The 57,066-nt window shown below is 64.5% G+C and carries 51 protein-coding genes, 1 tRNA gene, 2 pseudogenes and 2 riboswitches (1 of these 56 running past the window's edge); of the genes and pseudogenes, 23 read left to right on the forward strand and 31 right to left on the reverse strand.

The window, feature by feature from the left end:
• Positions 1–132 precede the first annotated feature (132 nt).
• The 3 genes from P9230_RS03335 to P9230_RS03345 form a co-directional block, all read right to left on the reverse strand.
• Entirely contained in the window at positions 133–930 is a 798-nt protein-coding gene (locus P9230_RS03335) for a CbtA family protein (RefSeq protein WP_095801970.1), read from the reverse strand.
• A gap of 15 nt (positions 931–945) precedes the next feature.
• Positions 946–1,125, reverse strand: coding sequence for a CbtB domain-containing protein (locus P9230_RS03340; RefSeq protein WP_278117426.1), 180 nt, complete (start codon positions 1,123–1,125; stop codon positions 946–948).
• 36 nt (positions 1,126–1,161) lie between these two features.
• A riboswitch (cobalamin riboswitch) is annotated at positions 1,162–1,360 on the reverse strand.
• A 70-nt stretch (positions 1,361–1,430) separates the two neighbouring features.
• Entirely contained in the window at positions 1,431–2,117 is a 687-nt protein-coding gene (locus tag P9230_RS03345; protein ID WP_278117428.1) for a gamma-glutamylcyclotransferase, read from the reverse strand.
• Between the two features lie 141 nt (positions 2,118–2,258).
• On the opposite strand from P9230_RS03345, the gene P9230_RS03350 reads away from it, so the two are divergent.
• On the forward strand, positions 2,259–3,458 hold the full coding sequence (locus tag P9230_RS03350; RefSeq protein WP_278117430.1) for an aromatic ring-hydroxylating dioxygenase subunit alpha: 1,200 nt from the start codon (positions 2,259–2,261) through the stop codon (positions 3,456–3,458).
• On the opposite strand, the pseudogene P9230_RS03360 reads toward P9230_RS03350, so the two are convergent.
• Positions 3,427–4,625, reverse strand: a pseudogene (locus P9230_RS03360) (MFS transporter). The gene P9230_RS03350 and the pseudogene P9230_RS03360 sit on opposite strands and share 32 nt — an antisense overlap.
• 226 nt (positions 4,626–4,851) lie before the next feature.
• Between P9230_RS03360 and P9230_RS03365 the strand changes: the two are divergent.
• Together P9230_RS03365 and P9230_RS03370 are read left to right on the forward strand one after the other, a co-directional pair.
• Positions 4,852–5,853, forward strand: a complete 1,002-nt coding sequence (locus P9230_RS03365) for a DUF1624 domain-containing protein (protein WP_278117434.1) — start codon at positions 4,852–4,854, stop codon at positions 5,851–5,853.
• Positions 5,850–6,329: an isoprenylcysteine carboxylmethyltransferase family protein gene (locus tag P9230_RS03370; RefSeq protein WP_066999543.1), complete on the forward strand. Its 480-nt coding sequence runs from the start codon at positions 5,850–5,852 to the stop codon at positions 6,327–6,329. Before P9230_RS03365 ends, P9230_RS03370 begins: the two co-directional genes overlap by 4 nt.
• 144 nt (positions 6,330–6,473) lie before the next feature.
• Here P9230_RS03370 and P9230_RS03375 read toward each other — a convergent pair whose 3' ends face one another.
• Both P9230_RS03375 and mgtE read right to left on the reverse strand, forming a co-directional pair.
• The gene (locus P9230_RS03375) at positions 6,474–6,860 is read right to left on the reverse strand and encodes a MerR family DNA-binding transcriptional regulator (RefSeq protein WP_040969921.1); all 387 of its coding nucleotides are present in this window, start codon (positions 6,858–6,860) and stop codon (positions 6,474–6,476) included.
• Between the two features lie 144 nt (positions 6,861–7,004).
• Positions 7,005–8,423: a magnesium transporter gene (mgtE, locus tag P9230_RS03380; protein WP_278117436.1), complete on the reverse strand. Its 1,419-nt coding sequence runs from the start codon at positions 8,421–8,423 to the stop codon at positions 7,005–7,007.
• Positions 8,424–8,814: 391 nt separating this feature from the next.
• On the opposite strand from mgtE, the gene P9230_RS03385 reads away from it, so the two are divergent.
• The 8 genes and pseudogenes from P9230_RS03385 to P9230_RS03420 all read left to right on the forward strand — a co-directional run bounded on the left by P9230_RS03385 (position 8,815) and on the right by P9230_RS03420 (position 17,648).
• Positions 8,815–9,438: a response regulator transcription factor gene (locus P9230_RS03385; protein WP_095829713.1), complete on the forward strand. Its 624-nt coding sequence runs from the start codon at positions 8,815–8,817 to the stop codon at positions 9,436–9,438.
• A 122-nt stretch (positions 9,439–9,560) separates the two neighbouring features.
• A complete protein-coding gene (locus P9230_RS03390; RefSeq protein ID WP_278117439.1) occupies positions 9,561–10,751 on the forward strand; it encodes an aminotransferase class V-fold PLP-dependent enzyme in 1,191 nt (396 codons plus the stop codon).
• Between the two features lie 10 nt (positions 10,752–10,761).
• A complete protein-coding gene (locus P9230_RS03395; RefSeq protein WP_095825700.1) occupies positions 10,762–11,724 on the forward strand; it encodes a CoA ester lyase in 963 nt (320 codons plus the stop codon).
• Positions 11,725–11,741: 17 nt separating this feature from the next.
• Complete coding sequence (locus P9230_RS03400) at positions 11,742–12,929, forward strand: malate--CoA ligase subunit beta (protein WP_067001218.1); 1,188 nt, start codon at positions 11,742–11,744, stop codon at positions 12,927–12,929.
• Between the two features lie 13 nt (positions 12,930–12,942).
• Positions 12,943–13,842, forward strand: coding sequence for a succinate--CoA ligase subunit alpha (gene sucD, locus P9230_RS03405; RefSeq protein WP_278117441.1), 900 nt, complete (start codon positions 12,943–12,945; stop codon positions 13,840–13,842).
• 88 nt (positions 13,843–13,930) lie between these two features.
• Positions 13,931–14,899, forward strand: a complete 969-nt coding sequence (locus P9230_RS03410) for a D-glycerate dehydrogenase (RefSeq protein ID WP_278087718.1) — start codon at positions 13,931–13,933, stop codon at positions 14,897–14,899.
• Between the two features lie 117 nt (positions 14,900–15,016).
• Positions 15,017–17,289: pseudogene (locus P9230_RS03415) on the forward strand (phosphoenolpyruvate carboxylase).
• Positions 17,290–17,327: 38 nt separating this feature from the next.
• Positions 17,328–17,648, forward strand: a complete 321-nt coding sequence (locus tag P9230_RS03420) for a phosphoenolpyruvate carboxylase (protein WP_278117443.1) — start codon at positions 17,328–17,330, stop codon at positions 17,646–17,648.
• A 145-nt stretch (positions 17,649–17,793) separates the two neighbouring features.
• Here P9230_RS03420 and P9230_RS03425 read toward each other — a convergent pair.
• Positions 17,794–17,878 (reverse strand) — tRNA-Leu (locus tag P9230_RS03425).
• A 240-nt stretch (positions 17,879–18,118) separates the two neighbouring features.
• Here P9230_RS03425 and lipB point away from each other — a divergent pair.
• On the forward strand, positions 18,119–18,862 hold the full coding sequence (gene lipB, locus P9230_RS03430) for a lipoyl(octanoyl) transferase LipB (protein WP_278053046.1): 744 nt from the start codon (positions 18,119–18,121) through the stop codon (positions 18,860–18,862).
• Positions 18,863–18,872: 10 nt separating this feature from the next.
• On the opposite strand, the gene P9230_RS03435 is transcribed toward lipB, so the two are convergent.
• The 23 genes from P9230_RS03435 to P9230_RS03545 form a co-directional block, all read right to left on the reverse strand.
• Entirely contained in the window at positions 18,873–20,123 is a 1,251-nt protein-coding gene (locus tag P9230_RS03435) for an SRPBCC family protein (RefSeq protein WP_127245734.1), read from the reverse strand.
• A gap of 511 nt (positions 20,124–20,634) precedes the next feature.
• Complete coding sequence (locus tag P9230_RS03440; RefSeq protein WP_206519875.1) at positions 20,635–21,318, reverse strand: ABC transporter ATP-binding protein; 684 nt, start codon at positions 21,316–21,318, stop codon at positions 20,635–20,637.
• On the reverse strand, positions 21,315–22,598 hold the full coding sequence (locus P9230_RS03445) for a lipoprotein-releasing ABC transporter permease subunit (protein ID WP_067001237.1): 1,284 nt from the start codon (positions 22,596–22,598) through the stop codon (positions 21,315–21,317). Before P9230_RS03445 ends, P9230_RS03440 begins: the two co-directional genes overlap by 4 nt.
• A complete protein-coding gene (proS, locus tag P9230_RS03450) occupies positions 22,598–23,923 on the reverse strand; it encodes a proline--tRNA ligase (protein WP_127245736.1) in 1,326 nt (441 codons plus the stop codon). The genes P9230_RS03445 and proS overlap by 1 nt, the downstream gene beginning before the upstream one ends.
• A gap of 573 nt (positions 23,924–24,496) precedes the next feature.
• Complete coding sequence (locus P9230_RS03455; RefSeq protein WP_067001240.1) at positions 24,497–24,781, reverse strand: DUF1467 family protein; 285 nt, start codon at positions 24,779–24,781, stop codon at positions 24,497–24,499.
• Positions 24,778–25,182, reverse strand: coding sequence for a methylmalonyl-CoA epimerase (gene mce / locus P9230_RS03460; protein ID WP_095801976.1), 405 nt, complete (start codon positions 25,180–25,182; stop codon positions 24,778–24,780). The genes P9230_RS03455 and mce overlap by 4 nt, the downstream gene beginning before the upstream one ends.
• Before the next feature lie 101 nt (positions 25,183–25,283).
• Positions 25,284–26,954: a ribonuclease J gene (locus P9230_RS03465; RefSeq protein ID WP_095801977.1), complete on the reverse strand. Its 1,671-nt coding sequence runs from the start codon at positions 26,952–26,954 to the stop codon at positions 25,284–25,286.
• A gap of 49 nt (positions 26,955–27,003) precedes the next feature.
• Entirely contained in the window at positions 27,004–27,825 is an 822-nt protein-coding gene (locus tag P9230_RS03470) for a biotin--[acetyl-CoA-carboxylase] ligase (RefSeq protein WP_067329185.1), read from the reverse strand.
• A gap of 4 nt (positions 27,826–27,829) precedes the next feature.
• Complete coding sequence (gene nuoN, locus P9230_RS03475) at positions 27,830–29,266, reverse strand: NADH-quinone oxidoreductase subunit NuoN (protein ID WP_095829778.1); 1,437 nt, start codon at positions 29,264–29,266, stop codon at positions 27,830–27,832.
• A 13-nt stretch (positions 29,267–29,279) separates the two neighbouring features.
• Positions 29,280–30,785, reverse strand: coding sequence for an NADH-quinone oxidoreductase subunit M (locus P9230_RS03480; protein ID WP_095826201.1), 1,506 nt, complete (start codon positions 30,783–30,785; stop codon positions 29,280–29,282).
• Positions 30,785–32,758, reverse strand: a complete 1,974-nt coding sequence (gene nuoL / locus P9230_RS03485) for an NADH-quinone oxidoreductase subunit L (protein ID WP_095826202.1) — start codon at positions 32,756–32,758, stop codon at positions 30,785–30,787. The genes P9230_RS03480 and nuoL overlap by 1 nt, the downstream gene beginning before the upstream one ends.
• Before the next feature lie 11 nt (positions 32,759–32,769).
• Positions 32,770–33,078: an NADH-quinone oxidoreductase subunit NuoK gene (gene nuoK, locus P9230_RS03490; protein ID WP_066998791.1), complete on the reverse strand. Its 309-nt coding sequence runs from the start codon at positions 33,076–33,078 to the stop codon at positions 32,770–32,772.
• Between the two features lies 1 nt (position 33,079).
• Positions 33,080–33,700, reverse strand: a complete 621-nt coding sequence (locus P9230_RS03495; RefSeq protein WP_066998787.1) for an NADH-quinone oxidoreductase subunit J — start codon at positions 33,698–33,700, stop codon at positions 33,080–33,082.
• A 238-nt stretch (positions 33,701–33,938) separates the two neighbouring features.
• Complete coding sequence (nuoI, locus tag P9230_RS03500) at positions 33,939–34,430, reverse strand: NADH-quinone oxidoreductase subunit NuoI (protein WP_066998784.1); 492 nt, start codon at positions 34,428–34,430, stop codon at positions 33,939–33,941.
• Positions 34,430–35,473, reverse strand: a complete 1,044-nt coding sequence (gene nuoH, locus P9230_RS03505) for an NADH-quinone oxidoreductase subunit NuoH (RefSeq protein WP_066998780.1) — start codon at positions 35,471–35,473, stop codon at positions 34,430–34,432. Before nuoH ends, nuoI begins: the two co-directional genes overlap by 1 nt.
• A 2-nt stretch (positions 35,474–35,475) precedes the next feature.
• On the reverse strand, positions 35,476–37,557 hold the full coding sequence (nuoG, locus tag P9230_RS03510; protein WP_278117449.1) for an NADH-quinone oxidoreductase subunit NuoG: 2,082 nt from the start codon (positions 37,555–37,557) through the stop codon (positions 35,476–35,478).
• A gap of 72 nt (positions 37,558–37,629) precedes the next feature.
• A complete protein-coding gene (locus tag P9230_RS03515) occupies positions 37,630–38,310 on the reverse strand; it encodes an NADH-ubiquinone dehydrogenase (RefSeq protein ID WP_095826205.1) in 681 nt (226 codons plus the stop codon).
• Between the two features lie 72 nt (positions 38,311–38,382).
• Positions 38,383–39,687 carry an NADH-quinone oxidoreductase subunit NuoF gene (gene nuoF / locus P9230_RS03520; protein ID WP_066998771.1) on the reverse strand — a complete coding sequence of 435 codons (1,305 nt, stop codon included), beginning with the start codon at positions 39,685–39,687 and terminating at the stop codon, positions 38,383–38,385.
• A 10-nt stretch (positions 39,688–39,697) separates the two neighbouring features.
• The gene (locus P9230_RS03525) at positions 39,698–41,002 is read right to left on the reverse strand and encodes an NADH-quinone oxidoreductase subunit E (RefSeq protein ID WP_278117451.1); all 1,305 of its coding nucleotides are present in this window, start codon (positions 41,000–41,002) and stop codon (positions 39,698–39,700) included.
• On the reverse strand, positions 41,003–42,193 hold the full coding sequence (locus P9230_RS03530; protein ID WP_095779761.1) for an NADH-quinone oxidoreductase subunit D: 1,191 nt from the start codon (positions 42,191–42,193) through the stop codon (positions 41,003–41,005).
• 9 nt (positions 42,194–42,202) lie between these two features.
• Complete coding sequence (locus tag P9230_RS03535; RefSeq protein WP_066998762.1) at positions 42,203–42,808, reverse strand: NADH-quinone oxidoreductase subunit C; 606 nt, start codon at positions 42,806–42,808, stop codon at positions 42,203–42,205.
• Positions 42,809–42,812: 4 nt separating this feature from the next.
• The gene (locus P9230_RS03540; protein WP_013531090.1) at positions 42,813–43,394 is read right to left on the reverse strand and encodes an NADH-quinone oxidoreductase subunit B; all 582 of its coding nucleotides are present in this window, start codon (positions 43,392–43,394) and stop codon (positions 42,813–42,815) included.
• Positions 43,385–43,750, reverse strand: coding sequence for an NADH-quinone oxidoreductase subunit A (locus P9230_RS03545; RefSeq protein WP_027169002.1), 366 nt, complete (start codon positions 43,748–43,750; stop codon positions 43,385–43,387). The genes P9230_RS03540 and P9230_RS03545 overlap by 10 nt, the downstream gene beginning before the upstream one ends.
• Positions 43,751–44,084: 334 nt before the next feature.
• On the opposite strand from P9230_RS03545, the gene P9230_RS03550 reads away from it, so the two are divergent.
• The 8 genes from P9230_RS03550 to P9230_RS03585 all read left to right on the forward strand — a co-directional run bounded on the left by P9230_RS03550 (position 44,085) and on the right by P9230_RS03585 (position 54,144).
• Positions 44,085–45,284: a winged helix-turn-helix domain-containing protein gene (locus P9230_RS03550; RefSeq protein WP_278117454.1), complete on the forward strand. Its 1,200-nt coding sequence runs from the start codon at positions 44,085–44,087 to the stop codon at positions 45,282–45,284.
• Positions 45,285–45,313: 29 nt separating this feature from the next.
• Positions 45,314–45,514: riboswitch (cobalamin riboswitch) on the forward strand.
• A 38-nt stretch (positions 45,515–45,552) separates the two neighbouring features.
• Positions 45,553–45,981, forward strand: coding sequence for a DUF1636 family protein (locus P9230_RS03555; RefSeq protein ID WP_278053068.1), 429 nt, complete (start codon positions 45,553–45,555; stop codon positions 45,979–45,981).
• Position 45,982: 1 nt separating this feature from the next.
• Complete coding sequence (gene cobW / locus P9230_RS03560) at positions 45,983–47,020, forward strand: cobalamin biosynthesis protein CobW (RefSeq protein ID WP_127324559.1); 1,038 nt, start codon at positions 45,983–45,985, stop codon at positions 47,018–47,020.
• A 17-nt stretch (positions 47,021–47,037) separates the two neighbouring features.
• Positions 47,038–50,634 (forward strand): cobaltochelatase subunit CobN, encoded by a 3,597-nt coding sequence (gene cobN / locus P9230_RS03565; RefSeq protein WP_278117458.1) that lies wholly within the window; start codon positions 47,038–47,040, stop codon positions 50,632–50,634.
• The gene (cobG, locus tag P9230_RS03570; RefSeq protein ID WP_278053629.1) at positions 50,631–51,992 is read left to right on the forward strand and encodes a precorrin-3B synthase; all 1,362 of its coding nucleotides are present in this window, start codon (positions 50,631–50,633) and stop codon (positions 51,990–51,992) included. Before cobN ends, cobG begins: the two co-directional genes overlap by 4 nt.
• A 3-nt stretch (positions 51,993–51,995) precedes the next feature.
• On the forward strand, positions 51,996–52,628 hold the full coding sequence (locus tag P9230_RS03575) for a precorrin-8X methylmutase (RefSeq protein ID WP_095779767.1): 633 nt from the start codon (positions 51,996–51,998) through the stop codon (positions 52,626–52,628).
• Positions 52,625–53,383, forward strand: a complete 759-nt coding sequence (locus tag P9230_RS03580; RefSeq protein WP_278117460.1) for a precorrin-2 C(20)-methyltransferase — start codon at positions 52,625–52,627, stop codon at positions 53,381–53,383. Before P9230_RS03575 ends, P9230_RS03580 begins: the two co-directional genes overlap by 4 nt.
• Positions 53,380–54,144: a precorrin-3B C(17)-methyltransferase gene (locus tag P9230_RS03585; protein WP_278117462.1), complete on the forward strand. Its 765-nt coding sequence runs from the start codon at positions 53,380–53,382 to the stop codon at positions 54,142–54,144. Before P9230_RS03580 ends, P9230_RS03585 begins: the two co-directional genes overlap by 4 nt.
• Here P9230_RS03585 and P9230_RS03590 read toward each other — a convergent pair.
• Positions 54,108–54,875, reverse strand: coding sequence for a cobalt-precorrin-6A reductase (locus P9230_RS03590; RefSeq protein ID WP_095780915.1), 768 nt, complete (start codon positions 54,873–54,875; stop codon positions 54,108–54,110). The two genes, P9230_RS03585 and P9230_RS03590, sit on opposite strands and share 37 nt — an antisense overlap.
• A gap of 1 nt (position 54,876) precedes the next feature.
• Here P9230_RS03590 and cbiE point away from each other — a divergent pair, with 1 nt between their 5' ends.
• The 3 genes in view from cbiE to cobM are tightly spaced (each overlapping or abutting the next) and all read left to right on the forward strand, a layout consistent with a single transcriptional unit that may run on beyond the window.
• Positions 54,877–56,118: a precorrin-6y C5,15-methyltransferase (decarboxylating) subunit CbiE gene (gene cbiE, locus P9230_RS03595; RefSeq protein WP_278117464.1), complete on the forward strand. Its 1,242-nt coding sequence runs from the start codon at positions 54,877–54,879 to the stop codon at positions 56,116–56,118.
• Positions 56,115–56,501, forward strand: coding sequence for a cobalamin biosynthesis protein (locus P9230_RS03600; protein ID WP_095801993.1), 387 nt, complete (start codon positions 56,115–56,117; stop codon positions 56,499–56,501). The genes cbiE and P9230_RS03600 overlap by 4 nt, the downstream gene beginning before the upstream one ends.
• Positions 56,498–57,066, forward strand: partial view of a precorrin-4 C(11)-methyltransferase gene (cobM, locus tag P9230_RS03605; RefSeq protein ID WP_278117466.1) — the 5' portion only. Its footprint extends 196 nt past the window's final position; 569 of the gene's 765 nt are visible here — the first part of the coding sequence; it begins with the start codon at positions 56,498–56,500; its stop codon lies beyond the right edge, outside the window. Before P9230_RS03600 ends, cobM begins: the two co-directional genes overlap by 4 nt.

Below are 57,066 nucleotides of genomic sequence, written 5' to 3' on the forward strand. Positions count from 1 at the left end.
CCCTCCCCCCCGCGCGGGGGGGCGCCCCCCCCCCCCCGGGGCCCGGCCCGCCCCCCCCCCCCCCCCCGGCCCGCCGCGCCGGCCCGCCCCCCCCCACCGCCGATGATGAAGGTCAGATGGCCCTCCGCGCGATCAGGCAAAGCTGTCGCGCAGGCTGGTCGACGTACCGGTGAAGCGGCCGCGCACCACACCGACGGCCGCACCGAGCACCAGCCAGAAGACCAGATCGGTGAGGGTCACCGCCACCACGAACTGATGGTGCAGCCCCTCGGGAATCGCCGTCTCGAAGCTGACGGGCTGCGGCGCGCCGACTACGTGCGGAGCGACGATCAGCACGACCGCCAGAATTGCCAAGGGCAGCGACTTGCGAAAGGCGATCAATCCAAGGCCGACCGCGGTTGCGGCCACCGTCGAAATCCACCAGATCTGGCGCGGCAGAAGTTCCGCCGCCGGCATGGCCGGCAGTTCCGGCGGCAGGCCGAGGCCGGGCGCGAGCGTGAAAACCGCAAAGCCGGCAAGGCCCCAGAACACGCCCTGGCGCCAGCTGCCGATGCCACCGGCGAATTCCGAGACCGCGACCAGAATCAGCGCGAAGCCGATGCCGGTGACGATGTTTGCGACAACGTTGAAGGCGAAGCGCTCGAAGCCGTCGGCCGGAGCCCAGCCCTCGTCCTCGGTCGGAGCCGCCGCTTCCGTCGACGCAGGAGCGGCGCTGCTCATCGCATTGCCCGCCGGTTCGGCCGAGCTCATGGCAGCGCTAGTTCCAGTGTTGGCGGCATGGTCGTGGTGATGACCGCCGCCCGCCTTTTCATAGACTTCCGCTTTGAGGATCAGCGGCACGGTCGCATAGGCCTGCATGCAGGCAAGCGCGATGCCCGCCACGAGCCCTGCGATCGCCGCGACGAACACGACGTTGCGAAACAGATTCATGATATCGGGCCTTCGTCAGTGGCAGGGAAAAGCCATCGAGTGACGATAGTCGTGGGCAGCGTTGTGGACCGCATCGATGTGCGAGAAGCCGACAAAACCGACGACGAAAATGCCGAGCAGCGCGGCGAGAGCCAGCTGCATGATGCGCAACTGCGAGGAGACGGAGGCGCCGAGGGCGACGGAAGCGGTATTCATGTCTTGTCCTTTCGCCCTCCACCCGAGGGCATCGAAGTCAACTTTCCTGTCGCCGGCAGGTCTCCTGGCTCGCGGATTCGCACCCTTCCCCACCTTCCCGAGGACAAACCTCAGTGGTCTATGGAGAGGACTACCGCACACAGTTGCGGGGGCAGCCACGGCTTAGGGCAAAGACTCCACCCTCACCGCATTCCCTCTTGGCTCCAAAAACGGAACCGACGACGCCAGCGACTATAGGCAGAATCGTCGCGACCGGCAAACCAAATTCCGTCACGCCGCAGCGTGATTGCGGCACCGGTTTCGGACTAAGATCCGGCGATCCGCTCGGCGACGAGCTGCTGCAATCGCCACAAATGGCGGTCGTGAATACCGCGCTGTTCGAGGTTCTTCACCGTGTTGTAGAGATAGTCGGCGCCTGAACCCCAGTGGCCACACGAGGTCGCCAGCCTTTCGACCACCTCGTCTTCGTTGAGTGGGCCGGCATAGGTCGTGCCTTTGCGATTGATGACGAAGGCAAGCGCTCTCAACGGCCCCTTGTCGGTTGCGAGTTGCAGCAGGCGCGGTCGGTAGCTGGTCGGCTTCAGCGTCATCTCGCGGCGAAAAAGCCTGTCCAGCGCCTGCCGGCGGTCACCACCGTTCAGGCGGAAAGCAACGCCCTTGCATTGGCCGCCACGATCCAGCGCCATCATCAGGCCGGGCCTTTGCTTGGTGCCGCGCCAGCGCGTCATCTTCATGCAAAAGGAGCGATGCCAGCCGCGTGCCACAGCGACGCGCTCCTCAAAATGCTCGATTTCCGGTTTCCAGATCAGCGAGCCGTAGCCGAACAGCCAGAGAGGCTCGGTTGCAGGTAGCTCGGCCTCGAATGCATCCAGCATGGCTTCATAGTCGCTGTCCACGAGATGCTCGGCATCTGGGTCGGGCCCCGGGTCATCGACCGCGCGAAAACAGCGGGCGACCAGTTCCACGGTCAGCGACATCGTTCTTGCAGGCATACTTTGCAATCCTGGGCAGCCGGCGAAACCGCAGGCGATTACGAAGTGACCTTAAGGGCAGCACCCGGAAGCGACAATGGCCGCGCAATTGACAACGGTCCTGCTCGGGTGTCGGCTGTCGCCAGCCAAGGGGAGCCGCTCATGCAGCCAAATCCTAGCGAACACAGCCGCTACAATGGCCTCACCAGCCTCGAGCCGACATTGCCTGCAGGTGCCTATCGGGAAGCCGACGCTTACCGGCTCGATCTCGAAGCGATCTGGTATCGGAGCTGGCTCATGGTTTGCCGCGAAGCCGATCTCGCGGAACCTCTTGCCTTTCGAACCGCGCGTATCGGCTCGCAGGAGGTCGTCGTGCTGCGCGACGAGACCGGGAGCTTGCGCGCCTTCCACAACACCTGCCGGCATCGCGGCTCGCAGCTCTGCCAGGAAAGCGAAGGGCGGCTGAAGGCAAGGCTGCTCACCTGCCTCTACCACGCCTGGACCTATTCGCTGCGCGGCGATCTCGTCCGTGTCCCATCGAAATCGCTGCCCGAAGGCTTCAACAAGGACAATTATCCGCTCTACCGGGTGGCGCTGTCAGTGTGGCGCGGCCTCGTCTTCATCAATCTCGCAGAGGATCCCGATGGCTCGGCGGAAGCCTCCTTCGACTCCGCCTCCCGCGATCTTTCGAACTGGCCGCTGGAGACGCTCGTCCCCGGGCACCGGCTCATCAAGGTGATGAACTGCAACTGGAAAATCTTCTGGGAGAACTTCAACGAATGCCTGCATTGCCCGGGCGTGCACAAGGACCTGTCGCGGCTGGTGCCGATCTATGGGCGCGGCCTGATGGCGAGGCATGACGATCCGGAATGGGCGCGCTATGCGGATAATGATGCGCCGGAGTTTTCCGGCGGCCTGCGCGCGGGCGCCGAGACCTGGTCGCGCGACGGACGCGTCCATGGGCCGGTCTTTGCCGGGCTGACGCCGGCCGAGCGAGCCGCCGGCCAGACCTACGCTACCTCGCTGCCCTCAATGTTCATCGTCGGCCATGTCGACTATGTCCGCACGGTGCGGTTGACCCCACTCGGGCCGGAGCAGACGGAGCTCACCGCGGAATGGCTGTTCGCGCCCGATGCGCTGGCACAAACCGATATCGACAACATCGTCGCCTTCGGCACCCAGGTGCTGGAGGAGGACGCCGCGATCTGCGAGATCAACCAGAAGGGCCTACACTCGATCCGCCACCAGGCCGGCGTGCTGATGCCCGAGGAGTACGATTTGCGCCGCTTCCACGAGTGGGTGCGTGGGCGCCATGCGGCGTTGCAGCCGATCAAAACGACTTCGGCAGATAGCGCCAAGTGAAGAAGCCGCAGAAGGCGGCCAACAGGCCGAGCGTGACGAACACCGAGCCGAGACCGAAAAAGGAGAGCACCACCGAATAGACCAGCGGCGGCGTCAGTTCGGAAAAATCGAGATAGGTTCGGTAGACAGCCGCCATCTGCGCTCGTTCATAGGAACGCACCGAGCGCATGAAGGCGGTCGAGCCCAGCGCGTCGAGCGCGATGGTGAACAAGGCGCCGCCGAGCAGGAAGGCGGCGGTGAGCAGCGCGCGGCCACGCCGACGCCGCCAGCCACGAAAAGCATCGCCGCCATGGCGAAATAGGCGAAAGCCATGGTCCGACGGCCGCCGAAGCGCTTTCCCGCCCTGCCCCAGAAGATCGCCATGAACAGAAGCGCATTGCCGGCAGAAACCAGCAGCCCGCCGGCAAGCTTGCCCTCGCCCGTGATCACCATGAACAGCGGGCCATAGACGAAGAAGGTCGTCCAGAAACACGAGCGGCCGAAGGCGATCAGCCACGCGAGGCGCAACCGCGGCTGCGCGACGAAGCGGCCGATATTGGCGAGCGGGTTGATCGGACGGCTCTTGCCGGGACGGATCGAAGGGTTGTCGCCCAGCCGATAGGTCCAGAACAACGCCAGCAGCGCCAGCGCGAAAGCCACGACTGCGCCGTGCGCGGCATAGATGCCAAACTGCGTATAGAGGAAAATGCCAAGCGTCGGCCCGCCGGTCCAGGCGAACATCGACCAAGCCATGCGCAGCGATTCCGCCTGCATGAAGTCGGTCTTGCGGATGTGGTCCATGATGTAGAGGTTGAGCGTGATGGACAGCGCGCTCGCCCCCATGACGCGGCACAGCATCCCGGCGAGTTGTCCCGGCAGCGTGTGGGTAACGAAGAACACCGAGCCGATCGCCAGCATCAGGCAGCCGGCCGTGTAGATCCAGCGCCGCGCGAAGCGGCGGATCAGCATCGGCATGAACAGCGTCACCGACAGCCCGAGCAGCGACACGATGGTGTAGAGGATCGAGACGATCTGCTCATTGTGCAGGATCTCGTAGGCCTGAATCGGGATGACGCTGGAGATGGTGGCGCGAGCAAAGGATTCGACCGCATAGAGCGAAGCGAAGGTGCGCGCATCGGCGGGCCTGAGAGCCGGAAGCCAGATCGGATGGCGCACATGGGTGGACATCGGCCCTCCGAAAAGTGAATCGCTCGCCAAATCTGGCCGGACCAGTAGCGGACCGGTAGCAGGAAACCGACTCCGAGAGGCCGAAAAGCGAAGCCGGCCAAAGGCTTTCCGCCGCTGGCCTAAAGCGGCTTGCCATGCCGCCGGAATGGCAACAGCCGATCCACCCTCTGTTGTTCGCCCGAACCGTGATAGTCGTTTGGCACGACTGAATCGGATTGCGAGATCAATGACCCTTCAGACGACCGGCGTCGCCGTTCAAGACGCGCCGAAACACGGCCGCATCGTCGCCATCGACGTCCTGCGCGGCATCGCGCTGATCGCGATGGCGAGCTATCATTTCACCTGGGATCTCGAAAACTTCGGCTACACCTCGCCGGGCCTCACCGCCTTCGGTTGGTGGAAGCTCTACGCCCGCTGCATCGCCTCGACTTTTCTGTTCCTGGTCGGTGTCAGCCTTTTCCTCGCACATGGCCGCCATATCCGTTGGCCTGGCTTCTGGAAGCGCTTTGCGATGGTTGCGGGTGCGGCGATCGCCATCTCGGTCGTCACCTATATCGCCACGCCGGACGGCTTCATCTTCTTCGGCATCCTGCACGAGATCGCGCTGGCAAGCCTGCTCGGCCTGGCTTTTCTCAGGCTGCCGACATTGCTGACGGCGATCGTCGCCGCGGCCGTGATTGCGGCGCCTTATTATCTGCGGTCGGAAGTCTTCGACCATCCGGCGCTGTGGTGGGTCGGGCTGTCGCCGACCAACCCGCGCTCGAACGACTATGTGCCGCTGTTTCCCTGGTTCGGCGCAGTGCTTGCCGGCATCGCGGTCGTCAAGCTCGCTTCGGCATCCGGGCTTCTCGCCCGGCTGGCGACCTGGATGCCCGGACGCTGGTCGAACCCGCTGACTTTCATCGGCCGGCACAGCCTCGCCTTCTATCTCATCCACCAGCCGCTTCTGTTCGGCTCGGTGTGGCTGTTCTCGCAGGTGATGCCGGCCGCGCCACAAGACAAGGACGCTGGTTTCCTGTCGGCTTGCCAGACGCAGTGCGAACAGCAGCGGGACAGCAAGTTCTGTTCCAGCTATTGTGGCTGCATGCTGGACACGCTGAAGGGCGAAGCGTCTCTCGACAAGCTCTACAGCAACGACCAGTCCAGCGCCTGGAAATCGCATCTGGCCTATCTGGCGAGCACCTGCACCGCCGGGACCGAGGACGAAATGGAGGGAGGGCAGCAATGACCGGTATCGCAAAGCCCGGACACGGGATCATTCCCTGGCCGCCTGTGATCTATGTCGTCGCGATCGCGCTGAGCGTCGTGCTCGGCATGCTCTACCCGCTGCCCTGGATCGGGGATATATTCGGCGCTATCCTCGTCGGCGCCGGCTGGGTAGCGCTCTTTGGCGTGGCAGCGCTCTGGGTTACCGCGATCCGCTCCATGGTGCGCGCCAGGACGACGCTCAATCCCAATGCCGAGCCCGACCATCTGGTGACATCGGGGCCCTTCGGCATCACCCGCAACCCGATGTATCTTGCCAATACGCTGCTGTTGATCGGCGTCTCCTTCATCACCGGCATCGTATGGTTCCTGCTGTTCGCCTTCCTCGCTGCCTTCGCGACGCAGAAAATGGCGATCGAGAAGGAGGAAAAGATACTGGCGGCAAAGTTCGGCAAGAAATACCGCGATTACGCCAAGCGGGTCCGGCGCTGGATCTGAGGCTGTATCGACAATGAAGGTTGCTGGGTGCGAGCAGGCCCCGCACCTCTTTAGCAGAAGCATCCGCCACGAAGTTCGAAAGCTCCGGCCAATCTCGAACGTCTGCGACGGTTAGCCTAGCTGAATTCTTTGGCTGTCAGCGGGCTACGTGTTCACGCCCAGCTCCGCCAACCGCTCCACGCAGGACTCCTCGGCCTGGTCGAGCTCGGCAAGCGTCTCCTCGAGGTCGCGCCGTTTCTGGCGCAGGTCCTCGCGCTTTTCCTCGATGCGCTTGATCATCAGCTTGAGCTGGCCGACCTCGCCGGGCGGTTCCTTGTACATCTGGATGATTTCGCGGATCTCGGCGATCGAGAAGCCGAGCCGCTTGCCGCGCATGATCTGGCGGATCAGATGCCGGTCGGACGGGCGAAACAGCCGCGTGCGCCCGCGCCGGATCGGCTGCACCAGCCCCTCGTCCTCATAGAACCGCAACGTCCGGGTGGACACGTCGAATTCGCGCGTCAGCTCTGTGATCGTGTAATATTCCCGCATTCTCGCTCCCACGCCCAAACGTCCAGGCATCGCCACGCAGAAGCGTCGCCCTTTCTCCGATCAACCCCGTCTGTGCCGGAATCGGCATCTGACCCCAGGCCAACGTCGCACGGCATTTACGTAAAAGTCAATTATAGCACTGTCTCAGGGAACGCCAAACCACCACGTGGCCAATCCGAGGAATGCAAAGAAGCCGACGCAGTCGGTGACCGTCGTGACGAAGACGGCGGAGGCTACCGCCGGGTCGATCTTGAAGCGGTCGAGCAGCAGCGGGATGAGAATGCCTGCCAGGGCCGCCGCGAACATGTTGATGATCATCGCCGCCGCAATAATGCCGCCCAGGTTGGGGTCGTGGAACCACAGTCCAGCAACCATGCCGATCAGCACCGCAAAGACGATGCCGTTGATGAAGCCCACTCCCACCTCACGGCGGATGATCCGGGCGGCGTTGTAGATGTCCAGATCCCTGGTCGCCAGCGCCCGCACCGTGACGGTCATCGTCTGCGAGCCGGCATTGCCGCCCATGCCGGCAACGATCGGCATCAGCACAGCAAGCGCCACGATATGCTCGATGGTCTGGTCGAACAGGCCAATCACCGAGGCCGCGAGAAACGCCGTGACCAGATTGACGAGCAGCCACGGCACACGCGATCGCGAGGTCGCAAGCACGGTGTCGGATAGCTCTTCGTCGCCGACGCCGCCCATGCGCAGAAGGTCCTCCTCTGCCTCCTGCTGGATGACGTCGACCACGTCGTCGATGGTGAGCACGCCGACCAGACGCTCGTTCTCGTCGACCACGGCGGCCGAGAGCAGGTCGTACTGCTCGAATTCCCGCGCCGCCTCTTCCTGGTCCATGGTGGCGGGGATGGCATGGCGCGTCTCATGCATCACCTCCTCGACCTTCACCGCGCGCTTGGTGCGCAGGATCTGGTCGAGATCGATGGTACCGAGCAGTTTGAAGCTCGGGTCGATGACGAAGATCTGGCTGAAGCGATCGGGAAGGTTCTTGTCCTCGCGCATGTAGTCGATCGTCTGGCCGATGGTCCAAAACGGCGGCACGGCGACGAACTCGGTCTGCATGCGCCGGCCGGCCGTCTCTTCCGGATAGTCGAGCGCGCGCCGCAGCCGGATGCGCTCGGTGAACGGCAGTTGCGACAGGATCTCGTCCTGGTCCTCCTGGTCGAGGTCTTCCAGGATGTAGACGGCGTCGTCGGAATCGAGTTCCTGCACCGCCTGCGCGATCTGTTCGTTGGGCAAATTGTCGACGATGTCGAGCCGGATCGCCTCATCGACCTCTGTCAGCGCCGAAAAGTCGAAATCCGAGCCAAGCAATTCGACCAGCGCGCGGCGCTGCTCGGGATGGAGTGCTTCCAGCAGATCGCCGAGTTCCGACTGATGCAGGTCGTCGACTTCGCGTTTTAAGATGAGCGTGTCGCGATCGGCGATGGCCGCGCCGATCTGCGCAAGGAAGGCAGAACGGACGGCGCCGTCCTCGCCATAGATGTCGGCGCCGCCTTCCTCGACGGTCCTGGCGCCGGTCGTCTCTCTGTCCTGGCCTTCCACCAGCGCCTCCCGCCAACAGCAATCCGGAAAGGGTGTGAATCAGGTCTAGAGCATGAGCCCGAAAAGTGGAAACCGCATTTCGGGAAATCCGATGCTTATGCGGCAGATAGGGTCGAGACACGATTCGTCCTGAGAAAATATAGCCGTAGCGCGCGGAATATTCAGAGAAATGTCCCCGCGACGCCTCCCGGTAAAGGCGGGTCGCGCCGCATTTGCGGGTTCAGCCGCCGCGACAGCGCATGTCGCTGCGGAAAGAGCGCCCTTTTGCTGTTGGGGCAGAATTGCCATGATGCAGGTCCAGGTGGATCGGCAAGCGCGAGATCGACAGGACAATCGGCAGGCCTTGAACCTCAAGTCCCGGAAAACGAACGAAGCAGTTGGCGAGCAGCGCGTGCGTGTTATCGTCGCCGAGCGCAATCCGCTTGTCGTATCTGCGCTTCGCGAGATGCTGGAATGCGACGGGCGTTTCGAGCTGTTGAGCTCCGTGCCGAGCGGCAAGCAATTCTTGGAATTGGCGGCGAACACCGGGTTCGACGTCGCCGTCATCGGCTGGAAGCTCGCCGACATGGATGGCGCCGATGTCCTGGCGGAAGTCCAGATCCGCAAGCTCGACCTGCGCATCACGGTCTTTTCCAATGATCATGACATCGGCATCCTGAAGCAGTGCGTGCGGCTCGGCGCCCAGGGCTATTGCTTTCAGTTCGACGATCCCTCGATCATATTCGAGACGATCCTGGCGGTCGCGCATGGGCGCATCTGCATCCCTTACATCGACATCAACAAGGTCAACGATACGCCGCTGTCGCAACTCACCGTGCGTGAGCGCGAATTGCTTGCGGTGCTTTCCGACGGCTGGACCAATCTCCAGATCGCGACCCGCACCGGGATCTCCGAGAACACGGTGAAGTACCATCTCAAAAATCTTTACGACAAGCTCGATGTGCGCAACCGCGCCATGGCTGTCGCGCTCTATGCCAACGAGAGGAGACGCGGCTCCAAATCGCCTTTCGGGTAGGCGGATCGGGTAGGCTCGACCTACCCGCGCGTGGCGACAACTTACCCGGCAAGGTGTTGTCGCTCGGCGCCATCGACATGAAACTTCCTCCAGCATCCCAAAAACGCAGGAGGAGTTTGCGCATGGCCGGGTTTACCCATCTTTTCATCCCTGGACCCACCAACATTCCTGAAGAGGTCCGGCAGGCGATGAACCTGCCGATGGAAGACATGCGCGCCGCCTCCTTCCCCAATCTCACGCTCCCGCTGTTCGAGGACATCAAGAAGGTTTTCAAGAACGAGACCGGCCGCGTCTTCATCTATCCGTCGTCCGGCACCGGCGCCTGGGAGGCGGCGATGACCAACGTGCTCAACCCGGGCGACCGGGTGCTTATGTCGCGCTTCGGCCAGTTCTCGCATCTGTGGGTCGACATGGCCGAGCGCCTCGGCTTCGACGTCGACGTCATCGATTGCGAATGGGGAACCGGCGTCCCGCTCGACCTCTATGCCGAAAGGCTGCGGGCGGACAAGGCGCACCAGATCAAGGCGGTCTTCTGCACGCAAAACGAGACCGCCACCGGCGTTACCAGCGACGTCGCCGGCTGTCGCGCGGTGCTCGATGCAGTGAACCACCCAGCGCTCCTCTTCGTCGACGGCGTCTCGTCGATCGGCTCGATCGACTTCCGTCAGGAGGAATGGCGCGTCGATTGCGCGGTAAGCGGCTCGCAGAAAGGTTTCATGCTGCCCGCCGGCCTCGGCTTCCTGTCGGTCAGCAAGAAGGCGCTGGCGGCGTCGCGAGTCGCGACCCACCGGCGCTGCTACTTCTCCTTCGATGACATGATCCGCGCCAACGACGCCGGCTATTTCCCCTACACACCCGCCACGCAGCTGCTGCGCGGCCTGCGCGCCTCGCTCGACCTGATCGCCGAGGAAGGGCTGGACAACATCTTCGCGCGCCACCATCGCCTGGCCGAAGGCGTGCGCAAGGCGGTCGACGCTTGGGGGTTGAAGCTGTGCGCCAAGGCGCCGCAATGGCACTCCGATACGGTGAGCGCGATCCTGGTGCCGGAAGGCATCGACGGCGGCGACGTGGTCAAGCGTGCCTACCGCACCTATCAGACATCGCTCGGCGGCGGCCTCAACAAGGTCTTCGGCAAGGTCTTCCGCATCGGCCATCTCGGCTGGCTGAACGAGGTGATGGTCTGCGCCTCGCTGTCGGCGGCCGAAATGGCGCTGCTTGATTGCGGCGTGCGCCTGGCGCCGGGCTCGGGCGTGGCGGCTGCGATCGAGCATTTCCGGCGCACGGCCGCAATGCCGGTCGCCGAGGCGGCGTGAGGAACGGACGATGAGCCACACCATCAACCACCTCAAGAAGCTCAGGCTCCAGCGCAGCGAGCTGGCGGTTCCCGGCTCCAGCCCGGAAATGATCGACAAGGCGGCGAACAGCGCCGCCGACTTCGTCTTCCTCGACATCGAGGACGCAGTGGCGCCGCCCGACAAGGAGCGCGCGCGCAAGAACATCATCCAGGCGCTGAACGACATCGATTGGCGCGCCAAGGGCAAGACCGTGTCGGTGCGCATCAACGGCCTCGACACCCACTACATGTACCGCGACGTGGTCGACGTCATGGAACAGGCCGGCGACCGGCTGGACACTATCCTAGTGCCGAAGGTCGGCGTGCCGGCGGACCTCTATATGGTCGAGGCCATGGTCAACCAGATCGAGATGGCCAAGGGTTTCAAGACCCGGGTCGGTCTCGAAGCGCTGATCGAAACCGCGCTCGGCATGGCCAATGTCGAGGCGATCGCCGCCACGCCCGGCCGGCTCGAAGCGATGCATTTCGGCGTCGCCGATTACGCCGCCAGCAACAAGGCGCGCACCGTCAACATCGGCGGCCTCAACCCTGACTATCCCGGCGATCAGTGGCATTTCGCCCTGTCGCGCATGACTGTCGCCTGCCGCGCCTATGGCTTGCGCGCCATCGACGGACCGTTCGGCGATTTCTCCGACCCCGAAGGTTTCACAGCAGCCGCCAGGCGCGCCGCCGCACTCGGCATCGAAGGCAAATGGGCGATCCATCCGTCGCAAATCGCTCTGGCCAACGACGTGTTCTCGCCGCCGGAAAAGGAGGTCACCCGCGCTCGCCGCATCCTTGAAGTGCTCAAGGAAGCGGAGGCGCTCGGCAAGGGCGCGGCGGCGCTCGACGGCAAGATGATCGACGCTGCCTCGGAACGCATGGCACGCAATGTTCTGGTGGTGAGCGAGGCGATCGAGCGCGCCAGCCAGGCGCATAGCGCAGCGCATTAGATTACCGGGAGGACAAGATGGACATTCACGAATACCAGGCCAAGGAACTGCTCGCCCGCCACGGCGTGCATGTCCCGCGCGGCGGCCTTGCCTACAGCCCCGAGCAGGCGACCTACCGGGCGCGCGAGATCGGCGGCTCGAAATGGGTGCTGAAGGCGCAGGTCCATTCCGGCGCGCGCGGCAAAGCCGGCGGCATCAAGCTCTGCTCCAACGACGAGGAGATCTCCAACGCCGCCGAGGGAATGCTCGGCCGCAAGCTGGTCACCCAGCAGACCGGCCCGCGCGGCAAGCTGATCTCGCGCCTCTATCTCGAGGAAGCCGTCGACATCGCGCAGGAGCTCTATCTCGGCTTCGTGCTCGACCGCAAGGAAGAGCGCGTCATGATCGTGGCATCGGCCGCCGGCGGCATGGAGATCGAGGACATCTCCGAAAAGAAGCCGGATTCCATCATCCGCGCCACCGTCGATCCGGGCGTCGGCATGCAAGGCTTCCAGGCGCGCGAGATCGCCTTCGGCCTCGGACTTGAAAGCAATCTGATCGGCAAGGCGACCGAGACCATCCTCGGCTGCTACCAGGTGTTCCGCGACTACGACGCCTCGATGCTGGAGATCAATCCGCTGGTGGTGACCCGCGACGGCAGCCTCGTCGCGCTCGACGCCAAAATGTCGTTCGACGAGAACGCGCTGTTCCGCCGCCCGGAAATCTCGGAACTGCGCGACAAGAGCCAGGAAGACCCGCGCGAGACTTTTGCGAGCGATCGCGGTCTCTCCTATGTCGGGCTGGACGGCAATATCGGCTGCATCATCAACGGCGCAGGCCTTGCCATGGCGACGATGGACATGATCAAGATCGCCGGCGGCGAACCGGCCAATTTCCTCGACATCGGCGGCGGCGCTTCGCCCGAGCGGGTGGCGAAATCCTTCCGCGCCGTGCTCGGCGACAAGAATGTCGAGACCATCCTGGTCAACATCTTCGCCGGCATCAACCGGTGTGACTGGGTCGCCGAAGGCGTCATCAAGGCGATCCGCGAGGTCGGCGTCGACGTGCCGCTGGTGGTGCGCCTCTCCGGCACCAAGGTCGAGGAAGGACGCAAGATCCTGGCCGACTCCGGCGAGGCGGTGATCGTCGCCGACACGCTGGCCGAAGCCGCCGAAAAGGCCGTCGCCGCCTGGCGCGAAGCCACCAAGAACAAGAAAGCAGCCTGAGGGAGGTCGAGAAATGGCAATCCTGCTCAACCGCAGCACGCGCGTCATCGTCCAGGGTTTCACCGGCAAGATCGGTAGCTTCCACGCCGACGACATGAAGCGCTACGGCACCAAGCTGGTCGGCGGCGTCACCCCTGGCAAAGGCGGCCAGTCGCATCTCGGCCTGCCCGTCTTCAACACCGTCAAGGGCGCTGTACGCGAGACCCGGGCCGAGGCGAGCATCGTCTTCGTGCCGCCGCCCTTCGCCGCCGATTCGATCATGGAGGCGGCGGACGCCGGCATTAAGCTTTGCGTCTGCATCACCGACGGCATCCCCTCCCAGGACATGATGCAGGTGAAGCGCTACATGCGCCGCTACCGCTTCGAGGACCGCATGCGGCTCGTCGGCCCGAACTGCGCCGGCGTCATCACGCCCGGACAGGCGCTGATGGGCATCATGCCCGGCAGCATTTATCTCCCCGGACGCGTCGGCATCGTCGGGCGCTCGGGCACGCTGGGCTACGAGGCCGCCTCGCAGATGAAGGCGTTGGGCATCGGTGTGTCGACCAGCGTCGGCATCGGCGGCGATCCGATCAATGGTTCGTCCTTCAAGGATATCCTTCAGCTCTTCGAGCGCGACGAGGACACCGACGCCGTGGTGATGATCGGCGAGATCGGCGGACCACAGGAAGCCGAAGCCGCGATCTGGGCGCGCGACAACATGCGAAAGCCGCTGATCGCCTACATCGCCGGACTTTCGGCGCCGAAGGGCCGCCGCATGGGCCATGCCGGCGCCATCATCTCCGCCTTCGGCGAGTCGGCGCAGGAAAAGGTCGAGATCCTGAAAGACGCCGGCGTCGTCATCGTGCCCACGCCTGCCTCCTTCGGCGAGGTCGTGGCCGACACGCTGGCGCGGACCAAGAAGGCGGCGTGACGGCCGGGCGACGGCCGCATATTCCACAAAATGTGAAGTCTGGGCCGCCGTAAACGCCGCGGCGGCCCGTCGATCAGCAGGAAACTCGATGAAACCGCGTTTGATTGTCACCCGCAGATGGCCGGCCGCCGTCGAAGCGATCCTGGCCGAGCGCTTCGACATGACGTTCAACGACAGCGACGAGCCGCTGAGCCCTGCCGCAATGACTTGCGCCTTCGCGCATTTCGACGCGATCCTGGCGACGGTCAGCGACCGCTTGCCGGTTGCGGTGTTCCCCGAGACCGCCGCCCGCACCCGCATCATCGCCAATTTCGGCGTCGGCTTCAGCCATATCGATGTCGCGGCAGCCCGCGACCGCGACATCGTGGTGACCAACACGCCTGGCGTGCTGACGGATTGCACCGCCGACCTTGCGCTTAGCCTGATGCTGGCCGTCGCGCGCCGCACCGGCGAAGGCGAGCGGCAGCTGCGAGCCGGAGAGTGGCGAGGCTGGTCGCCAACCCACATGGCCGGGGCAAAAGTGTCGGGCAAGACCTTGGGTATTGTCGGCATGGGGCGCATCGGCAAAGCGACGGCCAGGCGCGCGCATTTCGGCTTCGGCATGAAGATCGTATTCTTCAACCGGTCGCCGGTCGATGATGACGAGACGCGCGCTATGGGCGCGGAGCAGTTGCCGACTTTGGACGATGTGCTTACGGCATCCGATTTCGTCTCGCTGCACTGTCCGGGCGGAGTGGAAAACCGCCATCTCATCGATGCTCGAAGCCTGGGGTTGATGAAACGCGGCGCCTTCCTGATCAACACCGCGCGCGGCGACGTCGTCGACCAGGATGCCCTGATCGGTGCACTGCAACGGCGCGAGATCGCAGGTGCAGGTCTCGACGTCTTTGCCGACGAGCCCGCCGTTCCGGAAGCGCTGAAGCAGTTGGAGAACGTCGTGCTATTGCCGCATCTCGGCAGCGCGACCGAGGAAACGCGGGTGGCGATGGGCATGAAGGTGGTGGAGAACCTGACCGCCTTCTTCGAAGGCCGCCCCGTCCCCGATCGGGTCGCCTGACAGCCGGCGCCGCCCTCCATTCAAGGCGCTGCTGCAGTTGCAATCGATGCAGCCGAGGAAAGCGGTTTGGAACAGAGCAGACGCATCAAATTTCGCGAGGACGAGCGCAGCCTCCTGTTGCGCCTGCTGCTTCAGGTCGCAAGCGCTCGTGAGCCCGAGGTCGCCGCCGTACTGAGCGGGCGTCGGTCGCTTGTCTCGCTTGCCGCGGAACAATGCATCCCGGCGCTTCAGGCGAGCGGCGTGTGGTTCCAGTTGTTGACGATTGCCGACGAGTTGCTTGCCATGCGGGCGCGGCGCGAACTCGAACAAGGCGCGGGCGCCGACGAGGTGACCGGGTCCTTCGCCAGCGTGGTCGCGCAGATGGCGGCGAACGGCCGCTCGGCGGGGGAAGTCCAGGCCACGCTCGATGAGCTATGTGTCGGGCCGACCATGACCGCGCACCCCACTGAGGCCAAGCGCGTCACGGTGCTGGAGATCCATCGCCGCATCTATCGCAAGTTGACCGAGCTCGACCAGCCGCGCTGGGCGCCGCGCGAACGCGACCTGTTGGTCGCCGATCTGGAAAGCGAGATCGAGCTTCTGTGGATGACGGGCGAGCTGCGACTTGAGCGCCCGACGGTCGAGGGCGAAATCGCCTGGGGCCTGCACTTCTTTCGCGAGGTCATCTTCGAGGCAACGCCGCAGCTCTACGGCAAGCTTCAAGGCGCGTTCGAGCGCCACTATCCGGGAGAGCCGATCAGAATCCCGTCCTTCATGCGCTATGCCTCGTGGATCGGCGGCGACCGCGACGGCAATCCGAATGTGACGGCCGCAGTCACCGCTCATGCCCTGGCCGAATACCGCAATACTGCCGTGGGCTGGTATCTGACGCAGGTGCAGCGGCTGGTGACGGTGCTCAGCGCCAGCTCCAACGTCATCGACCTGCCGCCGGGCTTCAAGCCGGTGCTGCAAGCCGCGCTTGACAAAAGCGGGCAGGCGCAAGCGATTGCCGCCCGCAACCTCGATGAACCGCTTCGCCAATTCGCTTCGGCCATGCTTGACGGCTGGCGGCGACGCGCGACGGCGGCACGGCGGCATATCTCTCGGCGGAGGCGTTTCGTGCCGATCTCAACGCACTGTCTTCCGTTCTCGAAGCGATCGGTGGGCGCGCGGTCGCCAGGCGCTTCGTCCAGCCTCTCATCTGGCAAGCCGGAAGCTTCGGCTTCCGTACGGTCTCGCTCGACATCCGGCAGAACTCCACGGTCGTCAACCGGGTGCTGGCCGAGCTGTTTGCGCTGACAGATCCGGCCGACCCGGTCTCACCCGGCACGCCGCAATGGTCGGCGCACCTCCGCTCAAGCCTCAGCCAGGGCGAGCAACCGAAGATCCACGCAGGCCGGCTCTCGCCTGAGGCGGCCGAACTGCTTTCGACATTCTCTGTCATCGCCAGGCACAATTCGGGCGCGGATGCCGACGCCGTTGGCTCGTTCGTGCTCAGCATGACCCGCTCGGCCGACGACCTGCTCGCGGTGTATCTGCTGGCGCAATATTGCGGACTTTCGACCGCCCCTGGTAGTAGCGGCACGATCAGGCTGCGCATCGTGCCATTGTTCGAGACCATCGCCGATCTGCAGGCCGCTCCTGCCGTCCTGAATGATTTGCTCGGTGTTTCGCTGGCGCGGCGGACTGTGCGCGATTTTGGCGCGCGCCAGGAAATCATGCTTGGCTATTCGGATTCCAACAAGGACGGCGGCTTCCTCGCCTCCAATTGGGAACTGGCGAAAGCACAAAAGCGCCTTGCCGCGATCGGGCGCAAGCACAAGGTCAGGATCAGTTTCTTTCACGGTCGCGGCGGCTCCGTCAGCCGTGGCGGCGCGCCGACCGGCCGGGCGATCGCGGCGCAGCCGGCGGGCACTGTCGCCGGCAGGATGCGGGTAACCGAGCAGGGCGAGGTCGTTTCTTCGAAATTCGCCAATCGCGGCACCGGCCTCAACCAGCTCGAGGTTCTCGCCGCCGGCGTTCTGGCCCACAGTGTCGGATCGCCCGCTGATGTCGGGCCGAAGGAAACGCCGGAGTTCGACGAAGCGCTCGAGGCTCTGGCGGGCATGTCGCAGGCATCCTATGCCCGGTTGATGGCCGAGCCCGGCTTCCTCGATTATTTCAACCAGGCGAGCCCCGTTGCGGAACTGGCGCTGCTGAAGATGGGCTCACGGCCGGATCGCCGTTTCGGCGCCAGCGGCATTGCCGACCTGCGCGCCATTCCATGGGTGTTCGCCTGGAGCCAGAACCGTCATCTGTTGACCGGCTGGTATGGCATCGGCAGCGCGCTGAACGCCTTTGTCACGGTGCGCGGCGAGGCCGGGCGCGAGCTTCTGGCCCGCATGTTCGAGCGCTCGCGCTCTTCCGTCTGATCGTCGACGAGGCCGAGAAGACGCTCTACCAGTCCGACATGGAGATCGCGCAGCTCTACGCCGGCCTGGTAGCCGACGCCGATGCAGCTTGGCGAATCTACGGCCGCATCGGAGCCGAATACGAGCTGACGCGACGCCTGATCGGTGACCTCACCGGCGGCGATCTTTCCGCGCGCTTTCCGATGTTCAAGCGGCGTTTCGACAATCTGCGGCGACAGATGGACGACATCCACCGCCTGCAGGTCGATCTGCTGCGCGAGGTTCGGACCAGTCCCGGCACGGCGGATCGAAGGCGGACGACCGACGCCCTGCTCGTCTCGATCAATTGCATCTCGGCCGGCCTCGGCTGGACGGGATAGGCCCGGTTTTTTTCAGAACGGAAGGGCTTGAAACCCAAAGCGGCGGCGCGGTCCGCAGGATCTGGCGCCGCTTTTGTTTTGGCCCGCAGAACGTCGGACGCGCCGCCTCACGGGCTCATCCAAGCAGTGCCTTTTTGGGGGAGAATGGTGCGGTCGAGAAGACTCGAACTTCCACGGGTTGCCCCACAGCGACCTCAACGCTGCGCGTCTACCAATTCCGCCACGACCGCACGTGGTAGGAGCCGGAACCGTCCGGCCCGGGGCCTGTAGCAAATCGTTTCCGGCGAAACAAGGGTGCCGTGCGGAATATTCGCTAATGCATGTCGCCCAAAAGTGCATGACGGTTTTGGGAGAACGACATGCATCAGACAAAGCTCCTGGCGCAATGCTCCACAGCCTCGACACGGGCCGGCCGAAACTGGACGTTTCAGCTAATTGCCGCCATATGAGGGGAGCATCGAGAAAGTTCCATGACAGAACGCAGCCAGATCGCCACGTCGTTCCTGCCCCTTCCCGGTTCGGCGCCGGTCGAGTGGGTCATCGAGCCCGGCCTGACGTCTTATCCCGACGCGCTCGCCTTCATGGAATCGCGCGCCGAGGCCATCCGCAATGGCGCTGCCGGCGAGATGGTCTGGCTGGTCGAGCATCCGCCGCTCTACACCGCCGGCACCAGCGCCCGTATCGAGGACCTCATCGACCCTGACCGCTTTCCCGTCTTCGCCGCAGGACGCGGCGGCGAATACACCTATCACGGCCCCGGCCAGCGCGTGGCCTATGTCATGCTCGACTTGAAGCGCCGGCGCGAGGATGTCCGCGCCTTCGTCGCCGCGCTCGAAGAGTGGATCATCGGCACGCTTGCCGCCTTCAACGTGCGCGGCGAGCGCCGCGAGGATCGCGTCGGCGTCTGGGTGGTGCGGCCGGATCGCCCTGCCATGCCTGACGGCAGGCCCGCCGAGGACAAGATCGCCGCCATCGGCATCAGGCTCAGGCGCTGGATAAGCTTTCACGGCATTGCCATCAATGTCGAGCCGGAGCTTTCCCACTTCGGTGGCATCGTGCCCTGCGGCGTTTCGGACCATGGCGTGACCAGCCTCGTCGATCTCGGCCTTCCGGTCACCATGGCCGATCTCGATCTCGCGCTGAAATCCGCCTTCGAGGACGTGTTCGGGCCTGCCGCGGCCGCGGTCGCCGAGCCGGCCCGAAATGCAGGGTAATCCGGCGCGGCTACATCAGTTGCGCGGAGGCCCAGAGCACGCCATAGCCGTGAATGGAAAAGACCGCCAGCAGCGCGCCGGCCATGGCCAGGCGATCGAAGGCGTGGATCGACTTCAGCTCGTGACGCGGTTTCACGCCGCTGCCGACCGTGAGCAGGCTGAGGACCGAGAACACCGCGCCGGCGACGAGCAGGAAGCTGGGCGAGAAGCCGGCGCGCCAGCCGAGCGCCAGCAAGGCGAACAGCAGCAGGAAGGAGGCAAGCGCCAGCGCGATCGGACCCGGGCAGATTTGGCGCAGCACCTGGCCGCCGTCGAACTTCCACACCGGCACCAGATTGGCGATGTTGAACAGCGACGTGCAGCCGGCAAGCGTCGCCAGCAGCACTGCCGCCGGGCGGTGTCCTTCGCTGCCGGCAAGGCCGCTGGCGGCGATCAGCAGAGGCACAAGGAAAGCGGAGAAGCCCGCCCCCATCAGCGCCACGAACGCGACCTCGAAGCGGCTGTCATACGGCCTGCCGCCCATGGCGATACCGCCGAGCAACGGAATGAAGATCATGCGCACCCGGCGATGCCCCGTCAGGCGGAATGCCGCCATGTGGCCAAGCTCGTGCAGCGCCACCACCGAAGTTAGGATGACAGCCAGCGCCAGTCCCCCGAGGTTGAGGCCGAAGAACGGCCACAGGATGAAGGCCGAAAGCACGGCAAAGCCTATCTGGCTCACCGGATGCTCGAACCAGCCGCCCCTGCGATACGTTCCGGTTCTCGCCCAGACCTGCAACTTGGCGAGCTCGCGGCGCATGGCGAAGTAGCGGAAGATCAGGAAGGCGACGCCGCGATAGCGGTCGGTTTGCGTGAGCGTAACGCGCGTCGCATCGCCTTCGGGCGCGAGCGCGGTGGTTTCGCGATAGTCGGCCCAGAACGAGGGATCGAGAGCCGTGTCCTCAACGACGCGCATCGAGAAACGGCTGCCTTCCACCACATCGTCGAACCGCGCCTTGCGTTCGATCGGCCGCCCGTCGCGCCCTTCCCAGGACAGTTTGATCAGCGCCGTCCCCTCGCCGTCCAGCGGTTCGACGGAAAGGATTTCACCCGACCAGCCGGCGTCGCTGCCCAACGGCCACAGCGCCTGCCACAGGCGATTCCGGTCAGCCTCGATCACGCGGCTGACCGTAACCGTGCGCAGCCCGAGCGGCACCGTCATCAAGAGAAAGATCAGTCCGAGATTTCCGGCCACGAGTGTGACCGTGGCGATGACCGACACTGCCCTTGCTCCCTGTCTTTGCGAGCCAAGCTAGCGGGGGTGCGGCCAAGAAAAGCTTAACAATGGGCGAGCTCGTGCCCGTCCCAAACAGAGAGCGGACCCTTCGTCCGCCCAAGGGGCGGCGCGAAGCCGCCTGCTCACATGGCGCCAATCCAGATCGCCATGGAAATGAGAAAGGTGCTCATGCAGACCAGCGAGACGACATCCTGAACCAGATCGGCCATAACTCTCTCCTGTTGTTAATATGTTCGCAATTTGTTCTAATTCTGTTCGAATGTCAACGACCGAAGAACGGCATGCCGAGTGAATTCAGGCGATCCGTTTGGGCACGGTTAAGGAAAGATTGACGAGACGATAGGCTCTTTTGAGCGCGCGGAGGGCAAGTCGAGATCAGGCCGAGCCGAGGATGGCGGCTTTTGAGAACCGGAACGGCGGGTACTTGTTCGTAGGTGAGTACGGAAGCGCAGAAGCTGCGGTCGATAGGCCGGCCTCAGCCTACTATCGGCTTGCCTTAAAGCGGCACCACCTTGCCTTCTGCCAGCGTCACCCGCCGGTCCATGCGCCCGGCGAGCTCGTGATTGTGGGTGGCGATCAGCGCCGCCAGCCCCGACTGCCTGACCAGCGCCTCCAGCGCATCGAACACGTAGGAGGCGGTGGCCGGGTCGAGATTGCCGGTAGGTTCGTCGGCCAGCAGCACCAGCGGCGCATTGGCGACCGCGCGCGCGATCGCCACGCGCTGCTGCTCGCCGCCGGATAGCTCGGCCGGCCGGTGCTGCGCCCGCTTGCCGATCTGCATGTAGTCGAGAAGCTGCGCCGCCCGCTCGGATGCCTCCTTGCGGCCGAGCCCCTTGATCAGCTGCGGCATCATGATGTTTTCGAGCGCGGTGAACTCCGGCAGCAGATGATGGAACTGGTAGACGAAGCCGACATCGTTGCGGCGGATAGCCGTGCGCTCGTCATCCGACAGCCGGCCACAGGCGCGGCCGCTGAGGATCACGTCGCCGGCGTCCGGCCGCTCGAGCAGCCCCGCCGTATGCAGCAGCGTCGACTTGCCGGTGCCCGACGGCGCCACCAGCGCCACCATCTCGCCACGCCTAAGCGAGAAGTCAGCGCCGTTCAGAATGGTCAGCTTGCGCGGCCCCTGGACATAGTGCCGCTCGACGCCCTTAAGCTCGATAATGGCTTCGGCCATCACTCGTACCTCAAGGCTTCGACCGGATCGAGCCGGGCTGCCCGCCAGGCCGGAAACACCGTGGCCAGGAAAGACAGGGTGAGCGCCATGATGACGACATAGGTGGTCTCGCGCGGGTCCATCTTCGCAGGCAACTGGCTGAGGAAATAGAGCTCGGGATTGAACAGGATCCTGCCGGTCATCCAGGAGAAGAACTGGCGGATCGATTCGATGTTGAGGCAGATGACGACGCCGAGCAGCACGCCGGCGATGGTGCCGGTGACCCCGATCGCAGCCCCCGTCATCAGGAAAATGCGCAGGATCGCGCCGCGCGACGCGCCCATGGTGCGCAGGATCGCGATGTCGTGCCCCTTGTCCTTCACCAGCATGATGAGGCCGGAGATGATGTTGAGCGCCGCCACCAGCACGATCAGCGTGAGAATCATGAACATGACGTTGCGCTCGACCTGCAGCGCCGAGAAGAAGGTCTCGTTGCGCTGGCGCCAGTCGACGAGGTCGACCGGCCGCTGCGCCGCCTGCTCGACCAACGGCTTCAGCGCATCGACATTGTCGGGATTGTCGACATAGATCTCGATGGTCTGCGCCCGGCCGTCCATGTTGAAATAGAGCTGGGCTTCCGAAAACGGCATGTAGACGATCGAGCTGTCATATTCCGACATGCCGACCTCGAAGATCGCCGCCACCTTGTAGCCCTTCATGCGGGGCGTGGTGCCAAGCGGGGTAACGTCGCCTTCGGGTGAGATCAGCGTGATGGTGTCGCCGAGCACCAGCCCGAGATTCTCGGCCATGCGCTTGCCGATCGCCACTCCATCGCCGGTGTCGAAACCGTCGAGCGTGCCCTGCTTGATGTTGCTGGACACAATCGAGATCTTGTTGAGATCCTCGGCGCGAATACCGCGCACCAGCGCGCCGGTGCCGCCGCCGACATTGCCTTGCGCCAGCACCTGCCCGTCGATCAGCGGGATAGCGTATTTGACGCCGGCAACGCCGTTGATGCGGCTCGCCACCTGCGCATAGTCCTCCAGCGGCGAATCAAGCGGCTGCACGATCAGATGGCCGTTGACGCCAAGGATGCGGGTGAGCAGCTCGGCGCGAAAACCGTTCATCACCGCCATGACCACGATCAGCGTGGCGACGCCCAGCATGATGCCGAGGAACGAGATCGAAGCGATGACCGAGATCACCGTCTCCTTGCGCCGCGAACGCAGGTAGCGCCACGCCACCATGCGCTCGAAGCCTGAAAAGGCGCCTGCCGGCGATCGAGCTGCAGCCGCCTCGCCCATCAGGCGATACCCAGGCGTTTCTGGGCCTCCGCAATCGGCAGCGTCTCGCGCTCGCCGCTCCGGCGGTGCTTGATCTCGACCTCGCCGCTAGCCACCCCGCGCGGTCCGACGATCACCTGCCAGGGCAGACCGATCAGGTCGGCGGTTGCGAACTTGCCGCCCGGCCGCTGGTCGGTGTCGTCATAAAGCACGTCCTTGCCGGCCGAGGTCAGCGCTGCGTAGAGCTCGTCGCAGACGCGGTCGCATTCGGCATCGCCGATCTTCATGTTGATCAGACCGATATTGAACGGCGCGACCGCTTCCGGCCAAATGATGCCGTTATCATCATGGCTCGCCTCGATGATTGCCGCGACCAGCCGCGACGGGCCGATGCCGTACGAGCCGCCCGAAGCATAATGGTCCTTGCCATCGGGACCGGTGACCTTCGCGTTCATCGGCTTGGAATACTTCTCGCCGAAATGGAAGATATGGCCGACCTCGATGCCGCGCGCCGAGAGCCTCTCGCCTTCGGGCACCTTCTCCCATGCCGCTTCGTCATGCATCTCGTCGGTGGCGGCATAAGGAGTCGTCCATTTCGTCACGATGCCGCCGATCTCGGCATCGTTGGAGAAGTTCGTATCCGCGCTGGGCACGTCGAGCGACAGATAGGCGCGGTCGCAGAACACCTGGCTCTCGCCGGTCTCGGCCAGGATGATGAATTCGTGGCTGAGGTCGCCGCCGATCGGGCCGGTATCGGCGCGCATCGGAATGGCCTGCAGGCCCATGCGCGTGAACGTCCTCAAGTATGAGACGAACATGCGGTTATAGGCGGCTCTGGCGCCTTCAAAATCGAGATCGAAGGAGTAAGCGTCCTTCATCAGGAACTCGCGCGAGCGCATCACGCCGAAGCGGGGGCGCACCTCGTCGCGGAACTTCCACTGGATGTGATAGAGGTTGAGCGGCAGGTCCTTGTAGGACTTGACGTAGGCGCGGAAGATCTCGGTGACCATTTCCTCATTGGTCGGACCATAGAGCATGTCGCGGTCCTGCCGGTCCTTGATGCGCAGCATCTCCTTGCCGTAGTCATTGTAACGGCCGCTCTCGCGCCACAGATCCGCCGACTGGATGGTCGGCATCAGGATTTCCAGCGCGCCGGCTCGATTCTGCTCCTCGCGGATGATCTGGCAGACCTTGTCCAGCACGCGCTTGCCGAGCGGCAGCCAGGAGAAGCTGCCCTGCCCCTGCTGGCGGATCATGCCGGCGCGCAGCATCAGCCGATGCGAGACGATTTCGGCCTCACGGGGGTTTTCTTTGAGAATGGGCAGGAAGTAGCGCGACAAACGCATGGACTGGTCCGTGAATGAAAAAATGGCGGCGCGGGGAATCGGCGCAACCGAGGCTGCTTGCCCGGGCTTCATAGCCATTTCATGACCGAATGGAAACCCGAGCGCTCCAAAGTGTTGCGGCGTTCTGCGCATGATCAAAAGGCCCGTTTTGGCCACCAAAGTGCCGCATCTGGCCTTTTGATCGATTCATAAGCAAGCGCTGCCCCACTATTGTGCAGTGCAGCACGATATTGCCTATTCGGGGGCAAAATTCTTCGTGACATTTTCACCTGCCTTGGTCTAGTGTGCGCCGATAACCGAGAGGGCGGAGAAAAATCTGCTCTCCTACGCGGTCAAAGTCTTGGGAGGATGCGATCTAGGCGCGGTTACTCGCTGCCGCCGGACACCGGAAACAGATCGGACGCGTTTAAATTGCAAGGCCTCGTGCCTTGCATTTTTTTTGTGCAATCATCTGCTTAGGACCACGGCCTGCCAAACAGCATTATGCTGCGTTAGCCCTCAAAATCGGAAGTCGGCTTCCGATTTCAACCAGCACGGGCGCGGGTTGATCAATACTTGCGGAACTGTGCAGGGCTAGCGGCCGGCAGTATGAGTAAAGTCCGGCACGATGTGCGGGATGTCGTCGAAGCCGAAGCCGAGCCCCCTTGTCAGGCCGTAGAAAATGCCGATCACGATCGCGGTGACGACCGTCGTGCGGATCGCCGCGCGCAGCATGTGCGGTCCCTTCGGCGCGCTCGAGACCGTGCCGAGCGTCACGTCCTTGTCCTCATCCTGGGTGCGCAGGCTGAAGGGCAGCACCGCAAACAGCACCAGCCACCAGGTGACGAAGAACAGTGCGACAAAGGAAACCCAGTTCATGCCTGCTCCAATTCGACCAGCGTGCCGAAGAAATCCTTGGGATGCAGGAACAGCACCGGCTTGCCATGCGCGCCGATCTTCGGATTGCCGTCGCCGAGCACGCGCGCGCCGCTCGCCTTGAGCTGGTCGCGCGCGACGAGGATATCGTCGACCTCGTAGCAGACATGATGCATGCCGCCCGACGGGTTCTTCGCGAGGAAAGCCGCGATCGGTGAAGCGTCGCCCAGCGGCTCCAGCAGCTCGATCTTGGTGTTGCCGACATCGACGAACACAACCGTGACGCCATGTTCCGGCAGCGCCTGCGGCTCGCTCAGCCGAGCGCCCAGCGTATCGCGATACGCAGCTGTCGCCGCAGCCAGGTTCGGCACGGCAAGCGCGACATGATTTAGGCGTCCGAGCATAAGCGCTCCGAAAGTTAGGGGAGTAGGGGGGTAGGAAAAACTCCGAGCTATTTGCTATTCCCTTCTCCCTTATTCCCGTACTCCCCTACTCCCCTACTCCCTTATCTAGTGACAAACACCGTCACCAGCGGCTTCTTGCCCCAGGCTTCGTTGGCGGCGCCGCGGACGGCGCGGCGCACGGCCTCCTGCACAAGGTCGAGGTCTTTTCTGCGCTGGCGGGGGATCGAGTCCACCGCGCCGATTGCCGCATCGAGCATCAGGTCCTCTAGCGTCTCGCCGCTGGCATCGGCCTCGGCGACGCCGATCGCCACCAGATCGGGATCGCCGGCTAGCTCGTATTTCTCGTCGAGCACGACGTTGACCGCGACATGCCCGGCATAGGACAGCTTGCGCCGGTCGCGTATGCCCATCGCCTGGTCGGTTCCGATCAAGTATCCATCCTTGTAGAGGCGGCCGAACGGCACCTGGTCGATGATCGTGGCCGGACCGGGCCAGAGCCTCAGCATATCGCCGTCGCGCACCTGTGCCACCTGGCCGATGCCCGACATCGACATCAGCGAGCCCTGCGCCACCAGATGCGCCGCCTCGCCGTGCACCGGCACGCCGATCTGCGGCCGCACCCATTCATACATCTTGCGCAATTCGCTGCGGCGCGGATGGCCGGAGACATGCACCAGCGCGTCGCCGTCCTCGATGATCTTCATGCCGAGGTCGATCAGCCGGTTCTTGATCTCCAGGATCGCCTTCTCGTTGCCGGGAATGGTGCGCGAGGAAAACACCACCGTGTCGCCGGCCGTCAGCGCCACCGACTTCATCTCGTCGCGCGACAGCTTCGCAAGTGCGGCCAGCGGCTCGCCCTGGCTGCCGGTGCAGATGACCACCAGATTCTCGCGCGGGATATAGCCGTAATCCTCCTCGGCAATGAATTCCGGCAGGCCGTCCATGTAGCCGAGTTCGGTCGCGACATCGATCACGCGCTTCAGCGAGCGGCCGAGCACAAGGCACTGCCGGCCGGCGTCCCGCGCAGCCTTGGCGATCGAAACGATGCGCCCGACATTGGAGGAAAAGGTGGTGACCGCGACGCGGCCCTTGGCGTTTTCGATGACGCCTTTCAGGCCCTCGCCGACCGCCACTTCCGACGGCGACTCCCCTTCCCGCAGCGCATTGGTGGAATCGCAGATCAGCGCCAGCACGCCCTTGTCGCCGTAAGCGCGGAAGCGCGCCTCATCCGTCTTGGGGCCGATCGTCGGCGCCGGATCGATCTTCCAGTCGCCGGTGTGGATTACCGTGCCGGCGGGCGTAGCGATCGCCAGCGACATCGGCTCGGGAATGGAATGCGCAACCGGGATGGCTTCGATCTCGAACGGCCCGATAGTGAACGTCTCGCCGGCCCTGTAGATCATTGCCGGGATTTTTGGCGCGTTCTGCTCGCCCTGCCGTTTGGCCTCCAGCAGGCCGGCGGTGAACGGCGTCATCCAGACCGGGACTTTGAGCTTCGGCCAGATATCGAGCAGCGCGCCGTAATGGTCCTCATGCGCATGGGTTACGACCACGCCGCGCAAGCCGTCGAGGTTCTCCTCGATGAAGCGTGTGTCGGGCAGGATCAGATCGACGCCCGGATGCGCGCTGTCCGGAAATGTGACTCCGACATCGACTACGATCCATTCGCGCGCGTCCGCGGGCCCGTAGCCATAGAGGGCGAAGTTCATGCCGATCTCGCCGACGCCGCCGAGCGGCGCGAAGACGAGTTCGGCGTTCTCAGTATTCGCCATAAATCCTTTCCTTCCTGGCCAGTCAGGCCAAGCCAATCAAATCAAGTCGTCAAAGACGGGCCGACGCGACCGCGCCGAAATGCACGTCGCCGGCCGCGATCGTCAAAACAGTTCCGTCATCGTCGCGGATCACGAAACGGCAGTCCTCGTCAATGGTTTCGAAGACGCCGCGCACCACATTGCCGTCAATTCTGACAGCAACCTCGCCGCCGAGCCCCGCGGCGCGCGCCAACCAGCGTTTCCTGATCGCGCTAAGTCCCCGCCCGTCGTCCCACAATCTGAAATTCTCGCTCCAGGCATCCGAGAGCGCCAGGAACAGCATCTCGGCATCGCAATTGGCACCCAGCGCCTGCAGCGACGTCGCCGGATAAGGCAGATCCTCGGGGTATGCCACGACGTTGACGCCGATGCCGACGGCAACCGCGAAACGGCCGCCTTCGAGCAGGGTCGATTCCAGCAGGATGCCGGCAAGCTTGGCGCCGGTGGCGAGCACGTCGTTCGGCCATTTCAGCTCGAAGCGGTTGCGTCCTTCGCTGGCTCCGTCCAGGCCAACGGCGATCCGGCCTTGCGGGACGACGGCATCGAGCGCGTCGGCCAATGCAAGCCCGGCGACGAAGCCAAGCGTCGCGGCGAGCCGCAGCTCGCCATTCGGAACCAGAAGCAGCGTCGCCGCCAGATTGCCTTCAGGCGTCGCCCAGGCGCGGCCGCGCCGACCGCGTCCGCTTTCCTGCTTCTTCGAGACGACCCAGAGTTTTCCCGGATCGCCCGCGCGCGCGTGCTCCAGCGCCAGCGCGTTGGTCGAGCCGACGCTGTCATGGGCCTCGAGCCGGAACCCCTCCGACGCCGCGGTTGGAGCCAGCCGAAATGCCATCCCGTCAGAAGAAGGTCTTGGCGGCGGCTTCGGCATAGCTGCCGATCGGCCCGCCGATCAGCACATAGAACAGCACGAAGGCGCCGCTGACGCCGAGCACGAGGCGCAATTCGCTGGCCATCGGCACAAAGCCGCCGACAGGCTCGTCGAACCACATGATCTTGATGATGCGCAGGTAATAGTAGGCGCCCACCACCGAAGCCAGCACGCCGATGATCGCCAGGGCATAGAGATGCGCGTTGATGGCGGCGAGGAACACGTACCATTTCCCCCAGAAGCCGGCGAGCGGCGGAATGCCGGCCAGCGAGAACATCAGGATGGTGAGGATGGTGGCCATGATGGGATTGGTCGAGGCGAGGCCCGCCAGATCGCCGATCTGCTCGACATTGCCCTCCTTGCGCCGCATGGCGAGGATGAAGGCGAAGGTGCCGAGCGTCATCACCAGATAGATCAGCATGTAGATCGCCACGCCGCGCACGCCGGCCTGGCTGTTCGCGGCAAGGCCGACCAGCGCGTAGCCCATATGGCCGATCGAGGAATAGGCCATCAGCCGTTTGATGTTGGTCTGGCCGATCGCGGCGAAGGCGCCGAGCGCCATCGAGGCGATCGAGATGAAGACGACGATCTGCTGCCAGTCGGCGGCGATCGGCTTGAAGGCGCCCATGGTGACGCGCACGATCAGCGCCATCGCCGCCATCTTCGGGGCGGCGGCCAGGAAGGCGGTGATCGGCGTCGGTGCGCCCTCATAGACGTCCGGCGTCCACATGTGGAACGGCACCGCCGAGATCTTGAAGGCGAGGCCGGCGAGCACGAAGACCAGGCCGAAAACAAGGCCGAGCTGACGTTCGCCGCTGCCCAGCGCCGTCGCGATCTCGTGAAAGCCGGTGTTGCCGGTATAACCGTAGACCAGCGAGATGCCGTAGAGCAGCATGCCCGACGACAGCGCTCCGAGAACGAAATATTTGAGGCCGGCCTCGGTCGAGCGGACATTGTCACGGTTGATCGCCGCCAGCACATAGATCGCCAGCGACTGCAGCTCGAGCCCGAGATAAAGGCCGATCATGCCGTTGGCCGAGATCATCAGCATCATGCCGAGCGTGCACAGCACGATCAGCACCGGATATTCGAACTTGTCGAAATGCTCCTGCCTGGCAAACCGCATCGACATGACGAGCGTGACGGCCGAGCCGATCAGCGCCAGCATCTTCATGAAGCGGCCGAAGGAGTCCTGGACGAAAGCGCTGCCATAGGCAGACCCCTCGCCGCCGGAGAAAGCCAGCCAGAGGCCGGCGATCACAAGCACCGCGACCGCGAGCCCGGTCACCGTCGTGGTGTTGTTGGAGCGCGAATAGGCACCCACCATCAGAAGCGCCAGCGCGCCGATGGCGAGGATCAGTTCCGGCGTTGAGAGCGAAAGGCTGGAGAGAAGGTCCGGCGTCATGGTATTTCCCCGGTCAGTTCGCCGCCGCGGTCTGCGCGGAATTGATGGATGCGGTGACGTTGGTGACGAGCGCCTTGACCGACTGCGTGGTGGCATCGAACACAGGCGCCGGATAGACGCCGAAGAAGATCACCAGCACCACCAGCGGGTAGATGATCGCCTTCTCGCGCGTCGACAGATCGAGCAGGTTCTTCAGGCTCTCCTTGGTCAGCGCGCCGAAGATCACGCGGCGGTAGAGCCAGAGCGCATAGGCTGCCGACAGGATCACGCCGGTAGCGGCGAAGAACGCCACCCAGGTGTTGACCCGAAACACGCCGAGCATGGTCAGGAACTCGCCGACGAAGCCGCTGGTGCCCGGCAGGCCGACATTGGCCATGGTGAAGATCATGAACGCGGTCGCGTATTTCGGCATGTTGTTGACCAGCCCGCCATAGGCGTCGATTTCGCGCGTATGCATGCGGTCATAGATGACGCCGACGCACAGGAACAGCGCGCCGGAGACGAGCCCATGGCTGAGCATCTGGAACATCGCGCCCTGCACGCCCTCCTGATTCATCGCGAAGATGCCCATGGTGACGAAGCCCATATGGGCGACCGACGAATAGGCGATGAGCTTCTTCATGTCCTCCTGCATCAGCGCCACCAGCGAGGTGTAGATGATGGCGACGACCGAGAGCGTGAAGATCAGCGGCGCGAACATCTCCGACGCCAGCGGGAACATCGGCAGCGAGAAGCGCAGGAAGCCGTATCCGCCCATCTTCAACAGGATGCCGGCCAGGATGACCGAACCCGCCGTCGGCGCCTCGACATGCGCGTCGGGCAGCCAGGTGTGCACCGGCCACATCGGCATCTTCACCGCGAAGGAGGCGAAGAAGGCGAGCCACAGCCAGGTCTGCATGTTGGCCGGGAAGTTATGCGTCAGCAGCGTGGTGATGTCGGTCGTGCCGGACTGGAAGAACATCGCCATGATGGCGAGCAGCATCAGCACCGAGCCGGCAAGCGTATAAAGGAAGAACTTGAACGAGGCATAGACGCGCCGCTTGCCGCCCCAGACACCGATGATGATGAACATCGGGATCAGGCCGCCCTCGAAGAAGACGTAGAAGAGCACGATGTCGAGCGCGCAGAACACGCCGATCATCAGCGTCTCGAGGATCAGGAAGGCGATCATGTAGGCCTTGACGCGCTTCTCGATCGCATCCCACGAGGCCAGGATGCAGAGCGGCATCAGGAAGGTGGTCAGGATGACGAACAGCATCGAGATGCCGTCGACGCCCATATGGTAGGAGATGCCCGAATCCAGCCAGGCGTGCTTCTCGACGAACTGGAAGCCGGCCTGCGAATTATCGAAGCCCTTCCAGATGAACAGCGACACCACGAAGGTGAACGCCGTCGTGATGAAGGCGATCGAGCGGATGTTGCGGCGCGCGTTTTCGCTGTCGTCGCTGATCGGCAGAATGAGCAGAACACCAACCAGCGGCAGGAAGGTGACCAGCGAGAGGATTGGCCAGTCGGTCATCAGAGCATCATCCAGGTGACGAGAGCGGCCACGCCGATCAGCATGGCGAAGGCATAGTGGTAGAGGTAGCCGGTCTGCAATTTGACGACGCGATTGGTGACGTCGACGACGCGCGCCGAGATGCCGTCCGGGCCGAGCCCGTCGATGATGGCGCCGTCACCGGTCTTCCATAGGAACCGGCCGAGGCGCTTCGCCGGCCGCACGAAAAGGAAGTCGTAGAGCTCGTCGAAATACCATTTGTTGAGCAGGAAGCCGTAGAGCAGGCGATGGTTGGCGGCGACGCTCCGGGGCAGTTCCGGCGAGCGGATGTAGAACTTCCACGCGACCGCAAAGCCGATGACCATGGCGATGAACGGAGCCAGTTCCACCCACAACGGCAATTCGTGGATCTCGTGCAGGATGTGGTTGTCCGGCAGCGTGAACAGCGAAGCCTTCCAGAACTCGGCATAGCCCTCGCCGATGAAGGCGCCGTGGAAGATGATGCCGGCAAACAGCGCGCCGGCAGCCAGCACGTAGAGCGGCACCAGCATCACCGGCGGCGATTCATGCACGTGATGCATGACCTCGTGGCTGGCGCGCGGCTCGCCGTGGAAGGTCATGAAGATCAGTCGCCAGGAATAGAAGCTTGTGAAGGCGGCGGCGATCACGAGCAGCACGAAGGCAAAGCCCGCGACCGCGTTGTGGCTGGCAAAGGACGCTTCGATGATGGCGTCCTTGGAGAAGAAGCCGGCGGTGCCGATCACCGTCGCCGGGATGCCGACGCCGGTCAGCGCCAGGGTGCCGATCACCATCATCCAGTAGGTCTTGGGGATGAGCGTCCTCAACCCGCCCATCAGGCGCATGTCCTGCTCGTCGGAGACGGCGTGGATGACCGAGCCCGAGCCGAGGAAGAGCAGCGCCTTGAAGAAGGCATGCGTGAACAGATGGAAGATCGCCGCGCCATAGGCGCCGACGCCAAGCGCCACGAACATGTAGCCGAGCTGCGAGCAGGTCGAATAGGCGATGACGCGCTTGATGTCGTTCTGGACAAGGCCGACGGTGGCCGCGAAGAAGGCGGTGAAGGCGCCGATGAAGGTGACGACGGTCAGCGCCGAATGCGACAGCTCGAACAGCGGCGAGAGCCTCGCCAGCATGAACACGCCGGCCGTCACCATGGTCGCGGCATGGATCAGCGCCGAGACGGGCGTCGGGCCTTCCATGGCGTCGGGCAGCCAGGTGTGCAGCGGCACCTGCGCCGACTTGCCCATGGCGCCCATGAACAGCAGCAGGCAGACCACCGTCAGCGCCGTGTGCTTGTCGAGCGCATGGCCGAGGAAGGTAAGCACCGCGGCCCCCTCCGGCGCGCCTTCGGCCGGAAGGAAGGAGGCTGCGTTGGCAAAGACTGTGCCGAGATTGACCGAGCCGAACAGCACGAAGACGCCGAAAATGCCGAGCGCGAAGCCGAAGTCGCCGACGCGGTTGACGACGAAGGCCTTGATCGCAGCGGCGTTGGCGGAGGGCTTCTTGTACCAGAAGCCGATCAGCAGATAGGAGGCGAGGCCGACGCCTTCCCAGCCGAAGAACATCTGCACCAGATTGTCGGCCGTCACCAGCATCAGCATCGCGAAGGTGAACAGCGACAGATAGGCGAAGAAGCGCGGCCGGTTCGGATCGTGGTGCATGTAGCCGATCGAATAGATATGGACCAGCGCCGACACGGTGTTGACGACGACCAGCATCACCACCGTCAGTGTGTCGATCCTGAGCGCCCAGGCGACGTCGAGCCCGCCCGCCTGGATCCAGCGCAGCACCGGCACGGTGAACACTTCGCCATGGCCGAAGCCGACGGTGAAGAAGGCGATCCACGACAGCACCGCCGCGATCACCAGGAAGCCGGAAGTGATGTATTCGGATGCCTTGGCGCCGAGCGAATTGCCGAACAGGCCGACAATCAGGAAGCCGAGCAGCGGAAGGAAGACGATGGCCTGGTACATGGTTCTTCCCGTCAACCCTTCATCTGGTTCACGTCTTCGACCGCTATCGAGCCGCGGTTGCGGAAGAAGACGACAAGAATGGCAAGTCCGATCGCGGCTTCCGCCGCGGCGACCGTCAGCACGAACAGGGCGAACACCTGCCCTACGAGGTCATGCAGCGCCGCCGAGAAGGCGACGAAGTTGATGTTGACCGCGAGCAGGATCAGCTCGATCGACATCAGGATGACGATGATGTTGCGGCGGTTCAAAAAGATGCCGAACACGCCGAGCGTGAACAGGATCGCCGATACGGTCAGATAATGCGCGATGCCGACGACCATCTCAGATACCCTCGCCCGACTTGACCTTGCGGATTTCCATGCCCGTTGCCGGCGTGCGGCCGACCTGGGCGGCGATCGACTGCCGCTTGACGCCTTCCTTGTGGCGCAGCGTCAGCACGATGGCTCCGATCATGGCGACCAGAAGCACGAGGCCGGCGATCTGGAAATAATAGAGATAGTCCGTGTAGAGGATGTCGCCGAGCGCCGCCGTGTTGGAGCGCGCGGCGAGGTCCGGCGTTGCCTTGGCCACCGTCGAGGCAAGCTGCGGCGCGAAGCTGTAGCCGCCGAGCACGACGATCAGCTCCGCCGCCAGGATCAGCCCGACCAGCGCGCCGATCGGCGCATATTGCAGCGCGCCCTGCTTCATCTCCGCGAAGTCGACGTCGAGCATCATGACGACGAAAAGGAACAGCACCATCACAGCGCCGACATAGACGACGAGCAGGATCATCGCCAGGAACTCGGCGCCGGTCAGCATGAACAGACCGGCGGCGTTGAAGAAGGTGAGGATCAGGAACAGCACCGAATGCACGGGGTTGCGCGACGAAATGACCATGAAGGCCGACGCCACGGCGATAAAGGCGAAGAGGTAGAAAAAGACCGCCTCTAGTCCACTCAGCATGGGGTTCCCTCGGGTTCCTGTCCGAACACTGGGCTCAGCGCCCCTGCTCGATGTCGCCGCCGCCTCCGGCTGGCAAAGTTGCGTGTTCCTATCGCATGTTCCGATCGGGTTGAAAGTCCCGATCGAAAGAAACATGCGACACTCTTTTCATTCCGGAGGATGATCTGGCCCGAAAAGTCTGCAACTTTTCGGGGACCATCCTTTGAACGAGGCCCTCGCCCCGTCCATGCGTCCAATGTCAGCGATAGGGCGCGTCCAACGCGATGTTGCGCGCCAGCTCACGCTCCCAGCGATCGCCGTTCGCGAGCAGCTTTTCCTTGTTGTAGTAAAGCTCCTCGCGCGTCTCGGTCGCGAATTCGAAATTCGGCCCCTCGACGATGGCGTCGACCGGGCAGGCTTCCTGGCAGAAGCCGCAATAGATGCACTTCACCATGTCGATATCGTAGCGCACGGTGCGCCGCGTGCCGTCGTTGCGGCGCGGGCCGGCTTCGATTGTGATCGCCTGTGCCGGACAGATCGCCTCGCAAAGCTTGCAGGCGATGCAGCGTTCCTCCCCGTTGGGGTAGCGGCGCAGCGCGTGCTCGCCGCGGAAGCGCGGGCTGGTCGGTCCCTTCTCGTGCGGATAGTTGATCGTCTCCTTCGGCGCAACGAACTGGCGCATCGACAGGAAGAAGGCGCTGACGAAATCCTTCAGCAACAGGGCCTTTGCGGCTTGGGCAAGAGCGGACATCACGCAAACCCCGTGATCTTGAGGAAGGCCGCGGTGGCGACGACCATGAACAGCGAGATCGGCAGGAAGACCTTCCAGCCTAGCCGCATCAGCTGATCATAGCGGTAGCGCGGCACAAACGCCTTCACCATCGAGAACATGAAGAACACCAGGCAGACCTTGAGCACGAACCAGATCAGGCCCGGCACCCAGGTGAAGGGCGCGAAGTCGAACGGTGGCAGCCAGCCGCCGAGGAACAGGATGGTGGCCAGCGCGCACATCAGGACGACGGCGACGTACTCGCCCAGGAAGAAGAGCAGGAACGGCGTCGACGAATATTCGACCATGTGTCCGGCGACGAGTTCCGATTCCGCTTCCACCAGATCGAAGGGCGGACGGTTCGTCTCGGCCAGCGCCGAGATGAAGAACACGATGAACATCGGGAACAGCGACAGCCAGTGCCAGTCGAGGAAGGTGTTGGGCAGGCCGAGCTTGGTGCCGAGGCCATCCTGCTGCGAGAGCACGATGTCGGAGAGGTTGAGCGAGCCGACGCAAAGCAGCACGGTGACGATGACGAAGCCGATCGACACCTCGTAGGACACCATCTGCGCGGCTGAGCGCAGCGCGCCGAGGAACGGATATTTCGAGTTCGACGCCCAGCCGCCCATGATCACGCCGTAGACCTCGAGCGAGGAGATGGCGAAAACATAAAGGATGCCGACATTGATGTTAGCGATAGCCCAGCCTTGATTGACCGGAATGACCGCCCAGGCCGAGATCGCGAGCACGGCTGAGACCAGTGGCGCCAGCAGGAAGACGCCCTTGTTGGCGCCCGACGGGATCACCGGCTCCTTGAAGACGAATTTCAAAAGGTCGGCGAAGGCCTGCAGCGTGCCCCAGGGACCGACCACGTTCGGGCCGCGGCGCAGCTGCACCGCAGCCCAGATCTTGCGGTCGGCATAAAGCACGTAAGCCACAAAGATCAAAAGAACGACGATCAGCACGACCGACTTCAACAGGATCAGCAGCGCCGGCAGCACGTAGAAGGAAAAGAAGGTGTCCATGCTTATTCCGCCGCCTGCTTGAAGCCGCTCTTGGCCAGCGCCGAGCACTCAGCCATCACGGCCGAGGCCCGCGCGATCGGGTTGGTGAGATAGAAGTCCTTCACCGGCGAGGTGAAGGTGCCCTTGTTCAAGCGTCCGCCGAGCTTCGCCGCCCTGGCAACGCCGTCGGCGCTGCCCGCCGCGACATGATCGACGCGGGCAAGATGGGGGTATTCGCCATAGAGCTTCGCGCGCAGCTGCGCCAGCGAATCGAACGGCAGCTTCTTGCCGAGCACATCCGACAGCGCCCGCAGGATCGCCCAGTCCTCGCGCGCTTCGCCCGGGGCGAAACCGGCGCGGTTGGTCTGCTGCACGCGGCCTTCCGTGTTCACATAGGTGCCGGACTTTTCGGTGTAGGCAGCAGCCGGCAGGATGACATTGGCGCGGTGTGCGCCCGCATCGCCATGCGTGCCGATATAGACGACGAAGGCGCCGCCGGTCTTGGCCATGTCGATCTCGTCGGCGCCAAGCAGGAACAGGAGATCCGTCGCGCCCAGCATGCCGGCGACATTCTTGCCGCCCTCGCCCGGCACGAAGCCGACGTCGAGCCCGCCGACTCTGGCCGCCGCGTTGTGCAGCACCGCGAAGCCGTTCCACTCGGCGGTGACGGCATTGACGGCCATCGCCAGCCTTGCCGCCTGGCCGAGCACTGCCGCGCCGTCCGAGCGCGCCAGGGCGCCCTGGCCGACGATGATCAGCGGATGCGCTGCATTCTTCAGCACCTCGAAGAACTTGCCGTTGCCGTCGGCCAAGTCCTTCAAGGACTCTGGGCCGGCGCCGATTAGCTCGTAGTCATAACGCGTGTCGCCGATCTCGCCGATGACGCCGATCGGCAGGTTGCCGACGCGCCAGCGCTTGCGGATGCGGGCGTTGAGCACCGAGGCCTCGAAGCGCGGATTGGCGCCGACGATCAGCACCGCGTCGGCCTGCTCGATGCCTTCTATGGTCGGATTGAAGATGTAGCTCGCGCGGCCGAGCGACGGATCGAGCGCAGCGCCGTCCTGGCGGCAGTCGATGTTCTTGGAGCCGAGCGCCGCCATCAAAAGCTTGAGCGCATAGATTTCCTCGACCGCGGCGAGGTCGCCGGCGATCGCACCGACGCGCTCAGGGGCGGTCTTCGACACCTCGTCCTTGATCGCCGCGAAGGCTTCCGCCCAGCTTGCCGGAGCAAGCTTGCCGTTCTTGCGAACGTAGGGACGATCGAGGCGCTGGGTGCGCAGGCCATCCCAGATGAAGCGCGTCTTGTCCGAGATCCACTCCTCGTTCACGGCCTCGTTGACGCGCGGCAGGATGCGCATCACCTCGCGGCCGCGGCTATCGACGCGGATCGCCGAGCCGACGGCGTCCATGACGTCGATCGACTCCGTCTTGGTCAGCTCCCACGGCCGCGCCTGGAAGGCGAACGGCTTGGAGGTCAGCGCGCCGACCGGGCAAAGATCGATGACGTTGCCCTGGAGCTCCGAGGTCATCGCCTGTTCGAGATAGGTGGTGATCTCGGCATCCTCGCCGCGGCCGATCAGGCCGAGTTCGGAGATGCCGGCGACCTCGGTGGTGAAGCGGACGCAGCGCGTGCAGTGGATGCAGCGGTTCATCACCGTCTTGACCAGCGGACCGATATACTTGTCTTCGACCGCCCGCTTGTTCTCATGGTAGCGCGAGGAGTCGACGCCGAAGGCCATCGCCTGGTCCTGCAAGTCGCACTCGCCGCCCTGGTCGCAGATCGGGCAATCCAGCGGATGGTTGATCAGCAGGAACTCCATCACGCCTTCGCGGGCCTTCTTGACCATCGGCGTGTTGGTGAAGATTTCCGGCGCTTCGCCGTTCGGGCCGGGGCGCAGGTCGCGCACGCTCATGGCGCAGGAGGCCTGCGGCTTGGGCGGGCCACCCTTCACCTCGATCAGGCACATGCGGCAATTGCCGGCGATGGACAACCGCTCATGGAAGCAGAAGCGCGGCACTTCCGCGCCGGCGTCCTCGGCCGCCTGCAGCAGCGTGTAATGGTCGGGTACCGTGATCTCTTTCCCGTCGACCTTGAGCTTTGCCATTCGCCTCAAACCCTCGCGGATTTCCCGCAATCTTTCGTTCCGGGGCGCGACTGCGCCCGGCATTTCATCTCACTATTTGGCGGCCAGCGCCGCCGCTTGGCCAGTCCAGTCGTCGCGGCCGACGCGGCCGGCGAGCGACAGGTAATCCTCGACCCAGGCGATCTCTTCCGCGGTCCAGGCAGCGATCTGGTCGTAGGACCAGATGCCAAGACCATTCAGCACCTTCTCCAGCTTCGGCCCGATACCCGATATCGCCTTCAGGTCGGACGGCTTTGCCGGCTTGTCGATCGCCTTGGGCTGCCTGAAATCTTCCGGCATCAGACCGGTCGCGGCCGTTCCGGCTACCGTGTCGCCTCTCGCGTCGAGCGCCTTCTCAGCGCTGGCGTTCGCCGCGATGTCGGTCACATCCCTGGCGAAGGTCTGCGCCTCGGCGATCAGCGTCTCGGTCGCCTTGCGCGCCTTGGACGAATTGTTGGCGGCTTCGGTCCGCGCCTCGAGATCGTCGAGGAACGGCTGGAGCATGCGCTGCGAGGCTTCGACGGCGCCGGAGAAAGCGCCCACCCAGACACCCAGGGCATGGTTGGCGAAACCGATGCCTACCGCCGATAGTGCAGCCACGCCCGCGACAGGATGCGCCATCAGGTTGACGGCGCTGGCCATCTCCCTCGGCATCATCTTGGTCAGGTCCGGGTTCATCTTCTCGAGTTCGTCCAAATAAGGCATCAGCGGGTAGGCTATCGAATACGGCGCCATAGACATCTCCTGGTCGTTTCTTCGTACGCCCCGCCCCTGCTTTCCGTCCCGGGCAATGCCCGTCTTGCAAATCTATTCCGCCGCCGCCATCACCGGCTCGACCCGGTGCGCGTTGCGCGAAAACTCGTCGATGCGGCGCTCCACCTCGCCACGGAAATGCCGCATCAGGCCCTGGATCGGCCAGGCCGCGGCATCGCCCAGCGCGCAGATCGTGTGACCTTCCACCTGCTTGGTGACATCGAGCAGCATGTCGATCTCGCGCTTCTGCGCTTCGCCGCGCACCAGCCGTTCCATCACCCGCCACATCCAGCCGGTGCCTTCGCGGCACGGCGTGCACTGGCCGCAGCTCTCATGCTTGTAGAAGTAGGAGAGCCTGGCGATCGCCTTCACGATATCGGTCGACTTGTCCATGACGATGACAGCCGCAGTGCCGAGGCCGGATTTGAGGTCGCGCAATGCATCGAAATCCATCGGCGCGTCGATGATCTGCTCGGCCGGCACCAGCGGCACCGAAGCGCCGCCCGGGATGACCGCGAGCAGATTGTCCCAGCCGCCGCGAATGCCGCCGCAATGCGTCTCGATCAGTTCGCGGAACGGGATCGACATCGCCTCTTCGAAGGTGCACGGATTGTTGACGTGCCCGGACACGCAGAAGAGCTTGGTGCCGGCATTGTTCGGCCGGCCGAAGGACGAGAACCAGGCAGCACCCCGGCGCAGGATCGTCGGCGCCACGGCGATGGATTCGACGTTGTTGACCGTGGTCGGGCAGCCATAAAGGCCGACATTGGCCGGGAATGGCGGCTTCAGTCGCGGCTGGCCCTTCTTGCCCTCGAGACTTTCGAGCAGCGCCGTCTCCTCGCCGCAAATATAGGCGCCGGCGCCGTGGTGCATATAGACGTCGAAGTCGTAGCCGGAGGTGTTGTTCTTGCCGATGAGCTTGGCCGCATAAGCCTCGTCGATGGCGCGCTGCAGCGCCTCGCGCTCGCGGATGAACTCGCCGCGCACATAGATGTAAGCAGCGACCGCGCCCATGGCGAAACCGGCGACCAGCGCGCCCTCGACCAGCGTATGCGGATCGTTGCGCAGAATGTCACGGTCCTTGCAGGTGCCAGGCTCGGATTCGTCGGCATTGATGACGAGATAGCTCGGCCGGCCATCGCTCTGCTTGGGCATGAACGACCATTTCAGGCCGGTCGGGAAGCCGGCGCCGCCACGGCCGCGCAGGCCGCTTGCCTTCATTTCGTTGATGATCCAGTCGCGTCCCTTGGCGATCAGGCCGGGTGTATCGTCCCACATGCCGCGCGCCTGCGCTCCGGCCAGCGACTTGTCGAAGAGGCCGTAGATGTTGGTGAAGATGCGGTCTTTGTCCTGAAGCATTGTTCGTCCCTCAGACCGGCTTCTTGCCGAAGACGCGGATGTACTCGGCGACGCCGCCCTTGGCGAGCGCCTTGGCCTGCTTCGCCCAGTCGTCGCGCTCGATACGGCCGCGGAAATTGAGATAGCCGTCGACCCATTCGCGCTCGGCCTTCCTCCACGCAGAGACCTGCGCGAAAGTATAAATGCCAAGCGAATGCAGGACGCCTTCGATCTTCGGACCGACACCGGAGATCAGCTTCAGATCGTCGACCGTTGCCGGACGCGCGATCCCGGCCGGGCGGTTCTTGTCCTCGAGCGAAGGCTTGGCCGTCTTGGTCGCAGGCTGCTTCGCTTCCGGCGACTTGAAGGCGGACGCCGGCTCGGCCTTGGCCTTCGGCCCGCTGCGCGGCTTCGAAACCGCCTCGACTTCCGGAGAAGCCTTGTTGGCATTGGCTGCGGAGTGGCGCGGCGCCCTGACGCTGGCCGCCTTCTCGGTGGCGGGCGAAACCTTGACCGGCGACGGTGTCCTTAGTGCCGGACTGGTTTCGGGCGCGTCGGTTTTCGGCTTGCCGGATTTCGATGGCCCGACAGGGGCCGAGGGCGGCGCGGCAGGCGCCTGCGAGACGACGGCGGCGGATGCAGTAGCCGGCGCTGCGGCAGCGGCTTGTCTGGCTGCCTTCGCGGCGGCCTTGGCTTCCTTGTCGCGGGTGGATTTCAGGATTGCCTTCTCGCTCTTCAGCGTCGTCAGGCCCGTGGCCGGCTCCGAACCGATGCGGCCGTTCTGCGGACCGGGCTTCACCTCGGCGCCTTTGCCGGCTTCATAGAGATCGATGATCTCGGCAAGGCGCTCCGGCGTCAGGTCTTCGAACGTGTCCTTGAAGATCATGACCATCGGCGCGTTGACGCAGGCGCCGAGGCATTCGACTTCCTCCCACGACAGCGTGCCCCTGTCGTTGGTATGGAACTGGTCGTGATGGATCTTAGACCGGCACACATCCATCAGCGCTTCCGAGCCGCGCAGCATGCAGGGCGTGGTGCCGCAGACCTGGATATGGGCGCGGGTGCCGACCGGATTGAGCTGGTATTGCGTGTAGAAGGTGGCGACCTCGAGGCCGCGGATGCGCGGCATGCCGAGCATATCCGAGATCGTCTCGATCGCCGCTTTCGTCACCCAGCCTTCCTGTTCCTGAGCGATCATGAGCAATGGGATGATGGCCGACTGCTCGCGTCCCTTCGGATATTTGGCGATCCACTGCTGCGCCGCCGCAGCGTTCGCCTCGTTGAAGGCGAAGGAGGCTGGCTGGACGCTGGCATCTGCGAGACGGCGGACTGACATTTAGCGATCGACCTCACCAAACACGATGTCGAGGGAGCCAAGCACGGCGGTGACGTCGGCCAGCATGTGGCCGCGGCACAGGAAATCCATGGCCTGCAGATGCGCAAAACCCGGCGCGCGCAGCTTGCAGCGATAGGGCTTGTTGGTGCCGTCGGAGACGAGATAGACGCCGAACTCGCCCTTCGGCGCCTCGACAGCCGCATAGACCTCGCCGGCCGGCACGCGGTAGCCCTCGGTGTAGAGTTTGAAGTGATGGATGAGCGCTTCCATCGAGCGCTTCATCGCCGCGCGCTTCGGCGGCACCACCTTGCCGTCGAGGTTCGATACCGGGCCACCGCTTTCCTTGCCGAGCAGCAGATCGACGCACTGGCGCATGATCTTCGCCGACTGGCGCATCTCTTCCATGCGCACGAGATAACGGTCGTAGCAGTCGCCGTTCTTGCCGATCGGGATGTCGAAATCCATCTCGGAATAGCATTCATAAGGCTGCGCCTTGCGCAGGTCCCAGGCCGCGCCCGAGCCGCGCACCATCACGCCCGAAAAACCCCAGGCCCAGGCGTCGGCGAGCGACACCGTGCCGATGTCGACATTGCGCTGCTTGAAGATGCGGTTGCCGGTGAGCAAGGCATCAAGGTCGTCGACCGACTTCAGGAACGGATCGATCCACTTGCCGATATCCTCGATCAGCTTCTGCGGCAGGTCCTGATGCACGCCGCCTGGCCGGAAGTAGGCCGCATGCATGCGCGAGCCGGAGGCGCGCTCATAAAACACCATCAGCTTCTCGCGCTCGACGAAGCCCCACAGAGGCGGCGTCAGCGCGCCGACGTCCATCGCCTGCGTCGTCACATTGAGGATGTGCGACATGATGCGGCCCATTTCGGAATAGAGCACGCGGATCAGCTGGCCGCGCTTCGGCACCTCGATGCCGAGCAGGCGCTCGGCCGCGAGCGCGAAGGCATGCTCCTGGTTCATCGGCGCGCAATAGTCGAGCCGATCGAGATAGGGCACCGCCTGCAGATAGGTCTTGGCCTCGATCAGCTTCTCGGTACCGCGATGCAGCAGGCCGATATGCGGATCGACGCGGTCGACCACCTCGCCGTCCAGCTCCAGCACGAGACGCAAAACGCCGTGCGCAGCAGGGTGTTGAGGCCCAAAGTTAATGTTAAAATTGCGGACGGAGGTTTCAGCCATTGTGGCGCCTCAATTTGGCTTCGCCTTTTCATCGCCCGGAAGGACGTAATCCGTTCCCTCCCATGGGCTCAAAAAGTCAAAGTTTCTAAATTCCTGCTTCAATTCCACCGGCTCATAGATGACCCGCTTGGCCTCGTCGTCGTAGCGAACCTCGACGAAGCCGGTCAGCGGGAAGTCCTTGCGCAGGGGATGCCCTTCAAAGCCGTAGTCGGTGAGGATGCGGCGCAGGTCCGGATGGCCGGAGAAGAGCACGCCGTAGAGATCATAGGTCTCGCGCTCGAACCAGTCGGCGCCGGGATAGACGCCGGTCAGCGACGGCACCAGCGTCTCCTCGTCGGCCTGGACCTTGAGGCGGATGCGGACGTTCTGCTTCGGCGACAACAGGTGGTAGACGACGTCGAAGCGCTTGGCACGCGACGGATAGTCGGCGCCGCAAATGTCGATGATCGAGACGAACTGGCAGCGCGGGTCGTCGCGCAGGAAGGTCGCGACCTCGGTCAGGTTGCCCGGCTCGACGCAAACCGTCAGTTCGCCATAAGCAAGCACCGTTTCGCCGATGCGGCCGGAGAGCTTCTCGCCGAGATAGGTGGAGAGTTCGTGCAACGCCAAGGCCATTGGTTCACCGTTCGATCGTGCCGGTGCGGCGGATCTTCTTCTGCAACAGGAGAATGCCGTAGAGCAGCGCTTCGGCGCTCGGCGGGCAGCCGGGGACATAGATGTCGACCGGCACGATGCGGTCGCAGCCGCGCACCACCGAATAGGAATAGTGATAATAGCCGCCGCCATTGGCGCACGAACCCATCGAGATGACGTAGCGCGGCTCCGGCATCTGGTCATAGACCTTGCGCAGCGCCGGCGCCATCTTGTTGGTCAGTGTGCCCGCGACGATCATGATATCGGACTGGCGCGGAGACGCGCGCGGCGCGACGCCGAACCTCTCTGAGTCATAGCGCGGCATCGAGGTGTGGATCATCTCGACCGCGCAGCAGGCGAGACCGAAGGTCATGAACATCAGCGAGCCGCTGCGCGCCCAGGTGATCAGCGCCTCGGTCGAGGTGACAAGGAAGCCCTTGTCGGCCAGCTCATTATTGATCTCGAGGAAGAAGGGATCGTCCTCCCCCACCGGCCTGCCGGTGTTGGGATCGATGATGCCCTTGGGCTTCGGCGCGACGAGGGTGCCTGAACTGTCGTTCAATCCCATTCCAGCGCTCCTTTTTTCCATTCATAGGCAAAGCCGATGGTCAGCACCGCCAGGAACACCATCATCGACCAGAAGCCGAGCATGCCGAGCTTGGAGAAGGACACCGCCCACGGGAACAGGAAGGCGACCTCGAGATCGAAGATGATGAACAGGATCGACACCAGGTAGAAGCGGATGTCGAACTTCATGCGGGCGTCGTCGAATGAGTTGAACCCGCATTCATAGGCGGAAAGCTTTTCCGGATCGGGATTGCGGTAGGCAACCAGGAACGGCGCAACGATCAGCGCCAGGCCGACGACCATCGCCACTGCGATGAAGAGCACGATGGGCAGATACGAACTTAGGAGTGCGCTCATGCGGCGGCTTTCCTTCGGCGGCCAGTTCACTTTGATTACAGCAACGGACTCTAAGGCGGAAGCGTGACAGTTTAACCCGCTGAACCGTTTTAGGTGGCCTATGCTGCGACGCGGCGAGGGTTAGCGCAGCGGTTTCGGCGACGCAAGTCAAACCTTCTTCAAAATCCGGCCCTGGACGCCATATCGGAAGAAACTGGTCCGATCCGCTCCTGTTTGATTTCCTTCATGTTTTACTCCACTTTTCTATCCTGACATATCTCCCGCCATTTGCCTGCTAGCATGGCCGGAATCACCGACTGGAAACCCCGGCAAAGGATCAGGGCAAGGTAGCTGGATGAAAGAAAAGATCTCGCTCGCCGCAGCAAGGCGCATTGCGCTCGGCGCGCAGGGTTTTACCGATGCGCGGCCTGTCGGCACGCCCGATCGTCGCCATCTCGCCCGCGTGCTTTCCCGAACTGGCCTGCTGCAGATCGATTCCGTCAGCGCCGTGGTGCGCGCCCACTATATGCCGCTCTACTCGCGCCTCGGCCCCTACCCGCTTGCGCTGCTCGACAACGCGGCCGTCACGCGCAAGCGAACCGTCTTCGAATACTGGGCCCATGAGGCTTCCTTCCTGCCCGTCGAGACCTATCCGTTGATGCGCTGGCGCATGCAGCGGGCCGAGAAAGGCGAGGAAATGTATCTCGGCCTCGCCAAATGGGGCCGCGAGCGCAAGGCGATGATCGAGGAGATCTACGGGCAAGTCGCGGAACGCGGGCCGATCGCCGCCTCCGACATCGAAGGCCACAAGGGCAATGGCGGATGGTGGGGCTGGAGCGAGGCCAAGCACGCTTTCGAATGGCTGTTCTGGGCCGGGCGCATCACCACCGCCTACCGGCGAGGATTCGAGCGCTATTACGACCTGCCCGAGCGGGTTCTGCCGCAGGCCATCCTCGACCTGCCGGTGCCCTCGGTCGAGGACGCGCATCGCCAATTGCTGCGCATTTCCGCCCGCGCCCATGGCATCGCAACCTATGGCGATCTGCGTGACTATTTCCGCCTGGCGCCTGGCGATACGAGAGCCAGAATCGAGGAACTGGTCGAGATGGGCGAACTGCTGCCGGTGAAGGTCGAAGGCTGGGACAAGCCCGCCTATCTCCACAAGGACGCCCGCTTTCCGCGCCGGATCGAGGCCCGCGCCCTGCTCGCGCCCTTCGATCCGGTGGTATTCGAACGCACCCGGACGGAAAAACTCTTCGGCTTCCGCTACCGCATCGAGATCTACACGCCGGCCGAGAAACGCCAGTACGGCTACTACGTGCTGCCTTTCCTGCTCGGCGACCGGATCGTTGCCCGGGTCGATTTGAGAGCTGACCGGCCGGCCGGCGTGCTGCGCGTCCATGCGGCTTTTGCCGAAGCCGGCGCTCCCGCCGAAACGGCCGCACAGCTCTTCGATGAGTTGAAACAGATGCAGGCATGGCTCGGCTTGGAAACCATCGAGGTGACGCCGGCCGGCGACCTTGGGCCGGCGTTGGCCGACATTTCGGTGTCGTAGCCGCGCGTTGACATGCCAGCACCTCTAAGCCTAAATCCGCCGCAGACGGTCTCCTCCCGGCAAGGGGAGGAGCCAAGAGGGAATGCGGTGCGGGAAAACCCAAATCCGCGGCTGTCCCCGCAACTGTGAGCGACGAGCCTCAGCCGAAAACCACTGGGATGTTTCCCGGGAAGGCGGCGTAAGGCGACGACCCGCGAGCCAGGAGACCTGCCGTCTGAGACATGAGAATCCGATCGCTCGGCGGGTTTTCCGGGCAAGGAGCCTGGTTTTGGATCGCAACGTCAGTTTTCCGGCTAATACCGCGGACACTTCGTCCGAACCCCGCGACGCGCTATCGGAAGTGACCGTCATCGTCTGCTCCTCCTGCCGCGATGAGACCGGTTCGGACGCGCATCCGCGCGCCGGCGCCCTCCTTGCCGAAGACGCGCGCCGCGCCGCGCCGGACGAGAAAATCCGCATCCGCATCGTCGAGTGTCTCGGCAATTGCAAACGCCGCCTGAGCGCGGCGCTGCTGCGCGACGGCTGCTGGAGCTATGTCTTCGGTGACCTGGAAACGACCAGCGGCGCCGACCTCGTCATCGGCGCAAAGCTCTTTGCCACCTCGACCGACGGCCTCATCCCCTGGCGAGGCCGGCCCGATTCCCTCAAGCGCGGCCTGGTTGCCCGCATCCCTCCCCTCGACCTGCTGAAGGACTGACATGACCGCATCCCTCTCCCGTGTTCCCTGCACTGTCGTCACCGGCTTTCTCGGCGCCGGCAAGACCACGCTGATCCGCAACCTGCTCGAAAACGCCAAGGGCAAGCGGCTGGCGATCATCGTTAACGAATTCGGCGATGTCGGCATCGACGGCGAGATCCTGAAAGGCTGCGGCATCGACACCTGCCCAGAGGAAAATATCGTCGAGCTCGCCAATGGCTGCATCTGCTGCACCGTCGCCGACGATTTCGTGCCGGCGCTCGACCAGATCCTGTCGCGCACGCCGAAGGTCGACCACATCCTGATCGAAACCTCCGGCCTCGCTTTGCCGAAGCCGCTCGTCCAGGCCTTCCAATGGCCGACGGTGAAGAGCCGCGTCACGGTCGATGGCGTCATCGCGGTGGTCGACGGTCCGGCGCTGGCCGACGGCCGCGTCGCCTCCGACATGGACGCCCTGCAGGCGCAGCGCGCTGCCGACGATTCCCTCGACCACGATGATCCGGTCGAAGAGGTGTTCGAGGACCAGATCGCCTGCGCCGACCTCATCATCCTGTCGAAGAGCGATCTGATGGACGCGGCGGGCTCAGTCCGCGCCAATGCCGTTATCGGCGAGCACGTGGCGCGCGCGGTCAAGGTCGTGCCGACCGCACAGGGCAAGGTCGACCCGTCGGTGCTGCTCGGTCTTGGCCTCGCCGTCGAGGACGACATCGAGAACCGCAAGACCCATCACGATGACGAGCTCGACCATGAGCATGACGATTTCGACTCCTTCGTCCTCGATATCCCGTCCATCGCCAGTCCGGATGAGCTGGCAAAGCGCGTCGCTCTCGCCGCCGAGCAGGAAAACGTTCTGCGCGTCAAAGGCTTTGTCGAGGTGGGCGGCAAGCCGATGCGGCTGCTGCTCCAAGCCGTCGGCCCGCGCGTCAATCACTATTACGACCGCGCCTGGACGCCGGACGACGACCGCCGATCGCGGCTCGTCGTCATCGGCCTCAAGGGGCTGAACCGCCCGGCGATCGAGCGTATCCTCGCCGGCTGAGGCAAGACCGAACCGCGATGCACATCCTCACCACGACATCCGCCTCGCTCGACGATCTCGCCGAGCCGATCGACCTCAGGCAGACGCCTGCGGATGTCGTGGCCCTGTCCTTCACCGACAGCGATCTCGCCGGCCTCGCCGCTGCGTGGAAGGCCGACGCCGCGCGGCTGCCGTCGATGCGGCTGGCAGCACTTCGCGATCTCCGCCATCCGATGTCGGTGGACCTCTGGATCGACAGCGTTGCCCGTCACGCCAAGGTGGTCCTCGTCCGCATCCTGGGCGGCTACGACTGGTGGCGCTATGGCTCCGACCAGCTCGCCGCGGTCGCACGCGAGCGCGGCATCAAGCTGGCGCTGCTGCCGGGCGAAAGCCATGACGAGGACCAGCGGCTGATCGAAGCCTCGACCCTGCCGCGCGCCGAACTCGACGCCCTGCTCGGCTATTTCCGCGAAGGCGGCCCGGCGAACATGAGCGCGCTGGTGCAAAGACTGGCAAGGCTCGCCGGGTCGGATACGGCCGTGGCCGAGCCGGTGAGCGTGCCGAAGGCGGGGTACTATCAACCAGGAATCGGAGTTGTCGCGAAATCAGTCTTCTTGAACGTCGGCGATCCGTCACACCTCCCTCTGTCCGGCAGGAGAGAGGGGGGTGTGGCGGAGCTCAACATCGACAGCGTCGGTGCCCCCGTCATCCCCATCCTCTTCTACCGCTCGATGCTGCTTGCCGCGGACGTCGCGCCAATCGATGCACTCGCAGATGCCCTTCGCTCGCAGGGCATGACGCCAATGCCGATCTTTGTTTCGAGCCTCAAGGACCCGGTATCGCTGGCTTTCGTCGAAACCGCCATCACCTCGTTGAACCCGTCCGCCATCGTCACTGCAACCGCCTTCGCTTCCGGTGCCGAGCCTGGTGCCGAAACGCTCTTCGACCGTGCCGGCGTGCCCGTGTTCCAGGTCATCGTCGCCACGACGCGGCGCGAAGTCTGGGAGAAAAACCAGCGCGGCCTGGCGCCCGCCGACCTTGCCATGCATGTCGTGCTGCCCGAGCTCGATGGCCGTATCCTCGCCGGCGCGATCTCCTTCAAGGGCGAGATCGACGCCGATCCGGCGCTGGCCTTCCGCGCCTTCGCCAGCCGACCGGAAACGGATCGCGTCGCCCAGGTCGCCGCTCGCGTCGCGGCGATCATTCGCCTTCAACGGACGGAGCGGGCGGAACGCAAGCTGGCGATCCTGATTCCGGATTATCCAAGCGCGCCCGGACGCACCGGCTATGCTGTCGGCCTGGATGTGCCGTCGAGCGTGCTCGCCATGCTGCAGGACCTGAAGGAACAGGGCTATGCGGTTGATGGGATTCCACAATCGCCACGCGGGCTGCTGGATGTGTTGGAGGTGGGTGGACTTGGTCTCACCTTACAGGAATATCTCGCCTTTTCGGCAGCGCTTCCCGAAGGTGCACGCGACACGGTTGAGGCAGCGTGGGGGAGAGCCAACGACAAAGCTCACGTCAATGCGCCCCCCTCTGTCCTGCCGGACATCTCCCCCTCTAGGGGGGAGATTGCGCCTGCATCGATGCTTTCGCCAATCATCAACGCTGGAGGAGAAGCGCCGTCAGCGAAACTGCCAATCTCCCCCCTTGAGGGGGAGATGTCCGGCAGGACAGAGGGGGGTGTTCAAGCGCCTCCTTCCGCAAGCTTCCCCTTCCGCGCCGCCATCTTCGGCAACGTCACCGTGGCGCTGGCCCCCGACCGTGGCCGCTCCGCAGACCGCCGCGCTGACTACCATGACCCGACCCTTCCCCCGCGCCACGAGCTGATCGCCTTCGGCCTGTGGTTGCAAAAGTCGATCGGCGTCCACGCCATCGTCCATGTCGGCGCGCATGGCACGCTGGAATGGCTGCCGGGCAAGACGGTCGCGCTCTCCGACACCTGCTTTCCCGAGATCGTCACCGGCTCGCTGCCGGTTGTCTATCCCTTCATCGTCTCCAATCCCGGCGAGGCGGCGCAGGCCAAGCGCCGCATCTCGGCCGTCACGCTCGGTCACCTGCCGCCGCCGCTGACCGGCGCCGGGCTCGACGAGGCGCAACAGAGGCTTGAGCGGCTGGTCGACGAATACGCACAAGCCGACGGGCTCGACCGCCGCCGCCGCGACCGTCTGGCCAGGCTCATCGTCGAGACAGCGGAGAAATCCGGGCTGGCTGCCGAAGCCGGAGTTGCCGGAACCGATGTGCCGGACGAGGCGCTGCGCCGCATCGACGCGTGGCTGTGCGACCTCAAGGATTTTGCCGTCAAGGACGGGCTGCATGTCTATGGCCGCGCGCCGGAAGAAGAAGCCGATCCACTGCGCCGCCAAAGCGCCGAGACCGAAAAAGACGCCCTGCTCGCTGCGCTCGACGGGCGTCACATCAAGGCCGGACCGGCAGGCGCGCCGGCGCGCGGTCGTTCCGATGTCCTGCCCACCGGCCGCAACCTTTTCACCTCCGATCCGCGCACCATGCCGACGTCGACGGCCTATGATCTCGGGCAGGCGGCGGCGGAAGAAGTCGTGCGCAGCTACATGCAGAGCCATGGCGACTGGCCGCGCTCGTTGGTCATCGACCTCTGGGGCTCCGCCTCGTTGCGCACCGGCGGCGAGGAGATCGCGCAAGGCCTGGCGCTGATGGGCTGCCGGCCGCAATGGGATGCCGCAACGGGCCGCGTCACCGGCATCGAGGTGATGCCGCCGGCCGCCCTCGGCCGCCCGCGCGTCGACGTCACCTGGCGCATCTCCGGCCTGTTTCGCGATATGTTCCCGACCCAGATCGCGCTGATCGACGCCGCCGCCAGCGCCGTCGCCGGTCGCGACGAGGACGATTCGGAAAATCCGCTTGCCGCCGCGGCCCGTGCCCAAGGCAAAATTGGTCCGCGCATTTTCGGCACCTCGCCCGGCACTTACGGCGCCGGAGTCGAGGAATTGCTGTCGCGCGGCGAATGGAGCGCGCGCGAAGAGATCGGCCGCGCCTATCTCGAAGCAACCTCGCATGCCTATGGCGGCGCCGACGGTGAGGCCATCTCCGCGCCCGGCGTCTTCGAGGGCCGCATCGCCGACGCGGACCTGCTTGTCCACACCGGCGACGACCCGGGCCGCGACATCCTCGAAGGTTCGGCCGATGTCGCCTTCATCGGCGGGTTTTCGGCCGCACTTGCCGCGCTTGGCAGGAATGCCGATGTCATCGTGCTCGACACGACTGATCCTAAGAAGCCGAGGCCGCGATCGGTCGGCGAAGCGGTGTCGCGCGTGGTGCGGGCCCGCGCCGTCAATCCGCGCTTCATTGCCGGGCAGATGCGCCACGGCCCCCGCGGCGCCTCGGAATTCGCCGAGACGGTCGACCGCCTGGTTGGCTTCGCCGAGACCACGCATGCCATATCGGGCGCGCTGATCGAGGCGGTGCACGACGCCTATATCGGCGATGCGGAAGTCCGAGCCTTCCTGCTGCGCGAAAATCCCGCCGCCGCGAAGGTCATCGCCGAGCGATTCCTGGCCGCTCGGCGGCGCGGTCTCTGGCATCCGCTCAGGAATTCCATCGACGACGATCTCACGGCCTTGATCGCCGAGTCGCAGGCAAGCGAGGTGGCGGCATGAACGCCTTCTCGCGCCGTGGCGCCTGCCCTGCTTTGTCTGCGCCGATGCAGACCGGCGATGGCCTGCTGGTGCGGCTCAATCCGGTTGCTGGAGGGCTTGCACCCAAGTCGCTGATGGGTCTTTGCGAATCCGCCTTGCGCCACGGCAACGGCATCATGGAAGTGACCGCTCGCGGTAGCCTGCAGATCCGGGGCCTGACCGCAGACAGCGCTGGGCTGCTGGCGGCGGAAGTGGATGCGCTGGGCATTGCCATGCGGACGGGCGTGCCGGTGGAGACCGGGCCGCTCGCGGGTATCGACCCGCAGGAGATTGCAGATCCGAGCCCGCTGGCGGAACGGATCAGGGCGGCGGCTGACGAGGCCGGGCTGACTCGACGGTTGGGGCCGAAGGTGTCCGTGGTCGTCGACGGCGGCGGGCAGTTGACGTTGGACGCAGTGACAGCTGATGTGCGGTTGAAGGCAATGCACACTGCTGCTGGCGTGAAATGGGGCATGTCCGTTCCGGGCGACGCGCACCACGCAAGACCGCTCGCGACAGTCGACGCGGATGCGGCACGCGACATCGCCGTCGCAGCGCTCAGGATGGTCGCTGAGAAAGGCCGCGAGGCGCACACAAGAGATCTATCGGAGCGGCAGTTGGCCTCTCTCGCAGGCTGGCATTCCTTCGCGCCCCCCTCTGTCCTGCTGGATATGTCCGGCAGGACAGAGGGGGGCGCCGTAGGGCGCCAGCATTCGCCCATCGGCCTCTTCGACCTGAGCAGCAGCCACGCCCTCGGCTTCAGCCTGCCCTTCGGCAGCATGCCGGCACAGAACCTCATCGACCTCGCCGCCCAGGCTTCAGATCTGGGCTCGACCGAAATCCGCCTGGCCCCAGGCCGCGCCCTGCTTTTCCTCAACCTCTCCCCATTCGCCAGCGCCTCTCTCCAAGCCTCCGCGTCCGCCCTCGGCTTCATCACCGCCCCCACCGATCCGCGCACCCGCATTGCCGCCTGCCCCGGAGCGCCCGCCTGCGCCTCCGGCCGCATCGCCACCCGCGCCATCGCCGAAGAAATCGCAACGGAAAGCCCCGATCTCTTCGATGCCTCCCTCACCCTCCACATTTCCGGCTGCGCCAAAGGCTGCGCCCATCCCGGCCCAGCGGGGCTCACCCTGGTCGGCGACGAAAACGGAGCCGGACTTGTCGTGGACGGGACGGCAAAGACCCTTCCTGCCGGATACAGGCCGGGCTATGACGCCGCGCGCGGGGTCGCCGGCATTGCGGCGGCGATCCGCAACGCACGGCGTCCCGGCGAGACTGCCGCCGCTTGCCTCACAAGGCTCGGCGCGACTGAGATCGCCGAACTCTATCGACGGAACTGAAGAATGGCCGCCTACGACTATATCCATGACGGGATGGCGATCTACGAGCGCTCTTTCGCCATCATCCGAGCCGAGGCGGACTTGTCGCGCTTTTCCGAGACAGAGGCCGATGTCGCGATCCGCATGATCCACGCCTGCGGCCAGGTCGAGGCAGCCAGCCAGTTCGTGTTCTCCAGCGGTTTCGTTGAAGCGGCCCGTGCCGCCCTTGCCGCCGGGGCGCCGATCTTCTGCGATGCCGAGATGGTCGCCCACGGCATCACCCGTGCCCGCCTGCCGGCCGGAAACGAGGTGATCTGCACGCTGCGCGACCCGCGCACCGTCGATATCGCCAAGGAAATCGGCAACACGCGCTCGGCCGCCGCTATCGACCTTTGGAGCGAGCGCATGGCAGGTTCGGTGGTCGCCATCGGCAACGCACCGACCGCGCTGTTCTATCTGCTCGAAAAACTGCGCGACGGCGCGCCGAAGCCGGCCGCCATCATCGGCATGCCGGTTGGTTTCGTCGGTGCTGCCGAATCCAAGGATGCACTGGCGGAAAACTCCTACGGTGTGCCTTACGCCATCGTCCGCGGCAGGCTGGGCGGCAGCGCCATGACGGCCGCAGCACTCAACGCATTGGCGAGGCCAGGCCTGTGAACGCTTTCCCCAAAGGCCGGCTCGTCGGCGTCGGCACCGGTCCCGGCGATCCGGAGCTGTTGACGCTGAAGGCGGCGCGCGCGCTGGCCGAGGCTGACGTTGTCGCCTATTTCGCCAAGCGCGGCAACAACAGCAACGCGCGCGCCATCGTCGAGGCGCGCTTTCGCCCGGATATGGTCGAGCTGCCGCTGCTCTATCCGGTGACGACCGAGATCGACAAGGATCACGACGACTATCGCTCGCAGATCACCGATTTCTATGAGCAGTCCGCCGAACAGGTCGCCGGGCATCTCGGCGCCGGCAAGATGGTGGCCGTGCTGTCGGAGGGCGATCCGCTTTTCTACGGCTCCTATATGCATCTGCACGTGCGCCTCTCGCACCGATTCCCGACAGAAGTCATTCCCGGTATCACCGCCATGTCCGGCTGTTGGTCGGCGACCGGCCTGCCGATCGTCCAGGGCGACGATGTGCTGACCGTGCTTCCCGGCACGATGAGCGAGTTCGAGCTGACGCGACGGCTGGCCGATACCGATGCCGCCGTCATCATGAAGGTCGGCCGCAATCTGCCGAAGATCCGCCGCGCGCTGGAAGCGACCGGCAAGCTGACGAAGGCCGTCTATGTCGAGCGCGGCACCATGCCGGGCAGCGTGTCGATGCGGCTCGCGGAAAAGCCGGGCGACAAGGCCCCCTATTTCGCCATCGTGCTGGTCGCCGGCTGGTCGGCGCGTCCCGGAGTTCCCGGAGCCAAGCCTTGAGCGGCCGCCTCACCGTGATCGGCCTCGGCCCCGGCAATGCCGATCAGGTCACGCCGGAGGCGATCCGCGCCGTGACGGAGGCTTCCTTCTTCTATGGCTACAAGCCCTATCTCGACCGGCTCGAGCTGCGACAGGACCAGACCCGCATCGCCTCCGACAATCGCGAAGAGCTAGCCCGCTCGAACGAGGCGCTGGCCAAGGCATCCGAAGGTCACAGCGTCGCTGTCGTGTCCGGCGGCGATCCCGGCGTATTCGCCATGGCGGCCGCCGTCTGCGAGGCGATCGAAGCCGGTCCGCCAGAATGGAGGTCAATCGACCTCGCGGTCGTTCCCGGCGTCACCGCCATGCTCGCGGTCGCCGCCCGCATCGGCGCGCCGCTTGGCCATGATTTCTGCGCCATCTCGCTCTCCGACAATCTAAAACCCTGGGAGCTGATCGAGCTACGTCTGCTGGCGGCGGCCGGCGCCGGCTTCGTCATTGCGCTCTACAATCCGATCAGCAAGGCCCGCCCCTGGCAGCTCGGCCGCGCCTTCGAATGCCTGAAGGCCATTCTGCCGGGCACCACCCCGGTGATCTTCGGCCGCGCCGCCGGCCGGCCCGAAGAGCGCATCGAGGTGTTTCTGCTCGCCGACGCCGATGCGGCAAAGGCCGACATGTCGACCTGCGTCATCATCGGCTCGCCCGAGACCCGCATCATCAAGCGCGGCGACAAGCCCGCGCTGGTCTACACGCCGCGTTCGGCAACTGGGTCGAGAAAATGATCGACCATCGCAGCCAGCTGATCGACGGTCTCGGCCGACGCAACGTCAGGCAGCGGCGGCCTGCGCACCATGATCACCTCGATGCCGAGCGCGCGCGCCGCGGCGATCTTGCCGTAGGTCGCCTCGCCGCCGCTGTTCTTCGAAACGACGGTATCGATGGCGTATTTTTCAAGCAGCGCGCGCTCGTCCGCTTCGGGGAACGGCCCGCGCGCCAGAAGGTAAACTGCGTCAGGCACAGCCAGCTTTGGCTCGATCGGGTCGACGCTGCGAATGAGATAGCGATGCTGCGGAGCGGCCTCGAACGCGCCGGCTTCCTGCCGGCCGATCGCCAGCAAGACTCGTCGCGGCGCCGTGCCAAGCGCCTTGGCCGCTTCAGCGACGCTCTCCACGAAAGTCCAGCGATCACCCGCGACAGGCTCCCAGCCGGCACGCCGCAGCGCAACCATCGGCACGCGGGTTTGCCTGGCCGCCTCAGCGGCATTGGCCGACATACGGGCCGCGTAAGGATGCGTGGCGTCGACCACCAGATCGACCTGTTCCCGATGGAGGTAGGCGGCCAATCCCTGCATGCCGCCAAAGCCGCCGCTACGCATGGGCACGCCTTGCGCCATGGGGCTTTCGGTGCGGCCGGCGAGCGACAGCGTGATCGAGAAATCCTTCCGGCGAGCCAGCTTGCCCGCCAGCTGCCGGGCCTCCGTGGTTCCGCCGAGAATCAGAATACGGTGGGTCATCATGCCTGCTGAGGGTTCGCGCGCTGCCAAGCCGGTCGCAAGATGGCTGACCATCGTCGGCATCGGCGAGGACGGTTTAGCGGGTCTGGGCGACGAGGCCAAGCGCAGGATCGCCGAGGCCGAAGTCATCTTTGGCGGCAAGCGGCACCTCGCGCTCGTCTCAGACTTGGCCAAGGGCAAGGCGCGACCGTGGCCGACGCCGTTCGATGCCGAGATGCATGATGTGCTGGCGCTCGAAGGCAGAAGCGTCTGCGTGCTGGCTTCCGGCGACCCGTTCTTCCACGGCGTCGGCGTCACGCTCGCGCGCAAAGTGAAACCGGATGAGATGCTCGTCCTGCCGGCGCCGTCATCGCTGTCGCTAGCCGCCTCCCGTCTCGGCTGGGCGTTGCAGGATGTCGAAACCATCTCGTTGCATGGCCACTCGATCGACCTCCTCCGCCCCCTGCTCCACCCCGGCGCACGTATCCTTGCGCTCACATCCGACAGCGACGCGCCGGTCGCCATCGCCGCGCTGCTCGACGAACTCGGCTTCGGTCCGTCGCGGTTGACGGTTCTCGAAGCGCTTGGCGGCCAGGGCGAAACGCGCCACGCTGTCCGCGCCGACGCCTTCGATCTCAAAAACATCAATCCGCTCAACGTGCTGGCGCTCGAAATAGAATCGACTCCGGATGCGCGCATCCTGCCTTTGACCGTCGGCCTTGCCGATCATCTGTTCGAGCATGACGGCCAGATCACCAAGCGCGAGATCCGCGCCATGACGCTGTCGGCGCTGGCGCCGCGGCGCGGTGAACTGCTCTGGGACATCGGTGCCGGCTCCGGCTCGATCGGCATCGAATGGATGCGGGCTCATCCTTCGATGCGGGCGATTGCCATCGAAGCCGACAGCGAGCGCGCCGCCCGCATCCATCGCAACGCCGCGCATTGCGGCGTGCCCGGTCTCGTCGTCATCGAAGGCTCGGCGCCGAAAGCGCTGGCAACACTGGCGACACCAGACGCCATCTTCATCGGCGGCGGCGGCAGCGATGCCGGCGTGCTGCAGACAGCGATCAAGTCGCTGCGCGCCGGCGGCCGGTTGGTCGCCAATGCTGTGACGCTGGAAATGGAGGCGCTGCTGCTTGACCAGCATACCAGGCGCGGCGGCGACCTTCTGCGCATCGCCCTCTCGCGTGCGGCGCCGGTCGGATCCATGCAGGCCTGGCGTCCGGCCATGCCGGTCATGCAATGGAGCTGGGTAAAGCCATGATGGTCGCGGGTATCGGCTGCCGGAAGGGTGTGATGGCGCGCGACGTGCGCGCCGCGATCGAGACCGCGCTCGAAGCGCATGGGTTGCCAAAGACCGCGCTTTCAGCGCTGGCAACGGGCGAAATGAAACGCGACGAGCAAGCGATCTTTCTTGCCGGTCGCGACCTCGACCTGCCCGTGCTCGTCGTCTCCGACGACGCCTTGCAAACCGTCTCATCCGGCACGATCAGCCAATCCGAATGGTCGCAGGCTCACGCCGGCACGCCGTCGGTTTCGGAAGCGTCGGCCCTGGCCGCGGCCGGCAAAGAGGCGAAACTGCTTGGACCACGTACTGTTCTTGGTCCTGTTACCTGCGCCATCGCCCTTGGTGGAGGCCCAAAATGACCGTCCATTTCATCGGCGCCGGCCCTGGTGCTGCCGACCTCATCACCTTGCGCGGCAGCCGCCTGCTGGCCTCCTGTCCGATCTGCCTCTATGCCGGCTCGATCGTCGCGCCAGAACTGCTCGAACACTGCGCGCCCGGAACCAGGCTGATCGACACCGCGCCGATGTCGCTCGACGAGATCGAGGCCGAATATCTTGCCGCCCACAAAGCCGGCCAGGACGTCGCGCGCCTGCATTCCGGCGACCTTTCGGTGTGGAGCGCAGTGGCCGAGCAGATCCGGCGGCTCGAGAAGCGCGATATCCCCTACACGATGACGCCGGGCGTGCCTTCCTTCGCGGCGGCGGCGGCGGCGTTACGGCGCGAGCTTACCATTCCCGAGCTCGGGCAGAGCCTCGTGCTGACCCGCGTCTCCGGCCGCGCCTCGAAAATGCCGCCCGGCGAGACGCTTGCCGGCTTCGGCCGCACCGGTGCAACTCTAGCCATCCATCTCGCCATCCATGCCATCGCCCGCATCGTTGCCGAACTCACGCCGCTCTACGGCGCAGAATGCCCAGTGGCGGTCGT

Source organism: Mesorhizobium sp. WSM4887, from assembly GCF_029625865.1.
In the GTDB taxonomy this organism is placed as follows: Bacteria; Pseudomonadota; Alphaproteobacteria; order Rhizobiales; family Rhizobiaceae; genus Mesorhizobium.

Coding starts and splice junctions, on each gene's coding strand:
- P9230_RS03335 (WP_095801970.1), bottom strand. CDS start 930: ATGAATCTGTTTCGCAACGTCGTGTTCGTCGCGGCGATCGCAGGGCTC.
- P9230_RS03340 (WP_278117426.1), bottom strand. CDS start 1,125: ATGAATACCGCTTCCGTCGCCCTCGGCGCCTCCGTCTCCTCGCAGTTG.
- P9230_RS03345 (WP_278117428.1), bottom strand. CDS start 2,117: ATGCCTGCAAGAACGATGTCGCTGACCGTGGAACTGGTCGCCCGCTGT.
- P9230_RS03350 (WP_278117430.1), top strand. CDS start 2,259: ATGCAGCCAAATCCTAGCGAACACAGCCGCTACAATGGCCTCACCAGC.
- P9230_RS03365 (WP_278117434.1), top strand. CDS start 4,852: ATGACCCTTCAGACGACCGGCGTCGCCGTTCAAGACGCGCCGAAACAC.
- P9230_RS03370 (WP_066999543.1), top strand. CDS start 5,850: ATGACCGGTATCGCAAAGCCCGGACACGGGATCATTCCCTGGCCGCCT.
- P9230_RS03375 (WP_040969921.1), bottom strand. CDS start 6,860: ATGCGGGAATATTACACGATCACAGAGCTGACGCGCGAATTCGACGTG.
- P9230_RS03390 (WP_278117439.1), top strand. CDS start 9,561: ATGGCCGGGTTTACCCATCTTTTCATCCCTGGACCCACCAACATTCCT.
- P9230_RS03395 (WP_095825700.1), top strand. CDS start 10,762: ATGAGCCACACCATCAACCACCTCAAGAAGCTCAGGCTCCAGCGCAGC.
- P9230_RS03400 (WP_067001218.1), top strand. CDS start 11,742: ATGGACATTCACGAATACCAGGCCAAGGAACTGCTCGCCCGCCACGGC.
- sucD (WP_278117441.1), top strand. CDS start 12,943: ATGGCAATCCTGCTCAACCGCAGCACGCGCGTCATCGTCCAGGGTTTC.
- P9230_RS03410 (WP_278087718.1), top strand. CDS start 13,931: ATGAAACCGCGTTTGATTGTCACCCGCAGATGGCCGGCCGCCGTCGAA.
- P9230_RS03420 (WP_278117443.1), top strand. CDS start 17,328: ATGGAGATCGCGCAGCTCTACGCCGGCCTGGTAGCCGACGCCGATGCA.
- lipB (WP_278053046.1), top strand. CDS start 18,119: ATGACAGAACGCAGCCAGATCGCCACGTCGTTCCTGCCCCTTCCCGGT.
- P9230_RS03445 (WP_067001237.1), bottom strand. CDS start 22,598: ATGGGCGAGGCGGCTGCAGCTCGATCGCCGGCAGGCGCCTTTTCAGGC.
- proS (WP_127245736.1), bottom strand. CDS start 23,923: ATGCGTTTGTCGCGCTACTTCCTGCCCATTCTCAAAGAAAACCCCCGT.
- P9230_RS03455 (WP_067001240.1), bottom strand. CDS start 24,781: ATGAACTGGGTTTCCTTTGTCGCACTGTTCTTCGTCACCTGGTGGCTG.
- mce (WP_095801976.1), bottom strand. CDS start 25,182: ATGCTCGGACGCCTAAATCATGTCGCGCTTGCCGTGCCGAACCTGGCT.
- P9230_RS03465 (WP_095801977.1), bottom strand. CDS start 26,954: ATGGCGAATACTGAGAACGCCGAACTCGTCTTCGCGCCGCTCGGCGGC.
- P9230_RS03470 (WP_067329185.1), bottom strand. CDS start 27,825: ATGGCATTTCGGCTGGCTCCAACCGCGGCGTCGGAGGGGTTCCGGCTC.
- nuoN (WP_095829778.1), bottom strand. CDS start 29,266: ATGACGCCGGACCTTCTCTCCAGCCTTTCGCTCTCAACGCCGGAACTG.
- P9230_RS03480 (WP_095826201.1), bottom strand. CDS start 30,785: ATGACCGACTGGCCAATCCTCTCGCTGGTCACCTTCCTGCCGCTGGTT.
- nuoL (WP_095826202.1), bottom strand. CDS start 32,758: ATGTACCAGGCCATCGTCTTCCTTCCGCTGCTCGGCTTCCTGATTGTC.
- nuoK (WP_066998791.1), bottom strand. CDS start 33,078: ATGGTCGTCGGCATCGCGCATTATCTGACCGTATCGGCGATCCTGTTC.
- P9230_RS03495 (WP_066998787.1), bottom strand. CDS start 33,700: ATGCTGAGTGGACTAGAGGCGGTCTTTTTCTACCTCTTCGCCTTTATC.
- nuoI (WP_066998784.1), bottom strand. CDS start 34,430: ATGTCCGCTCTTGCCCAAGCCGCAAAGGCCCTGTTGCTGAAGGATTTC.
- nuoH (WP_066998780.1), bottom strand. CDS start 35,473: ATGGACACCTTCTTTTCCTTCTACGTGCTGCCGGCGCTGCTGATCCTG.
- nuoG (WP_278117449.1), bottom strand. CDS start 37,557: ATGGCAAAGCTCAAGGTCGACGGGAAAGAGATCACGGTACCCGACCAT.
- P9230_RS03515 (WP_095826205.1), bottom strand. CDS start 38,310: ATGGCGCCGTATTCGATAGCCTACCCGCTGATGCCTTATTTGGACGAA.
- nuoF (WP_066998771.1), bottom strand. CDS start 39,687: ATGCTTCAGGACAAAGACCGCATCTTCACCAACATCTACGGCCTCTTC.
- P9230_RS03525 (WP_278117451.1), bottom strand. CDS start 41,002: ATGTCAGTCCGCCGTCTCGCAGATGCCAGCGTCCAGCCAGCCTCCTTC.
- P9230_RS03530 (WP_095779761.1), bottom strand. CDS start 42,193: ATGGCTGAAACCTCCGTCCGCAATTTTAACATTAACTTTGGGCCTCAA.
- P9230_RS03535 (WP_066998762.1), bottom strand. CDS start 42,808: ATGGCCTTGGCGTTGCACGAACTCTCCACCTATCTCGGCGAGAAGCTC.
- P9230_RS03540 (WP_013531090.1), bottom strand. CDS start 43,394: ATGGGATTGAACGACAGTTCAGGCACCCTCGTCGCGCCGAAGCCCAAG.
- P9230_RS03545 (WP_027169002.1), bottom strand. CDS start 43,750: ATGAGCGCACTCCTAAGTTCGTATCTGCCCATCGTGCTCTTCATCGCA.
- P9230_RS03550 (WP_278117454.1), top strand. CDS start 44,085: ATGAAAGAAAAGATCTCGCTCGCCGCAGCAAGGCGCATTGCGCTCGGC.
- cobW (WP_127324559.1), top strand. CDS start 45,983: ATGACCGCATCCCTCTCCCGTGTTCCCTGCACTGTCGTCACCGGCTTT.
- cobN (WP_278117458.1), top strand. CDS start 47,038: ATGCACATCCTCACCACGACATCCGCCTCGCTCGACGATCTCGCCGAG.
- cobG (WP_278053629.1), top strand. CDS start 50,631: ATGAACGCCTTCTCGCGCCGTGGCGCCTGCCCTGCTTTGTCTGCGCCG.
- P9230_RS03575 (WP_095779767.1), top strand. CDS start 51,996: ATGGCCGCCTACGACTATATCCATGACGGGATGGCGATCTACGAGCGC.
- P9230_RS03590 (WP_095780915.1), bottom strand. CDS start 54,875: ATGACCCACCGTATTCTGATTCTCGGCGGAACCACGGAGGCCCGGCAG.
- cbiE (WP_278117464.1), top strand. CDS start 54,877: ATGCCTGCTGAGGGTTCGCGCGCTGCCAAGCCGGTCGCAAGATGGCTG.
- P9230_RS03600 (WP_095801993.1), top strand. CDS start 56,115: ATGATGGTCGCGGGTATCGGCTGCCGGAAGGGTGTGATGGCGCGCGAC.